Source organism: Kitasatospora sp. NPDC034533, from assembly GCF_055575155.1.
Window position 1 is genome coordinate 1 of sequence record NZ_JBVITE010000016.1, and the last position, 56,879, is coordinate 56,879.

The 56,879-nt window shown below is 73.5% G+C and carries 48 protein-coding genes, 2 rRNA genes and 2 riboswitches (1 of these 52 running past the window's edge); of the genes, 30 read left to right on the forward strand and 20 right to left on the reverse strand.

Translation table 11 applies throughout. From position 1 onward, the window contains the following. The 13 genes from ACZ55U_RS14250 to ACZ55U_RS14310 form a co-directional block, all read left to right on the forward strand. Positions 1–93, forward strand: a 23S ribosomal RNA gene (locus ACZ55U_RS14250); the annotation flags it as partial. An 81-nt stretch (positions 94–174) separates the two neighbouring features. Continuing rightward, positions 175–291 (forward strand): 5S ribosomal RNA (gene rrf, locus ACZ55U_RS14255). Positions 292–386: 95 nt separating this feature from the next. Next, positions 387–1,007 (forward strand): CDP-alcohol phosphatidyltransferase family protein, encoded by a 621-nt coding sequence (locus tag ACZ55U_RS14260; RefSeq protein WP_465526022.1) that lies wholly within the window; start codon positions 387–389, stop codon positions 1,005–1,007. 124 nt (positions 1,008–1,131) lie between these two features. After that, the gene (locus ACZ55U_RS14265; protein WP_465526024.1) at positions 1,132–3,627 is read left to right on the forward strand and encodes a sugar phosphate nucleotidyltransferase; all 2,496 of its coding nucleotides are present in this window, start codon (positions 1,132–1,134) and stop codon (positions 3,625–3,627) included. 195 nt (positions 3,628–3,822) lie between these two features. After that, positions 3,823–4,926 (forward strand): DUF881 domain-containing protein, encoded by a 1,104-nt coding sequence (locus ACZ55U_RS14270; protein ID WP_465526026.1) that lies wholly within the window; start codon positions 3,823–3,825, stop codon positions 4,924–4,926. Then, positions 4,923–5,255, forward strand: coding sequence for a small basic family protein (locus tag ACZ55U_RS14275; RefSeq protein WP_030062488.1), 333 nt, complete (start codon positions 4,923–4,925; stop codon positions 5,253–5,255). Before ACZ55U_RS14270 ends, ACZ55U_RS14275 begins: the two co-directional genes overlap by 4 nt. A gap of 241 nt (positions 5,256–5,496) precedes the next feature. After that, positions 5,497–6,435 carry a DUF881 domain-containing protein gene (locus ACZ55U_RS14280; RefSeq protein WP_465526028.1) on the forward strand — a complete coding sequence of 313 codons (939 nt, stop codon included), beginning with the start codon at positions 5,497–5,499 and terminating at the stop codon, positions 6,433–6,435. A 568-nt stretch (positions 6,436–7,003) separates the two neighbouring features. Then, positions 7,004–7,546 (forward strand): FHA domain-containing protein, encoded by a 543-nt coding sequence (locus tag ACZ55U_RS14285; protein WP_465526030.1) that lies wholly within the window; start codon positions 7,004–7,006, stop codon positions 7,544–7,546. A 179-nt stretch (positions 7,547–7,725) separates the two neighbouring features. Continuing rightward, complete coding sequence (gene ftsR, locus ACZ55U_RS14290) at positions 7,726–8,418, forward strand: transcriptional regulator FtsR (protein ID WP_465526258.1); 693 nt, start codon at positions 7,726–7,728, stop codon at positions 8,416–8,418. A gap of 97 nt (positions 8,419–8,515) precedes the next feature. After that, positions 8,516–8,992: a bifunctional nuclease family protein gene (locus ACZ55U_RS14295; RefSeq protein WP_030303568.1), complete on the forward strand. Its 477-nt coding sequence runs from the start codon at positions 8,516–8,518 to the stop codon at positions 8,990–8,992. A 248-nt stretch (positions 8,993–9,240) separates the two neighbouring features. Next, positions 9,241–9,885 carry a MerR family transcriptional regulator gene (locus ACZ55U_RS14300; RefSeq protein WP_465526032.1) on the forward strand — a complete coding sequence of 215 codons (645 nt, stop codon included), beginning with the start codon at positions 9,241–9,243 and terminating at the stop codon, positions 9,883–9,885. Between the two features lie 132 nt (positions 9,886–10,017). Then, positions 10,018–10,722: a SanA/YdcF family protein gene (locus ACZ55U_RS14305; protein WP_465526260.1), complete on the forward strand. Its 705-nt coding sequence runs from the start codon at positions 10,018–10,020 to the stop codon at positions 10,720–10,722. 72 nt (positions 10,723–10,794) lie between these two features. Beyond that, a complete protein-coding gene (locus ACZ55U_RS14310) occupies positions 10,795–12,216 on the forward strand; it encodes a DNA polymerase IV (protein WP_465526034.1) in 1,422 nt (473 codons plus the stop codon). Between the two features lie 143 nt (positions 12,217–12,359). On the opposite strand, the gene ACZ55U_RS14315 is transcribed toward ACZ55U_RS14310, so the two are convergent. Together ACZ55U_RS14315 and ACZ55U_RS14320 are read right to left on the reverse strand one after the other, a co-directional pair. Beyond that, positions 12,360–13,856 (reverse strand): MFS transporter, encoded by a 1,497-nt coding sequence (locus ACZ55U_RS14315; protein ID WP_465526036.1) that lies wholly within the window; start codon positions 13,854–13,856, stop codon positions 12,360–12,362. 180 nt (positions 13,857–14,036) lie between these two features. After that, on the reverse strand, positions 14,037–15,152 hold the full coding sequence (locus ACZ55U_RS14320) for a PRC and DUF2382 domain-containing protein (RefSeq protein ID WP_465526038.1): 1,116 nt from the start codon (positions 15,150–15,152) through the stop codon (positions 14,037–14,039). A 223-nt stretch (positions 15,153–15,375) separates the two neighbouring features. After that, positions 15,376–15,479, forward strand: a riboswitch (glycine riboswitch). A gap of 238 nt (positions 15,480–15,717) precedes the next feature. Between ACZ55U_RS14320 and gcvP the strand changes: the two genes are divergently transcribed. Then, positions 15,718–18,618, forward strand: a complete 2,901-nt coding sequence (gene gcvP, locus ACZ55U_RS14325; RefSeq protein ID WP_465526040.1) for an aminomethyl-transferring glycine dehydrogenase — start codon at positions 15,718–15,720, stop codon at positions 18,616–18,618. A 107-nt stretch (positions 18,619–18,725) separates the two neighbouring features. Here the strand turns inward: gcvP and ACZ55U_RS14330 are convergent, their stop codons facing one another. Further along, complete coding sequence (locus ACZ55U_RS14330) at positions 18,726–18,917, reverse strand: DUF5999 family protein (RefSeq protein ID WP_380699141.1); 192 nt, start codon at positions 18,915–18,917, stop codon at positions 18,726–18,728. 477 nt (positions 18,918–19,394) lie between these two features. Beyond that, on the reverse strand, positions 19,395–19,967 hold the full coding sequence (locus ACZ55U_RS14335) for a hypothetical protein (protein WP_465526042.1): 573 nt from the start codon (positions 19,965–19,967) through the stop codon (positions 19,395–19,397). A gap of 376 nt (positions 19,968–20,343) precedes the next feature. Between ACZ55U_RS14335 and ACZ55U_RS14340 the strand changes: the two genes are divergently transcribed. Together ACZ55U_RS14340 and ACZ55U_RS14345 are read left to right on the forward strand one after the other, a co-directional pair. Beyond that, on the forward strand, positions 20,344–21,849 hold the full coding sequence (locus tag ACZ55U_RS14340; protein WP_465526044.1) for a glutamate-cysteine ligase family protein: 1,506 nt from the start codon (positions 20,344–20,346) through the stop codon (positions 21,847–21,849). Positions 21,850–21,943: 94 nt separating this feature from the next. Further along, a complete protein-coding gene (locus tag ACZ55U_RS14345) occupies positions 21,944–22,732 on the forward strand; it encodes a CPBP family intramembrane glutamic endopeptidase (protein ID WP_465526046.1) in 789 nt (262 codons plus the stop codon). On the opposite strand, the gene ACZ55U_RS14350 is transcribed toward ACZ55U_RS14345, so the two are convergent. From ACZ55U_RS14350 to ACZ55U_RS14370, 5 genes are all read right to left on the reverse strand, one after another. Then, positions 22,710–23,252 (reverse strand): HAD domain-containing protein, encoded by a 543-nt coding sequence (locus ACZ55U_RS14350; RefSeq protein ID WP_465526048.1) that lies wholly within the window; start codon positions 23,250–23,252, stop codon positions 22,710–22,712. The genes ACZ55U_RS14345 and ACZ55U_RS14350 overlap by 23 nt on opposite strands. 207 nt (positions 23,253–23,459) lie before the next feature. After that, the gene (locus tag ACZ55U_RS14355; RefSeq protein WP_465526050.1) at positions 23,460–24,161 is read right to left on the reverse strand and encodes a dienelactone hydrolase family protein; all 702 of its coding nucleotides are present in this window, start codon (positions 24,159–24,161) and stop codon (positions 23,460–23,462) included. Between the two features lie 71 nt (positions 24,162–24,232). After that, positions 24,233–25,645 carry a sugar porter family MFS transporter gene (locus tag ACZ55U_RS14360; protein WP_465526052.1) on the reverse strand — a complete coding sequence of 471 codons (1,413 nt, stop codon included), beginning with the start codon at positions 25,643–25,645 and terminating at the stop codon, positions 24,233–24,235. Between the two features lie 118 nt (positions 25,646–25,763). Further along, on the reverse strand, positions 25,764–26,528 hold the full coding sequence (locus ACZ55U_RS14365; protein WP_465526054.1) for an FMN-binding negative transcriptional regulator: 765 nt from the start codon (positions 26,526–26,528) through the stop codon (positions 25,764–25,766). 14 nt (positions 26,529–26,542) lie between these two features. Further along, entirely contained in the window at positions 26,543–27,214 is a 672-nt protein-coding gene (locus tag ACZ55U_RS14370; protein WP_465526056.1) for a pyridoxamine 5'-phosphate oxidase family protein, read from the reverse strand. Positions 27,215–27,248: 34 nt separating this feature from the next. Here ACZ55U_RS14370 and ACZ55U_RS14375 point away from each other — a divergent pair, with 34 nt between their 5' ends. Further along, a complete protein-coding gene (locus tag ACZ55U_RS14375; RefSeq protein ID WP_465526058.1) occupies positions 27,249–28,586 on the forward strand; it encodes an aminotransferase class I/II-fold pyridoxal phosphate-dependent enzyme in 1,338 nt (445 codons plus the stop codon). A gap of 84 nt (positions 28,587–28,670) precedes the next feature. Here ACZ55U_RS14375 and ACZ55U_RS14380 read toward each other — a convergent pair whose 3' ends face one another. Continuing rightward, positions 28,671–30,029: an NAD(P)/FAD-dependent oxidoreductase gene (locus ACZ55U_RS14380; protein ID WP_465526060.1), complete on the reverse strand. Its 1,359-nt coding sequence runs from the start codon at positions 30,027–30,029 to the stop codon at positions 28,671–28,673. A gap of 226 nt (positions 30,030–30,255) precedes the next feature. Here ACZ55U_RS14380 and ACZ55U_RS14385 point away from each other — a divergent pair, with 226 nt between their 5' ends. The 3 genes from ACZ55U_RS14385 (at position 30,256) to ACZ55U_RS14395 (ending at position 32,014) form a co-directional block, all read left to right on the forward strand. Further along, on the forward strand, positions 30,256–31,011 hold the full coding sequence (locus ACZ55U_RS14385; protein WP_465526062.1) for a HipA family kinase: 756 nt from the start codon (positions 30,256–30,258) through the stop codon (positions 31,009–31,011). Further along, positions 31,008–31,424: a DUF3037 domain-containing protein gene (locus tag ACZ55U_RS14390; RefSeq protein WP_465526064.1), complete on the forward strand. Its 417-nt coding sequence runs from the start codon at positions 31,008–31,010 to the stop codon at positions 31,422–31,424. Before ACZ55U_RS14385 ends, ACZ55U_RS14390 begins: the two co-directional genes overlap by 4 nt. Positions 31,425–31,558: 134 nt before the next feature. Then, a complete protein-coding gene (locus tag ACZ55U_RS14395; protein WP_465526066.1) occupies positions 31,559–32,014 on the forward strand; it encodes a MarR family winged helix-turn-helix transcriptional regulator in 456 nt (151 codons plus the stop codon). 34 nt (positions 32,015–32,048) lie between these two features. On the opposite strand, the gene ACZ55U_RS14400 is transcribed toward ACZ55U_RS14395, so the two are convergent. Continuing rightward, on the reverse strand, positions 32,049–34,172 hold the full coding sequence (locus ACZ55U_RS14400) for a HelD family protein (protein ID WP_465526068.1): 2,124 nt from the start codon (positions 34,170–34,172) through the stop codon (positions 32,049–32,051). A gap of 109 nt (positions 34,173–34,281) precedes the next feature. Here ACZ55U_RS14400 and purB point away from each other — a divergent pair, with 109 nt between their 5' ends. Continuing rightward, the gene (gene purB, locus ACZ55U_RS14405) at positions 34,282–35,721 is read left to right on the forward strand and encodes an adenylosuccinate lyase (RefSeq protein ID WP_465526070.1); all 1,440 of its coding nucleotides are present in this window, start codon (positions 34,282–34,284) and stop codon (positions 35,719–35,721) included. Positions 35,722–35,728: 7 nt separating this feature from the next. On the opposite strand, the gene ACZ55U_RS14410 is transcribed toward purB, so the two are convergent. Beyond that, positions 35,729–37,270, reverse strand: coding sequence for an MFS transporter (locus ACZ55U_RS14410; protein WP_465526072.1), 1,542 nt, complete (start codon positions 37,268–37,270; stop codon positions 35,729–35,731). 355 nt (positions 37,271–37,625) lie between these two features. Continuing rightward, a riboswitch (cyclic di-AMP (ydaO/yuaA leader) is annotated at positions 37,626–37,763 on the forward strand. Between the two features lie 2 nt (positions 37,764–37,765). Between ACZ55U_RS14410 and ACZ55U_RS14415 the strand changes: the two genes are divergently transcribed. Continuing rightward, on the forward strand, positions 37,766–38,752 hold the full coding sequence (locus tag ACZ55U_RS14415) for a M23 family metallopeptidase (RefSeq protein ID WP_465526074.1): 987 nt from the start codon (positions 37,766–37,768) through the stop codon (positions 38,750–38,752). A 378-nt stretch (positions 38,753–39,130) separates the two neighbouring features. Beyond that, positions 39,131–40,678, forward strand: coding sequence for an APC family permease (locus tag ACZ55U_RS14420; RefSeq protein WP_465526076.1), 1,548 nt, complete (start codon positions 39,131–39,133; stop codon positions 40,676–40,678). A gap of 19 nt (positions 40,679–40,697) precedes the next feature. Here ACZ55U_RS14420 and ACZ55U_RS14425 read toward each other — a convergent pair whose 3' ends face one another. The 4 genes from ACZ55U_RS14425 to ACZ55U_RS14440 all read right to left on the reverse strand — a co-directional run bounded on the left by ACZ55U_RS14425 (position 40,698) and on the right by ACZ55U_RS14440 (position 43,915). Further along, on the reverse strand, positions 40,698–41,417 hold the full coding sequence (locus ACZ55U_RS14425) for a DUF2470 domain-containing protein (RefSeq protein WP_465526078.1): 720 nt from the start codon (positions 41,415–41,417) through the stop codon (positions 40,698–40,700). A gap of 118 nt (positions 41,418–41,535) precedes the next feature. Then, positions 41,536–41,946 (reverse strand): RidA family protein, encoded by a 411-nt coding sequence (locus ACZ55U_RS14430; RefSeq protein WP_465526080.1) that lies wholly within the window; start codon positions 41,944–41,946, stop codon positions 41,536–41,538. Between the two features lie 28 nt (positions 41,947–41,974). Continuing rightward, positions 41,975–42,724: an IclR family transcriptional regulator gene (locus tag ACZ55U_RS14435; RefSeq protein ID WP_465526082.1), complete on the reverse strand. Its 750-nt coding sequence runs from the start codon at positions 42,722–42,724 to the stop codon at positions 41,975–41,977. 30 nt (positions 42,725–42,754) lie between these two features. Then, the gene (locus ACZ55U_RS14440) at positions 42,755–43,915 is read right to left on the reverse strand and encodes a sugar kinase (RefSeq protein ID WP_465526083.1); all 1,161 of its coding nucleotides are present in this window, start codon (positions 43,913–43,915) and stop codon (positions 42,755–42,757) included. A gap of 205 nt (positions 43,916–44,120) precedes the next feature. On the opposite strand from ACZ55U_RS14440, the gene ACZ55U_RS14445 reads away from it, so the two are divergent. From ACZ55U_RS14445 to ACZ55U_RS14465, 5 genes are all read left to right on the forward strand, one after another. Next, entirely contained in the window at positions 44,121–45,422 is a 1,302-nt protein-coding gene (locus ACZ55U_RS14445; RefSeq protein ID WP_465526084.1) for a type III PLP-dependent enzyme domain-containing protein, read from the forward strand. Next, the gene (locus ACZ55U_RS14450) at positions 45,422–47,059 is read left to right on the forward strand and encodes an N-acyl-D-amino-acid deacylase family protein (RefSeq protein WP_465526085.1); all 1,638 of its coding nucleotides are present in this window, start codon (positions 45,422–45,424) and stop codon (positions 47,057–47,059) included. The genes ACZ55U_RS14445 and ACZ55U_RS14450 overlap by 1 nt, the downstream gene beginning before the upstream one ends. Beyond that, positions 47,056–47,700 (forward strand): bifunctional 4-hydroxy-2-oxoglutarate aldolase/2-dehydro-3-deoxy-phosphogluconate aldolase, encoded by a 645-nt coding sequence (locus ACZ55U_RS14455; RefSeq protein ID WP_465526086.1) that lies wholly within the window; start codon positions 47,056–47,058, stop codon positions 47,698–47,700. The genes ACZ55U_RS14450 and ACZ55U_RS14455 overlap by 4 nt, the downstream gene beginning before the upstream one ends. A 204-nt stretch (positions 47,701–47,904) precedes the next feature. Then, the gene (locus ACZ55U_RS14460) at positions 47,905–49,530 is read left to right on the forward strand and encodes an alpha-amylase family glycosyl hydrolase (protein WP_465526088.1); all 1,626 of its coding nucleotides are present in this window, start codon (positions 47,905–47,907) and stop codon (positions 49,528–49,530) included. Positions 49,531–49,691: 161 nt separating this feature from the next. Further along, positions 49,692–50,744, forward strand: a complete 1,053-nt coding sequence (locus ACZ55U_RS14465) for an ABC-2 transporter permease (RefSeq protein WP_465526090.1) — start codon at positions 49,692–49,694, stop codon at positions 50,742–50,744. 104 nt (positions 50,745–50,848) lie between these two features. On the opposite strand, the gene ACZ55U_RS14470 is transcribed toward ACZ55U_RS14465, so the two are convergent. The 3 genes from ACZ55U_RS14470 to ACZ55U_RS14480 are packed head-to-tail and all read right to left on the reverse strand — an operon-like array spanning position 50,849 to position 54,806. After that, entirely contained in the window at positions 50,849–52,039 is a 1,191-nt protein-coding gene (locus tag ACZ55U_RS14470) for an acyl-CoA dehydrogenase family protein (RefSeq protein WP_465526091.1), read from the reverse strand. After that, a complete protein-coding gene (locus tag ACZ55U_RS14475) occupies positions 52,036–53,313 on the reverse strand; it encodes a CaiB/BaiF CoA transferase family protein (protein WP_465526093.1) in 1,278 nt (425 codons plus the stop codon). Before ACZ55U_RS14475 ends, ACZ55U_RS14470 begins: the two co-directional genes overlap by 4 nt. Then, on the reverse strand, positions 53,310–54,806 hold the full coding sequence (locus tag ACZ55U_RS14480; RefSeq protein WP_465526095.1) for an APC family permease: 1,497 nt from the start codon (positions 54,804–54,806) through the stop codon (positions 53,310–53,312). The genes ACZ55U_RS14475 and ACZ55U_RS14480 overlap by 4 nt, the downstream gene beginning before the upstream one ends. A 186-nt stretch (positions 54,807–54,992) precedes the next feature. On the opposite strand from ACZ55U_RS14480, the gene ACZ55U_RS14485 reads away from it, so the two are divergent. After that, positions 54,993–55,745, forward strand: a complete 753-nt coding sequence (locus ACZ55U_RS14485) for a FadR/GntR family transcriptional regulator (RefSeq protein ID WP_465526097.1) — start codon at positions 54,993–54,995, stop codon at positions 55,743–55,745. 156 nt (positions 55,746–55,901) lie between these two features. After that, positions 55,902–56,654, forward strand: coding sequence for a cache domain-containing protein (locus tag ACZ55U_RS14490; protein WP_465526099.1), 753 nt, complete (start codon positions 55,902–55,904; stop codon positions 56,652–56,654). Positions 56,655–56,706: 52 nt separating this feature from the next. Here ACZ55U_RS14490 and ACZ55U_RS14495 read toward each other — a convergent pair whose 3' ends face one another. Further along, positions 56,707–56,879, reverse strand: partial view of a (2Fe-2S)-binding protein gene (locus tag ACZ55U_RS14495; protein ID WP_465526101.1) — the 3' portion only. It continues 571 nt past the right edge of the window; only the last 173 of its 744 coding nucleotides appear in the window; its start codon lies off the right edge, out of view — the gene reads right to left on this strand; it ends in the stop codon at positions 56,707–56,709.

A 56,879-nucleotide genomic window follows, 5' to 3' on the forward strand; every position in this document is an offset into this window, starting at 1 on the left:
GGCTCCCAGTAGACGACTGGGTTGATAGGCCGGATATGGAAGCCCTGTGAGGGGTGGAGTTGACCGGTACTAATAGGCCGAGGGCTTGTCCTCAGTTGCTCGCGTCCACTGTGTTGTTCTGAAACAACGACCCGCCCCGTCAGTTGGGGTGTGTGGTGCACAGTTTCATAGTGTTTCGGTGGTCATAGCGTGAGGGAAACGCCCGGTTACATTCCGAACCCGGAAGCTAAGCCTTTCAGCGCCGATGGTACTGCAGGGGGGACCCTGTGGGAGAGTAGGACGCCGCCGAACAATTCTTCGAGAAGCCCCCGCCGGGGAACCGGTCGGGGGCTTCTCTGTTGTAGGGTCAATGTGCATTGTCGTCACACGGGACAGGAGGCCCCCGAGTGGAGGTCCAGGAGACGCGGGTCCAGACGGATCGCGTCCTCACCATCCCCAACATGCTGAGCATGGGCCGGCTGGTCGGTGTTCCGATCTTCCTCTGGCTCATTCTCTGGCCGGAGTTCGGCGGCCCGAAGAACGACGTCTGGGCGCTGTTGATCCTGGCACTGAGCGGGGTCAGCGATTACCTGGACGGAAAGCTCGCCCGGAAGTGGGGGCAGATCAGCCGGGTGGGGCAGTTGCTCGACCCGCTGGCGGACCGGCTCTATGTGCTTTCCACGCTGGTCGGATTGACCTGGCGTGAGATTCTGCCGTGGTGGCTCACCGCGATCCTGTTGGCCCGTGAGGCGTTCATCGCCACGCTGCTGCCGATTCTGAACCGGCACGGTTACGGCCCGCTCCAGACGAGTTTCCTGGGGAAGGCCGCGACCTTCAATCTGATGTACGCGTTTCCGCTCCTGCTGCTCGGCAGTGTCGACAGCTGGATCGCCCGGCCGGCCGAAGTGGTGAGCTGGGCGTTCATCTGGTGGGGGACCACGCTGTACTGGTGGGCCGCGATTCTCTACGCGGTTCAGGCGAGGCAGATCATCCGGGGGACCACCGCCGGCTCGGCGTCCACAGTCTGAGACGTGATCTGAGAGAAGCCCCACGCCCCATCGGTGCGTCGGACGATCCTTTCCGGGTAGAGATCCCTCTGGAACGCTTTGATGGACCTGCTGGTCCACCACCGCGAAGGAGGACGCACCCGTAATGAAAGCCGTTGTAATGGCAGGGGGCGAGGGCACTCGACTCCGCCCGATGACCTCCAGCATGCCGAAGCCGCTGCTTCCGGTCGCCAATAGGCCGATCATGGAGCACGTGCTTCGGCTGCTGAAGCGGCACGGCCTCTCCGACACCGTCGTCACCGTTCAGTTCTTGGCGTCACTGGTCAAGAACTATTTCGGTGACGGCGAAGAGCTGGGCATGCATCTGACCTATGCCCACGAGGAGACGCCACTGGGCACTGCGGGGAGTGTCAAGAACGCAGAGGACGCGCTCAAGGACGATTCCTTTCTGGTGATCTCCGGTGATGCGCTGACCGACTTCAACCTCTCGGAATTGATCGACTTTCACCGCAGCAAGAACGCTCTGGTCACCGTCTGTCTCACGAGGGTGCCGAATCCCCTGGAGTTCGGCATCACGATCACGGACGACGAGGGGAGGGTGGAGCGCTTCCTGGAGAAGCCGACCTGGGGGCAGGTCTTCTCCGACACTGTGAACACCGGTATCTACGTGATGGAACCCGAAGTCTTCGACTACGTCGCGGCAGGTGAGTCCGTCGACTGGTCGAGCGACGTCTTCCCCCAGCTCTTGAAGGAGGGCAAGCGGGTCTACGGCTACGTCGCCGAGGGCTACTGGGAGGACGTGGGCACCCACGAGAGCTACGGCAAGGCCCAGGCGGACGTCCTGGAGGGCAAGGTCGACGTCGAGCTCGACGGGTTCGAGATCTCCCCGGGCGTCTGGGTGGCCGAGGGCGCCGAGGTGGATCCGGAGGCCGTGCTCCGCGGGCCGCTGTACATCGGGGACTACGCCAAGGTCGAGGCCGGCGTGGAGATCCGCGAGCACACCGTGCTGGGCAGCAACGTGGTGGTCAAACGCGGCGCGTTCCTGCACAAGGCCGTGGTGCACGACAACGTGTACGTCGGGCCGCAGAGCAATCTGCGGGGCTGCGTGGTCGGCAAGAACACCGACGTGATGCGGGCCGCGCGGGTCGAGGACGGCGCGGTGATCGGGGACGAGTGCCTGGTCGGCGAGGAGTCGATCATCGGGGCGAACGTCCGCGTCTACCCGTTCAAGACCATCGAGGCCGGCGCCGTCGTCAACACCTCCGTGATCTGGGAGTCGCGCGGCCAGGAGCACCTGTTCGGGGCCCGTGGCGTGTCGGGCGTCCTGAACGTCGAGATCACCCCGGAGCTGGCCGTGCGGCTGGCGGGGGCGTACGCGACGACGCTGAAGAAGGGCGCGACCGTCACCATTGCGCGTGACCACTCGCGTGGTGCGCGTGCGCTCAAACGGGCGATGATTTCGGCGCTCCAGACGTCCGCGATCGACGTCCGCGACCTTGAGAACGTGCCCATGCCGGTGGCGCGGCAGCACACGGCCCGGGGGAGTGCGGGCGGGATCTTCCTGCGGACCACCCCGGGGGTGCCGGACTCACTGGACATCCTCTTCTTCGACGAGCGCGGGGCGGACCTCTCGCAGGCCGGCCAGCGCAAGCTGGACCGCGTCTACGCGCGCCAGGAGTTCCGGCGGGCCTTCCCGGGCGAGATCGGCGACCTGACCTTCCCCTCCAGCGTCTTCGACTCCTACGCGGGCAACCTGCTGCGGACGGTGGACACCACCGGGGTCCGAGAGGCCGGGCTGAAGGTGGTCGTGGACACCGCGCACGGCAGCGCGGGCCTCGTTCTGCCGAGCATCCTCGGCCGGCTGGGGGTGGAGGCGCTCACCGTCTCCACCGGGCTGGACGAGGCGCGGCCGACCGAGGACGCGGAGGAGCGCCGCGCCGGCCTGGCCAGGCTCGGCGAGCTGGTGGCCTCCTCCCGGGCCGCCTTCGGCGTGCGGTTCGACCCGGTGGGCGAACGCGTCGCCTTCGTGGACGAGCTGGGCCGGGTGATCGACGACGACCGGGCGCTGCTGGTGCTGCTGGACCTGGTCGCGGCCGAGCGGCGCAGCGGGCAGGTGGCGCTGCCGGTGACCACGACCCGGATCGCCGAGCAGGTCGCCGCGTACCACGGCACCCAGGTCATCTGGACCACGACCACGCCGGACGACCTCGCGAAGGCGGCCTCCGCCGAGGGCACGGTGTTCGGCGGGGACGGACGCGGTGGCTTCGTGGTGCCCGAGTTCAGCGGCGTGTTGGACGGTGCCGCGGCCTTCGTCCGACTGGTCGGCCTGGTGGCGCGGACGCAGCTCACGCTGAGCCAGATCGACGCCCGGATCCCGCAGGCGCACATCCGGCGCCGGGACATCGCGACACCGTGGGCGGCCAAGGGCATGGTCATGCGCTCGGTGGTGGAGGCGGCCGGCAGCCGTCGGCTGGACACCACCGACGGCGTCCGGGTGGTGGAGGCGGACGGGCGGTGGACGCTGGTGCTGCCGGACCCGGCCGAGGCCGTCACCCACCTGTGGGCCGAGGGCCCCGACGACGAGGCCACCGAGGCGCTGCTCGACGAGTGGGCGGCCGTGGTCGACGGCGCGGGGCGGTGACGACCGGGACATGAGCGGGGTCCGGGCCTGATCCCGGAACGACCTCGAACCGCGGGGCGTGCGGAGTGATCCGCGCGCCCCACTGTCCGTTTTCGCATCATTCGGAATGATCCGCCACTTCCGTCATGTGTGCAGCGTGTGTGCAGCTCAGGGGCCGTGCACGGGCCTCTCCGAGGCCATGGGACGATGGTCTCCATGCCAGCGACGCCGACGCCGAGTGCCCCGAACGGACGGTACAACCGTCCGGACGCCTCGATGTCCCTGCTGACCAACGTGATGGACCACGGCCTGGACGAGGGCTACGCACAGGCCGCCGCCGCACGCGGTGGCGCCCGCGACAGCCGGATGCCCGGCACGCTGCCCGGACTGCTCACCCTGGGCGCCGGGCTGGCCCTGGTGGGCGCGGTGGTGACGGTGGGCGCCGTGAACGCCCACAAGGCCGAGCCGACGCTGGCCAAGGAGCGGGACGCGCTGATCCACCGGATCAACGACAGCAACACCGCGGCCGACCAGTTGCAGAAGCAGGTGCAGGACCTGCGGCTCAAGGTCGACAGCACGCAGCAGCAGGCGCTCGCGTCGGGGGACGGCGATCCCGGTGGGTTGACCGGGGCCGTGGGCCTGGGCGAGGTGACCGGGCCGGGCGTGAAGCTGGTCCTGGAGGACGCGGCGGGCACGGGCCGAGGCGGCAACGTCGACCCGCGGGCCGGGCAGGGCTTCTCCAACAGCGGCCGGCTGCGGGACCGCGACCTGCAACTCGTGGTGAACGGCCTCTGGGGCTCCGGAGCCGAGGCGATCGCGATCAACGGGCAGCGGCTGACCGCGCTGTCCGCGATCCGGGCCGCGGGCGAAGCGGTGCTGGTGGACAACCGGCCGCTGGTGCCGCCGTACAACATCCAGGCGATCGGGGACGGCGCCAAGCTCCTCAGCGCCTTCGAGAAGGACATGGCCGGGCAGTACCTGCGGCTGCTACAGGAGCAGTACGGCATCAAGTCGACGCTCTCCGTGCAGAAGGGCCTGACGCTGCCGGCGGCGGTGGGGATGACGCTGCGGACCGCGCAGCCGGTGGCGCCCGAGCCCGCGCCCACGGCGACCGCTCCGGCTGCGGGCGACACGCCGTCGGCCGGAGCCGCGGCCCCGGAGAGCCCGGGCGCGTCCGTCTCACCGCCGGCCCCGCCTGCGGCCTCCGTGCCGGGGTCGCCGGGCTCGCCGGCCGCGACCGGAGGCAGTCCGAGCGCCAAGCGGCATCCGTCGACCGGAGCCGCCAAGACCACGACAGCGACAGGAGCAGCCAGACCGTGATTGCCGTACTGGGTCTTGTGATCGGGGTGGTCGTCGGCCTCTTCGTCCAACCCGAGGTGCCGGACGCCGTGGTGCCCTACCTGCCGATCGCGGTGGTGGCGGCGCTGGACGCCGTGTTCGGCGGCGTCCGGGCGATGCTCGACGGGATCTTCAACGACAAGGTGTTCATCGTTTCGTTCCTGTCCAACGTGGTGGTCGCGGCGCTGATCGTCTTCCTCGGTGACCAGCTGGGCGTCGGCTCGCAGCTGTCCACCGGTGTGGTCGTCGTCCTCGGCATCCGCATCTTCTCCAACGCGGCTGCGATCCGGCGCCATGTCTTCCGTGCCTGAGCCGGGCCGCGAGGCGGCGGAGGAGAAGCCGGAGCCCGTGGTGCCCGCCGAGCGGGCCGCCGGGAAGCCGGACGGGAAGGCTGTCGGGAAGGACGTCGGCAGGGCCGTCGAGAGGGCCGCTGAGGCGTCCGAGCCGGAGACGGCCGAGGGATCCGGGGCGAACGGGCCGGACGGGGCCGCCGGGGCCGCCGGGGCGTCGGAGGGGAACTCTGACGCTAAGGCTGAGGCTGAGGCCGGTCCGGTGTCCGAGCCGACGCTCCGGCTCACGAAGGTGGTCCCACCGGAGCCCGAGGGCTCGTCGGAGCCCGAACCCGGGCCCGAACCCGGGCCCGAGCCCGCGTCCGAGGCGAAGCCCGAGCCCGGAACCGAGGCCGCCGAGCCCGCACCCGAGCCGGAAGCCGAGCCCGGGCCCGCCGTCGCGGAGGCCGCCGAGCAGCCGACGGCCCCGGACCGGAACGCGGGCCGGCGGCGCCTGAAGGCGGCGCTCTGGCCGCCGCGGCTGTCGCGCGGGCAGCTGGTGGTGGCGCTGCTGCTGTTCTCGCTCGGCCTGGCGCTCGCGATCCAGGTGCGGTCGACCAACGACCACCACAGCCAGCTGCGCGGGGCCCGCCAGGAGGACCTGGTGCGCATCCTCGACGAACTGGACAGCCGTCAGCAGCGTCTCCAGCAGGAGAAGGCGGAGCTGGAAGGCTCCCTGGCGAAGTTGGAGAACAGCTCCAACCAGGCCAAGGAGGCCCAGGAGCAGACCAGGAAGAAGATGACGGAACTCGGCGTGCTCGCGGGTACCGTCAAAGCCACTGGTCCGGGCATCGTACTCACGGTCGATGATCCCCAAGGGCAGGTGAAGGCGGATATGCTGCTGGACACCCTGCAAGAACTTCGAGCGGCGGGGGCGGAGGCGATTCAGATCAACGATGTGCGCGTGGTGGTCAACACCTACTTCACCGACCTGTCGGGCGGCGGGGTGCAGATCGACGGGAAGAAGGTCTCGCAGCCCTATCGGTTCACCGTCGTCGGAAACCCGCAGGACCTGACACCCGCGCTGAACATCCCGGGAGGTGTCGTCCGCACCCTGGAGAACAACCAGGCACGGGCGACCATCGCCCAGCAGCAGAAGGTGGTCGTCGACGCCCTCGTGGACCCGAAGTCGCCGCAGTACGCCAAGCCGGCTTCGAAGTGACGGGGCACCCGACGAACGGCCCGTCAAGGGCGGGCGGCACCCGCTGCGGGGCGCCGCCGTCACGTGGGCGAGACTGGTTCGCACCGGTACGCTCCGGAGCAACAACCGCAGCACCAGCCGTCGGAGCACCGCTCCGGCGGGCCCGAGCCGCAGCATCCGGGCTCGCAGCATGTCCGAGGTTCTCACCCTGCCCCGCGGGCGGGTCTGTCACACGCAAGGGGATTCGCCCGTGAGTTTCTTCTCGAAGTTGTTCGGTCGCAACAAGGGCCGCAACTCGGCCGCCGTCGAGGCGCCCACCGCACGTCACCGCCGGCCCGAGGACGAGCCGGCCGTCCCCGGCATGCGCCCCGCCCCCGAGGGCGGGCCGTACGGGGGGCAGCAGCTGTACCGGGACGGCGCCGCCGCCCAGTACGCGGGGAATCCGGCGGGCTACGGCGCGTCGGTTGACCCTTCCGGCGAGCCGCGCATAGGTTTCCCGTCAGCACCCTCAACCTCTGGTGGAGGGTTTGCCCCGGATCCGTACGCCGGGCACAACCCGTCGGGTGTGCCGCGCCAGGAGGCTGTGAACATGGCTGGCCCCACTCCGTGTCCCAGGTGCGCCAACCCGAACCCGGCCTCGGCCCGGTTCTGCTCCAACTGCGGGACGGCGCTGCGCGGCGGTCCGCTCCCGGAGGGGGCGGCGGAGACCACGTCGACCATCTCCATCTCCGGCCTGGAGTCGTACGACCCGACCGCCACGACCGGCACCGGTGCCACGCCGGCCCTGTCGGCCGAGGTGCTGTCGGCGATCGACGCGCTGCCGCCGGGCGCGGCCCTGCTGATCGTCCAGCGCGGTCCGAACTCGGGCAGCCGCTTCCTGCTGGACTCGGACGTCACCACGGCGGGACGTCACCCGCAGGGTGACATCTTCCTGGACGACGTCACCGTCTCGCGCCGCCACGTGGAGTTCCGCCGCACCCCGGCCGGCTTCAGCGTCGCGGACGTGGGCAGCCTCAACGGCACCTACGTGAACCGGGAACGGATCGACGAGGTGGCGCTGAACAACGGCGACGAGGTGCAGATCGGGAAGTACCGGCTGGTGTTCTTCGCCGGCCACCACCGGGGGTACTGAAAACGACGCAGGCAGGAGCCCGAGTGAATACGAACCCCCCTTCCTCTTCTCTCGGGGCGACCACTCCGACCCCGTCCGGTCCGCAGGCGGACCGCGGCGGGCGCGGGGTGGTCGCGGGCCCGCGGCAGCCGGCCCGGACGGAGCGATCCGCCGGGCGCCGGCGCGGCGGTGACGAACTGCTGAGCATCGGCGCGGTGCTGGCCTTCCTGCGCGACGACTTCCCCGAGGTCACCATCTCCAAGATCCGCTTCCTGGAGGCGGAAGGACTGGTCGAGCCGCAGCGCACGCCCTCGGGGTACCGCAAGTTCAGCCCGGCCGACGTCGAGCGGCTGGCCTACGTCCTGCGCATGCAGCGGGACCACTACCTTCCGCTGCGGGTGATCCGGGAGCACCTGGACGCCATCGAGCGCGGTGAGAACCCGCCCGCGCTTCCCTCCGCCGACACCCGTCCCGGGCCGCTGGAGGAGGCGGACCGGGAGCTGGTGGCCGCCGGCGAGGCGCAGTCCGGGGTGCGGCTGGGGCGGGCCGAGCTGCTGGCGGCGGCGGAAGCGGGGGAGTCGGAGCTGGCCGAGTGGGAGTCCTACGGGCTGGTCGTGCCGGGCCCGGACGGCGGCTACGACGGCGAGGCGCTCCAGGTGGCCCGGCTGGTCGCGGAGCTCGGCCGGTACGGGCTCGAACCCCGGCACCTGCGGGCCATGAAGGCGGCGGCGGACCGCGAGATCGCGCTGGTGGAGCAGGTGGTGGCGCCGCTGCGCAGGCACCGCAACCCGCAGACCCGGGCGCACGCGGAGGCCACCGCGCGGGAACTCGCGACGCTGTCGGTGCGGCTGCACGCGGCGATGGTCCAGGCCGGTCTGCGAACCCGCGGGTAGCGGCCGCGGCGTCCGTCGGGCGACGGGTGCACCGCGCTGACCAGCGGCGTCGGCTCTGCGCTTTCATATCCGGGAGCGGAGCCATAGGGTTGCGTGTGTGAATGAGCTCGACGTCGTGGGTGTCCGAGTGGAGATGCCTTCCAACCAGCCGATCGTGCTGCTGCGGGAGGTCGGGGGAGATCGCTACCTGCCGATCTGGATCGGCCCCGGCGAGGCGACCGCGATCGCCTTCGCCCAGCAGGGCATGACTCCGGTGCGCCCGCTGACGCACGACCTCTTCAAGGACGTCCTGGAGGCGCTCGGCCAGCAGCTCACCGAGGTCCGGATCACCGACCTGCGGGAGGGCGTGTTCTACGCCGAGCTGGTGTTCGCCGGCGGGGTCGAGGTGAGCGCCCGGCCGTCCGACGCCATAGCGCTGGCGCTGCGCACCGGCACGCCGATCTACGGGAGCGAGGAGGTGCTCGCGGAGGCGGGCATCGCGATCCCGGACGAGCAGGAGGACGAGGTCGAGAAGTTCCGGGAGTTCCTCGACCAGGTCTCGCCCGAGGACTTCGGCGGCAGCGGCCCGCAGTAGCCCGGATCCGGGCCCTCCGCCCGCGGCGGGGGTCGGCCGTTCGGCCTTTTGGCCCGCCGTTTTGCCAAAAAACGCCCGCTTACCCACACTGGGGGCACGAAAAACCACTCTCCTGAGTGATGTGGTTTGTCTGACCCGGCGTGGCGATCGTTGACGGGTCATAGGGGACTGCCTACCGTCAGGAGTGGCTGTCCGGGTGGCCGATGCCCGCAGTCGGGTTGCCCGCAGCACAAGGGACGGAGGCAGGCATGAGCAGCACCGGCGATGACGCGGCGGTGGGGGGCCGGTGCGCCGTACACATGCCGCGCACCGCTCGCACCGTCACCGACCTGCCCCGGGTGGGCAGGTTCCCGGCCGTGCAACCGGGCCAGCCGGCCATCGAGCGGCTGGCCCCGACGTCCGACCTGCTCGGCTTCCGAGGCCCGACGGCCTGCGCGGCGGCCGGCATCACGTACCGCCAGCTGGACTACTGGGCCCGGACCGGACTGCTGGAGCCCAGCGTCCGTACGGCGTACCCGTCGACCAGCCAGCGGCTCTACAGCTTCCGGGACATCCTGCTGCTGAAGATCGTGAAGCGGTTGCTCGACGCGGGCGTCTCGTTGCAGAACATCCGGGTGGCGGTCGCCCACCTCCAGGCCGCCGACCAGGCCGACCTGGCCGGGATGACGCTGATGTGCGACGGCGCGACGGTGTACGAGTGCACCACGCCGCAGCAGGTGGTGGACCTGCTGAAGGGCGGTCAGGGAGTCTTCGGCATCGCGGTGGGAGCCGTCTGGCGCGAGCTGGAGCTGACCCTGGGGCGGCTGCACGCCGAGCGCACCGACACCGGTGAGACCCTGGTCGGGCACGACCCGGGCGACGAGCTGGCGCAGCGGCGCAACCGGGCGGTCTGAGCAGTCGTTCGACGAGGCCGCGGACCCGAGCGGGGAACCGTTCGGGGCCGCGGCCTCGTCGTGTTGCCTGGTTGACGCGACCGAGCCCGGTCGGGTGCGAGCGAGGGAGGGCACGTGGGGGTGGGCACCGGGATGGCGGGGCTGCTGAGGCGCCGGGCCGGGCTGCTGGCAGCGCGGCTGCGGCGGCGGCCGACCCAGCGCAGGGTGTTCCAGGCCGGTACGGTGCTCTGCTCGCTGGCCCTGGCGCCGAGCGCCTGGGTGTGGCTCTCGGCGGGGGACCGGGTGGGCACGGTGGAGAGCGCCCCCGCCGCGCCCGTCGCGGTGGTCTTCGGCGCCGGGCTGGACCAGGGCAGGCCCTCGCCGTACCTGGAGCACCGGCTGGACGCCGCGGTGGACCTGTACCGGCGGGGGAAGGCGCGGGCGATCCTGGTGACCGGGGACAACGGGCGGGTCGGGTACGACGAGCCCGACGCGATGTACACCTACCTGACCGAGCACGGGGTGCCCGCGGACCGGGTGGTCCGGGACTACGCCGGCTTCGACACCTGGGACTCCTGCACCCGGGCGCGCCGGATCTTCGGGGTGGACCACGCGGTGCTGGTGAGCCAGGACTTCCACGTCCGGCGGGCGCTGGCGCTGTGCGAGGCGGCGGGCATCCGCTCGTACGCCGTCGGGGTGCCCGAGCCGCACGACGTGACCTGGCTCTACGGCGGGCTGCGGGAGGTCGCCGGGGCGGGCAAGGCGGCGGTCAACGCCTGGCTGCGGCCGGACCCGCTGTTCCTCGGGCCCGAGGAGGACGGCATCCCGAAGGCGCTCGCCCGGGCCGCGGACGAGTAGCCGCCCGGACGGGCCGCGGGGCCTGCGGCCGGGTTCGCACGCACTGTCGGACCCGTACGCGATGATCGGCGGGTGCGTTCTCTGCCGAGCATCATCCACCTCGACATGGACGCCTTCTTCGCGGCGGTGGAGCAGGCGGCCAAGCCGAGCCTGCGCGGCAAGCCGGTGGTGGTCGGGGGGCTCGGCGGGCGGGGGGTGGTCTCCACGGCCTCGTACGAGGCGCGGAGGTTCGGGGTGCACTCGGCGATGCCGATGGCGCAGGCGCGCAGGCTCTGCCCCAACGCCGCCTTCCTGGCGGGGCGGTTCGAGGCCTACCGGCAGAACAGCGAGATCGTGATGGGGCTGCTGCGGCAGCTCTCCCCGCTGGTGCAGCCGCTCAGCCTGGACGAGGCCTTCGTGGACCTGGAGGCAGGCCCCTACGGCCCCGCCCTGCTGGAGGCGGACCACGAGACCGGCGAGCGGCTGGTGCTGGCGCTGGCGGAGGACCTGCGGGCGGACATCGAGCGGCTGACCGGGCTGACCGGCTCGGTGGGGGCGGCCGGGTCCAAGCTGATGGCCAAGATCGCCTCGGAGCAGGCCAAGCCGAACGGGCTGGTCATGATCGAGCCCGGGCAGGAGCGGGCGGTGCTCGGCCCGATGCCGGTGCGGGCGCTGCCCGGGATCGGGCCGGCCACCGAGCAGGTGCTGCGCCGGGCCGGGCTGAACACGGTGGCCGACCTCGCGGAGGCGGGGGAGGCGGAGCTGGTGCAGCTGGTCGGGAGGGCGCACGGCACCGGGATCTTCCAGATGTCCATAGGTCTGGACGAGCGGCCGGTGGTCGCCGACCAGGACGCCAAGTCGGTGTCGGTGGAGGACACCTACGAGGTGGACCTGGCCGACCGCGACCGGGTGCTGCGCGAGGTGGAGGCGCTGGCCGCCCGGTGCGTACGGCGGTTGCGGGCGGCCGGGCGCTCGGGGCGGACGGTGGTGCTCAAGGTCCGGCGGTTCGACTTCTCGACGCTGACCCGCTCGGAGACGCTCGGCGGGCCCACCGACGACGAGGCGGTGATCACCGCGACCGCGCGCCGGCTGGCCGAACAGGTGGACATCACCGGCGGAGTCCGGCTGCTCGGTGTCGGCGTCGCCCAACTCGCCGACTACACCCAGGAGGACCTGTTCGCGCAGGCGCTGCGGGAGGAGGCCGCGGAGCACGCCGAGGTGGCGGCCGCGGCGGAGCGGGCCGAGGAGGAGCCGGAGGCCGTCGTGGTGCGGCGCTGGATGCCCGGCCAGGACGTCCGGCACGCCGAGTTCGGTCCGGGCTGGGTGCAGGGCAGCGGCGTCGGGAGGGTCACCGTGCGGTTCGAGACGCCGTGGAGCGAGCCGGGGCGGGTGCGGACCTTCGCGGTGGACGATCCGGCGCTCGAAGCGTCCCGGCCGCTGCCGCTGCGCCGGGGCGAGGACGAGGACGAGGTCGAGCGGGAGGTCGGGGACGACGGGGCGGACCGGGGGGACTGAGGCACGAAAACGGCCCCACCCGGTGGGGGAGTTACCGGGTGGGGCCGATCACCGTGCCGGCTCCGCACGTTCGTGATGCCCTCGCGACGTACGGAGGCCGGGTGCCCCGCGCCCTGTCCCTGAGCGCGGGGCCGGACGCCTCGTCAGGCGTCGGTCTTGACCAGCTCGGGGCTGGAGTCCTGCTGGGCCGAGCCGCGGGCGACGGTCGCGGTGGCGGCCGACGTGCCGCCGCGGATCAGGAACGGGACGACGCCGGCGACGACGCAGACGACGGCCGCGGTCCAGAACGCGTGCTCGTAGGCGTCCAGGGTGGGCAGGGAGAGCGGGATCTGCGGCGGCAGCTTCAGGGTGTCGCCGGTCAGGATGGCGGCCATGACGGCGGTGCCGATCGCGCCGCCGACCGTGCGCAGCACGGAGTTCATGCCGTTGGCGATGCCGCTCTGCTCGACCGGGACGGCGCCGTTGATGTAGGCGGGCATGGCGGCGAAGGCCAGGCCGACGCCGAGACCGAAGATCGCCGACGCGGTGTAGATGTCGGCCTCGTGGCCGTGGCGCACGGCCAGGTAGGCCATCGCGACGGCACCGAGGACGCCGCCGAGGACCAGCGGCAGGCGCGGGCCGCGACGGGCGATCAGCAGGGCGCCGACCGGGGCGGCGACCATCGAGCCGATCGCGGACGGCAGCAGCATGATGCCGGCGTGCAGCACGGTGGCGGTGAAGCCGTAGTGGGCCAGCTTCTCCGGGGTCTGGGCGAAGTTGCTGATGACCATGAAGGAGCCGTACATGCCGAAGCCGATCAGCAGGCCGGCCGCGTTGGTGAAGGCGACGGCCGGGCGGGCCATCATCTTCATGTCCACCAGCGGGTGGGCGACCTTGGTCTCGATGATCCCCCAGAGCAGGGCGACCACGGCGGCGACGGCGAACAGGCCGAGGGTCTTGTTGGAGGCCCAGCCCCAGTGGTTGCCCTGGCTGACCGCGACCAGCAGGGCGGAGAGCCAGCCGGCCAGGGTGAGGGCGCCCAGCGGGTCGGCGCCGCCCTCCTTGTCGGTGACCGGGTCGGTCGGGACCCGGAAGGCGACCAGGGCGACCGCGACCAGGCCGCAGACCAGGCCCATCCAGAAGATCGACTTGTAGCTCCAGTGCTCCAGCAGCAGGCCGGTGGCGACCAGGCCGAGGCCGGAGCCGACGCCCATCGAGGCGCTGATGGCGGCGACGCCGCCGGTCACCTTCTGCTTGGGCAGCTCGTCGCGGACGATGCTGATCGCCAGCGGCAGGACGCCACCGCCGGCGCCCTGGAGGACGCGGGCGACGACCAGCCAGGTGAACGAGTGGGTGCTGACCGCCAGCGCCGAACCGGCGACCAGGCCGGCCAGCGAGATCAGCAGCATCGGCTTGCGGCCCCGGAGGTCGCCGAAGCGGCCCAGGAGGGGAGTCAGCACGGCTGCGGAGAGCAGGTTGGCGGTCATCAGCCAGGTGATGCTGGAGGCGGAGACGTCCAGTTCCTTGGCCAGCGAAGGCAGGATCGGGACGACCGCGGTCTGCACCACGCTGAACGACAGCATCGCCAGGATGAGGGCCGGCAGGACCCGGGCGCTGCTCTGCTTCTCGGCCGCGGTGGTGGGCTGTGGTGCCTCACTCACGGTTGCTTCCTCCCGTACATAGTGAATGAACTGAAGTAACTTTGCCGAGGATAGTTAAGAGTGTCAAATATCGAGTGGTTAAGCCTTGGTAAAGACGAAGGGTCGGGTACGCGACAAGGTGGCCGGAGCGCGCCGAGGGCCCCGGACGGGTGTCCGGGGCCCTCGGATCGGAGGCCGGTGTCAGGCGAGTGGGCGCAGGGCGGCGGGGCGAGCAGTGTCGGGGGCGGAGGAGGCCGGGGCGGTGGTGTCATGGACCTCGACGCGCTCGCGACGCAGTTCGTCCCGGACCACCTCCTCGGTGGTGTAGCGCTCGACGACGAGGCGGACCCGTTCGACGGGCGCGAGGTACTTGCGGATCACCGGGCGCTCCTCGCGGAGGGTGACCTCCTCGACGGCCTCGGCGACCTCCTTGTCGGTGAGGGCGGCGCGCTCGGCCTCGCTGACCGGCATCCGCTCGACCCGGACGCGCTCGTGGACCACCGGGACGCGGCGCTCGACCTGTTCGGTCGTCACGTACCTGCGCAGCTTCGCGGTGCCGATGGTGTGCCACTCGGTGGTGATGTCCATCCGCTCCTCCCGGCAGGTGATCTCGACCGGGCTGCTGGTGGGGGCGGACGGGGTGGCCGGGCGTGGCGCGGCCGCGGCCGCGGCGGGTTCGGGCGCCGGGGCGGGCTGCGACGGGTGCTTCGGCTCCGCCGCGGGGGCGGGTGCCGCAGGGGCGGCGGTGGGTGCGGGGGCGGCGAGGGAGCGGGGGTCGGCCCCCGGGGCGGTCCTGTCGGCGTCGGCGGCGGCCGGGGCGGCCGGGGCGGCGGGCGCGACGGGGGGCCGGGCCGGGGCGGGCTCGGCGGTGCGCTCGGGGTGGTGGAAGGTGAGCGACTTGGCGGGGGCCGCCGCGGTCGGCGAGGCGGCGGCCGCGGTGGTGCCGAAGTCGAGGTCGGGCTGCTCGGCGCGGCTCCGGTCCTCGTCGTGCGGGTGGCCGTCCACCGGGGTGTCGAGCCCGTAGTAGCGGTAGAGCTGGAGCTCCTGGGCGGGGGACAGGTGCTGGCCGACGCCGAAGTCCGGCGACTCCTTGACCAGTGACTTGTCGTAGGGCACCCGGAGCTCGTCGCCGGCGAACTCGCTCGTGGTCAGCGGGACGAAGGCGTCCCGGCCGAAGATGCCCGTCCGGACCGCGGCCCACTCGGGCCGGCCGGTGGCGTCGTCCAGGTAGACCTCGTCGACCGTGCCGATCTTGTCTCCGTTGCGGTCGACGGCCCTGTGGCCGATGAGGTCCCGGGGGTCGATGTCGGTCTGCACTCGTTCCTCCAGTGCGCTGGGCTGCGTAACTCCCGCAGGAAGGCGGCCGGAGCACCCGTTCCGTCCGCCACTTCACACCAAAAGCCATGAAGCGGACGAACGCGACCGGGGTGCGCCGGACGGGCTGCGCACTGGCCCGTCCGAGGGAACGCGCGTAGACCCCGAGTGACCTGACGCACCGGTGATCGGAGGGCCTCCCGCTGGTAACCTGGGCGGCGACCGCCGAGCCCGCTCGGGAGAGTCCCCGGCAGTGAAAACCGCTGGTCGGGGCGCCGAAGGAGCAACTCCTCCCCGGAATCTCTCAGGCATCCGTACCGTGCGGGCTAGGTCACTCTGGAAAGCAGGGCAGGAGCGCCGGCGCGGGAGCCGACGACCACCACCCTCACCGACGGTGCAAGCCGACGGAGCGCCACAGCGCGACGTGCGGGCGAAGCTCTCAGGTCCCGATGACAGAGGGGGAGGCCTTTCGGGTCCGTACGCCCAGGCCGGTCCGCTGTCCGCAGCGGCGTTGGCCGGCCCGGCGTGCGTACCCCCGCCGGTCCGTGACCAGGAGGCCTCGACCACCATGAACGCCCAGCCGAACGCGGGACGCCCCACCGGCGCCTCGACCCTCACCGAGCTTGAGCTGGCCAGCCCCTTCGAGAACCGCCACATCGGCCCCGACGCGGCCGCGCAGGAGAAGATGCTGGCGTCCGTGGGCTACGGCTCGCTGGACGAACTCGCCGCCGCCGCGGTGCCCGAGGCGATCCGCTCCATCACCGCCCTGGACCTTCCCGGAGGCCGGACCGAGGCCCAGGTCCTCGCCGAACTGCGCGAGCTGGCCGGCCGCAACCAGGTGCTCCAGCCGATGATCGGCCTGGGCTACTACGGCACCTTCACCCCGCCGGTGATCCTGCGCAACGTCATGGAGAACCCGGCCTGGTACACCGCCTACACGCCGTACCAGCCGGAGATCTCGCAGGGCCGTCTGGAGGCGCTGCTCAACTTCCAGACCCTGGTCTCCGACCTGACCGGCCTGCCGACCTCCGGCTCGTCGCTGCTGGACGAGGGCACCGCCGCCGCCGAGGCGATGGCCCTGGCCCGGCGCGTCACCAAGGTCAAGGGCGGAGTGTTCCTGGTCGACGCCGAGACCCTGCCGCAGACCATCGCGGTGATCAACACCCGTGCCGTGCCGACCGGCGTCGAGGTCGTCGTCGCCGACCTGTCCGAGGGCATCCCGGCCGAGATCGCCGAGCGCGGCGTCTTCGGCGTGCTGCTCCAGTACCCGGGCGCCACCGGCGTGGTCCGCGACCTCGCCCCGGTGATCGAGCAGGCGCACGGTCTGGGCGCGATCGTCGCCGTCGCCGCCGACCTGCTCGCGCTGACCCTGCTCAAGTCCCCCGGCTCGCTGGGCGCCGACATCGCCTGCGGCACCTCGCAGCGCTTCGGCGTGCCGATGGGCTTCGGCGGCCCGCACGCCGGCTACCTGTCGGTGCGCGCCGAGTACGCCCGCTCGCTGCCCGGCCGCCTGGTCGGCGTCTCCGTCGACGCCGACGGCAACCGCGCCTACCGCCTGGCGCTCCAGACCCGCGAGCAGCACATCCGCCGCGAGAAGGCGACCAGCAACATCTGCACCGCCCAGGTGCTGCTCGCCGTGATGGCCTCGATGTACGCCGTCTACCACGGCCCGGACGGCCTGGCCGACATCGCCCGCCGCACCCACCGCTACGCCGCCGCCCTCGCCGAGGGCCTGCGCGCCGGCGGCGTCGAGCTGCTGCACGGCGAGTTCTTCGACACCGTCACCGCCGTCGTCCCGGGCCGCGCCGCCGAGATCGCCGCCGCCGCCCGCGCCAACGGCATCAACGTGTACCAGGATGGCGAGGACCGGATCTCGGTCTCCACCGACGAGACCACCACCCGCGAGCACCTGGCCGGCGTCTGGGCCGCGTTCGGGGTCGAGGGCGTGGAGATCGCCGAGAGCGCCGAGGCGCTGCCCGCCGCGCTGCTGCGCCAGGACGAGTACCTGACCCACCCGGTGTTCCACAGCCACCGCTCGGAGACCGCCATGCTGCGCTACCTGCGCCGCCTGTCGGACCGGGACTACGCGCTGGACCGCGGCATGATCCCGCTGGGCTCCTGCACCATGAAGCTCAACGCGACCACCGAGATGGAGGCGGTGACCTGGCCGGAGTTCGGCCAGCTGCACCCCTTCGCACCGATCGACCAGGCCGAGGGCTTCCTGACCCTGATCCGCCAGCTGGAGCGCCAGCTGGTCGAGGTGACCGGCTACGACGCCGTGTCGATCCAGCCGAACGCGGGCTCCCAGGGCGAGCTGGCCGGTCTGCTGGCCGTGCGCGCCTACCACCACGACAACGGCGACACCCAGCGCGACGTCTGCCTGATCCCCTCCTCGGCGCACGGCACCAACGCGGCCTCCGCGGTGATGGCCGGCATGCGCGTGGTCGTGGTGAAGACCCTGGTCGACGGCGACGTCGACGTCGAGGACCTGAAGGCCAAGATCGAGCAGCACCGCGACAACCTCGCCGTGCTGATGGTCACCTACCCGTCGACCCACGGCGTGTACGAGACCCAGATCACCGACATCTGCGCCCTGGTGCACGAGGCCGGCGGCCAGGTGTACGTGGACGGCGCCAACCTGAACGCGCTGGTCGGCCTCGCCAAGCCGGGCAAGTTCGGCGCGGACGTCTCGCACCTGAACCTGCACAAGACCTTCTGCATCCCGCACGGCGGCGGCGGCCCGGGCGTCGGCCCGGTCGCGGTGCGCGCCCACCTGGCGCCGCACCTGCCGAACCACCCGCTCCAGCCGGAGGCCGGCCCGGCCACCGGCGTCGGCCCGATCTCGGCCGCGCCGTGGGGTTCCGCGGCCATCCTGCCGATCTCCTGGGCGTACGTGCGGCTGATGGGCGGCGAGGGCCTCAAGCACGCCACCCAGGTCGCGGTGCTGAACGCCAACTACATCGCCAAGCGCCTGGCCCCGCACTTCCCGGTGCTCTACACCGGTCCGGGCGGGCTGGTCGCGCACGAGTGCATCATCGACCTGCGCCCGCTGACCAAGGAGACGGGCGTGACGGTGGACGACATCGCCAAGCGCCTGATCGACTACGGCTTCCACGCGCCGACGATGTCCTTCCCGGTGGCCGGCACGCTGATGATCGAGCCGACCGAGTCCGAGGACCTGCACGAGATCGACCGCTTCTGCGACGCGATGATCACCATCCGCGGTGAGATCGACAAGGTCGGCTCGGGCGAGTGGGCGGCCGACGACAACCCGCTGCGCAACGCCCCGCACACCGCCGCCACGCTGGCCGGCGACTGGGCGCACGGCTACTCGCGGCAGGAGGCGGTCTTCCCGGCGGGCGTGAACCCGGCGGACAAGTACTGGCCGCCGGTGAGCCGGATCGACGGGGCGTACGGCGACCGCAACCTGGTCTGCTCGTGCCCGCCGCTGGACGAGTACGGCGTCTGACCGGTCGAGCGGGAAAGGGGCAGGGCCCCGGCGGAGCTTCCGCCGGGGCCCTGCCCCTCGTGCTGTCGAGTCGGCGGCTGCCCCCGCCGTACGGCCTGACCGGGTGGTCAGGCCGCGTGGGCGACGGGGCGGCGCGGGGCGATGACCCGGCCGTCGGGCAGCAGTTCTCCGGTGTCCTCGAACATGACCACGCCGTTGCAGAGCAGGCTCCAACCCTGCTCCGGGTGGCGGGCCACCGAGGCGGCCGCCTCGCGGTCCTCGGACTCGGCCGACGGGCACTCAGGACGGTGCTGGCACATACGCGTACCCTCGCTTCGCTCTGCGATCCTCCCCGTGGGGCGGGCGCCGGAGGTCGTGCCGTCCGGAGCCGCCGCGGCGGTCGGATCCTGTCCGCGCGTCGACCAGGTGTGGACCGACGCTCAAGTGGGTAGGACAGGTGGTCCTTCCACGCTGGTTCCCAGTGTCGGCATCCGCGGACCCGCGCGCAGGGATTTCGTGACATGCGCCACAACTCCCGGTCAGAGATCACCCGTTCAGGTGGGGCCGACGGGAAAAGGCGCACCGGTGGGCCAGGCAGGGCATGGCCCGTTGGGGCCATGGCGGATGGCCCGGCCGGACGAGGCGTGCCGGGCGGGTGTTTCCGGGCGGGGCCTTCGGGGGCCGGTGTGTCCGGGTGGGGCCTTCGGGCGGGCGCGAGGCGGAGCGCGAGGGCGGGCGTGCGGGCACGGCTGTGGGCCGCCGGGCGGGTGGGCCCGGCGGCCCGGGGTGCCGATGGGTCAGGAGGAGCCGAGCAGCAGCGGCCTGGCGAGCGGCGCGCGGGTGAGCAGTGGCAGCAGTTCGGAGGCCGGCCGGGCGCGGTGCGCGGTGACGCCGAGCGGGGCCGGGGCCAGTGGGATCAGCAGGTCGGCGGCCGTCCCGGGGTCGGGGTCGTGCAGCCACAGCGCCGTGGCGTACTGACCCGGGAAGGTCAGCAGCCGGGGCTGCCGGGGGGGCCGGGAGCCCTGGGCGAGCTGCCAGGCCTCGCGCAGCGCCCTGACCGTCGAATCGAGGTAGGGCCCGGCGGTGAAGTGGGAGAAGGTGTGGCCCTCGGCGCTCTGCACCACCTCGGCGGCGGCGGCGACCTCGGTGCCGTCCTTGATCAGGAAGCGCCAGCCGGTGCGGCGGGCGGCCGGGAGCCCCGGGCGCGGGCCGTTCAGGACGTACACCGCGAGCGGGTGGGCGGGGAGCAGGGGGCCGTTCGGATGGCGGAGCGCCGCGGCGGCGGGCTGGCGCAGCGCGGTCGGGGAGTCGAGCGCGCCCAGGACCGCGCGCAGGGCGCTCGGCGGGGGCTGGGGGGTTTGCAGAGTCATGGCGGGATCCGCCTCTCCAAGCGAGATCGGCGTGCGAGTGCGGCATACCGGCGTGGCGCGGCGACGCGTCGACGGTGACGGGGCCTGCCGTGTCCGGTTGTGCAGGATCGCGGTGCCGGCGCGGTCGCCGCCGTCGATGAGACTTCGGGGCAATGGCTGACCGGCCGGGCGCTGTGCAATTCGAACAGGTGCGCAGGGTGACCTGTTTATCACGGGCTGTGGTGCCGGGCAAGTCTACAGTTCGTCTGATATTCCGTCAGTTGCCTTGCAATGCAAGCCAGTACACGCGTTCGGGTATCGATCTTCGAGGTGGGCATATTGGTTGCACGGTCGGTCGACCGGGGTGCTCGACGGGGTGGCTCTTGAGGAGGGGACCGTGGGCGAGAAGGTCGTGGCGACTCGGGCGGAACTGGCGGACCGGCAGCTGTACCGGCGCAAGCTCCAGGCGTGCCTCGAAACGCTGGGACGGATGATCCGGGAGGACCGGTTCGACCGGCCGCGGGCGGTGATGGGCCTGGAGATCGAGCTCAACCTGGCCGACGAGCAGGGACTGCCGGCCATGACCAACGCGCAGGTGCTGAGCGAGATCGGCTCCAGCGACTTCCAGACCGAGCTCGGCAGGTTCAACATCGAGGTCAACATCACTCCGCACCGGCTCTGCGGGCACGTTTTCGAGGAACTGCGCGAGGAGATCGACACCGGGCTGCGCTACGCCGACCGGCGGGCGGCCGAGGCGGGCAGCCGGATCGTCATGGTGGGCATCCTGCCGACGCTGGAGCACGCCCACACCGGACTGGACGCGATGAGCCACAACCAGCGGTACAGCCTGCTCAGCGAGCAGATCCTGGCCGCCCGCGGGGAGGAGATCGCGCTGGACATCGAGGGGGTCGAGCACCTCCAGCTGGAGTCGATCACCATGGTGGCCGAGGCCGCCGCCACCTCGCTCCAACTGCACCTCCAGGTGACCCCGGAGCGGTTCTCCTCGGTGTGGAACGCGGCCCAGGCGATCTGCGGGCCGCAGCTGGCGCTCGGCGCCAACTCGCCGTTCCTGTTCGGGCGGGAGCTGTGGCGGGAGACCCGACCGGTGCTCTTCCAGCAGGCCTGCGACACCCGTTCGGCGGAGCTCAAGGCGCAGGGCGTGCGCCCGATCACCTGGTTCGGCGAGCGCTGGGTGGAATCGGCCTACGACCTGTTCGAGGAGAACCTGCGGTACTTCCCCGCGCTGCTGCCGATCTGCGACGACGAGGACCCGCTGAAGGTGCTGGCCTCCGGCGGCGCGCCCAAGCTCGCCGAGATGCGGCTGCACAACGGCACCATCTACCGCTGGAACCGGCCGGTGTACGACGTCGCCGGCGGGGTGGCGCACCTGAGGGTGGAGAACCGGGCGCTGCCGGCCGGGCCGACGGTGGCCGACACCCTGGCCAACGCCGCGTTCTACTACGGGCTGGTGCGGGCGCTCGCCGAGCAGCCCCGGCCGATCTGGACCCGGCTGCCGTTCGAACGGGCGGACGAGAACTTCCGCCAGGGCGCCCGGTACGGCATCGACGCGGTGTTCCAGTGGCCGCGCCCCGGACGGGCCGGGCGCGGCGGCGGATTGCAGACGGTGTCCGCCGTCGACCTGGTGCTGAACGAACTGCTGCCCCTGGCCCACCAAGGGCTGGACGAGTGGGGCGTGGAGCCCGCCGACCGGGACCGCTACCTGGGCATCATCGAGCAGCGCTGCCTGCGCCGCACCAACGGCGCGTCCTGGCAGGCCGCGACCTTCCACCGGCTGTGCGAGCAGTACGGGATGGACCGGCCGACCGCGCTCGCCGCGATGACCAGGCGCTACGCCGAACACATGCGCGGCGGCGAGCCGGTGCACACCTGGCCGGTGGGCTGAGCCCTCCCCACGGGGCCGTCCGGCGGCTGTGTCAGGATGATCGCTCCGGCGGTCGGCCGACGGCCGGAGCGACCGCCCGTCCGCTGGAGCCCCCGTGACGACCGTCCCGACCGCGCCGGAGACCGCGAAGCCCACCCGCCGGCTGTTCGGCGTGGAGTTGCTGATCGTCCTCGGGCTCTCCCTCGGGGCCAGTGGGATCAGTGCGCTGATCAGCTTCACCGGCTCGCTCACCGAACCGCTCAAGCTCGGCCAGCAGGTCGCCACGCTGAACGGTTCGCGGGCGCCCGGGCGGCCCTGGCTGGACCTGGTGTGGCAGCTCTACTACATCGGACGCGGGCTGATGCCGGTGGTGCTGGTCGGCTACCTGCTGGTGCGCGAGGGCGTCGCGCTGCGGGTGCTGGGCTTCGACCTCGGGCAGAAGCTGCGCGACCTCGGCCGGGGCGCCGGCGTCGCCGCCGCGATCGGCGGATCGGGCTTGGCGCTCTACCTGGCCTCGCAGGCGGCCGGGTACAACCTGACGGTGGCGCCGTCCGGGCTGCCGGACGTGTGGTGGCGGGTGCCGGTGCTGGTGCTGTCGGCCTGGCAGAACGCCGTCCTGGAGGAGGTCGTCGTCCTCGGCTACCTGCTGCGCCGGGTGGGGCAGCTGGGGTGGTCCTGGCCGGCCGCGGTGGCGGCGAGTTCGGTGCTGCGCGGCTCGTACCACCTGTACCAGGGGGTCGGCGGGCTGATCGGCAACATGGTGATGGGCGTGGTGTTCTGCCTGCTCTACCGGCGCTGGGGGCGGGTGATGCCGCTGGTGGCGGCGCACGCGCTGATCGACACGGTGGCCTTCGTCGGGTACGCGCTGCTGGCCGGACACGTCAGCTGGCTGCCGACCCCCTGATCGACGGCGCCGCGAGCGACCGCGCCCGGACGCGCGGCGGGCGGGCGAGTAGCCGGTCGACGTGCCGGCGCTCCAGGCCCCGGCCGGGGTCGACGGGCAGCAGCACGCGGTCCCGGCGCCAGCGGGAGCGGCGGACCAGCCGGGGCGGGATGACGTCGTCCACCCAGGCGAACGGCCGGCCGGCGGCGTAACGCAGCAGCGGGGCCCACTTGGCGGCGGAGAGCAGCTCCATCAGCGGGACCCGGGGGTCGCCGGGCTGCGGGACGTAGCCGGTGAAGGTGACCAACGGGAGCGGGTCGAGGCCGATCGCCGGGGCGACGTGGGTGTTGGCGTGCCCCTCCCAGGTGGTCGCCCACACCAGGTCGTACGTTCCGGCGAGCTCGCGCAGCCAGGCACCGTGCCGGGTGGAGAGCAGCACGGTGTGGCCGAGCAGGGCGTGGGCGTCGAATCCGGCGTCCGGATCCGGGCAGAGCGGATTCAGGACGCCGTCGACGTCCAGGAACAGCAGTGGCTTCGGCACCGGTGGCCCCCCGGGACAGTGGTGTTTCCCCACTTCTCGGACGTCCCTCCGGCCCCTCCGGTTGCGCCCCTCGGATGGGGGCACGTGGGGGCGCACGGAGCGCGCGGGCGGCGGGTGCGGGCTCGGGGGCGGGCAACGGTGCGCCGGTCGCGCTTCCGCGGCCCGGCCGGTGGACCCGAGGGGCCGCCGGGGCCCCGGATGGCAGGATCAGCCGAGGTGGCCCCGGAGGAACGTGAGGGTGCGGCGCCAGGCGATCCGGGCCTGGAGCGGGTCGTAGGTGCCGATCAGGTTCTCGTCGTTCATGAAGGCGTGGCCGGCCGGGTAGAAGTGGATCTCCGGACGGACGTCGGTGGCCTCGCCGATCCGGATCGCCGCCTCGTCCACGGTGGCCATCGGGATCGAGCCGTCCAGCTCGCCGAAGTGGCCGAGGACGTGGGCGGTCAGGCCCCGGTAGTCGAAGTCCGGGTCGGGCGGCAGGCCGTAGAACGGGACCACGGCGGCCACCTTGTCGCCGGCCCGGGTGGCCAGCAGCAGGGCGAAGCCGCCGCCCATGCAGAAGCCGACCACGCCGACCGCGTCGCCGACCACGCCGTTCAGCGCGAGCAGGTGGTCGACGGCCCCGGCGAGGTCCGCCACCGCCCGCTCGACCGGGAGCTCGCGTCTGAGCCGGGCCGCCTCGGCGCCGTCATGGGTGGTGGCGCCGCCGAACAGGTCGGGCGCGAGGACGGTGAACCCCTCCGCGGCGAAGCGGTCGGCCATGGCGGCGATGTGCGAGGTGAGCCCCCACCACTCCTGCACCACCACCAGGCCCGGCCCGACGCCCTGCGGCGGGCGGGCCAGGTAGCCGTGCGCGGTGCGGCCGTTGCTCGGGAAGGTGACGTTCTGCCGGGAGCCGCCCTGGTCAGGCATGGCTTCCTCTCGGTGGGTCGGGCCGCGCGGGGTGGGCCGGGTGCGGCGGGGGGTCGGCGGGGCGGGCCGGGTCAGCCCATCTCCTCCAGGGCGCGGCCCTTGGTCTCCTTGATGCAGAAGGCCACGAACGGGATGGAGAGCAGCGCGAAGGCCGCGTAGATGACGTACGTCGCGGAGAGGTTCCAGTCGGCGAGGTCCGGGAAGCTGACGGTGATCGCCCAGTTGGCGATCCACTGCGCCGAGGCGGCGACGGACAGGGCCAGCGCGCGGATCCGGTTGGGGAACATCTCGCCGAGCAGGACCCAGACCACCACGCCCCAGGAGAAGGCGAAGCAGAGCACGAAGACGTGTGCGGCGACCAGCGCGACGGTGGCGTGGGTGTTGTCCAGGGTCGCGGTGTCGCCGGTGCCGTGCCGGTAGGAGAACGCCCAGGCGGCGGTGGCGAGCGCGGCGGCCATGCCGATCGAGCCGGCCAGGGCGAGCGGTTTGCGGCCGATCCGGTCCACCAGGGCCATCGCGATCACGGTGCCGATCACGTTGATGATCGAGGTGGAGAGGCTGATCAGCAGTGAGTCGGACTCGTTGATGCCGACCGACTGCCAGAGGAAGGACGAGTAGTAGAAGATCACGTTGATGCCGACGAACTGCTGGAACACCGAGGCGCCGATGCCGATCCAGACGATCGGCAGCAGGCCGAAGCGGCCGCCCAGCAGGTCCTTGAGCCGGGGCTTGCGCGTGGACTCCAGCACCGCGCGGATCTCGGCCACCCGGGCGTCCAGGTCCACGCCCTCGCCCTCGACCTCCAGCAGCACGTTGCGGGCCTGCGCCTCGCGGTGGTCGGCGATCAGGTAGCGCGGCGACTCCGGGATGGCGAGCGCCATCCCCCCGTAGACCAGGGCCGGGATGGCCTCGACGCCGAGCATCCACTGCCAGGCCTGGACGCCGCCGAGGTGGTTGGTGGACTCCCCGCCGGCGGCCTGGTTGAGGGCGTAGTTGGCGAGCTGGGAGACGGTGATGCCGAGCACGATCGCCATCTGCTGGAAGGAGGCGAGCCGGCCGCGGTAGGCGGTCGGGGCGACCTCGGCGATGTAGGTGGGCGCGATCACCGAGGCGATGCCGATCGCGATGCCCCCGACCACGCGCCAGACGGCCAGGGTCTCGATGTTCGGCGGGAACATCGAGCCGATGCCGCTGGCCGCGAAGAGGACGGCGGCCAGCAGCATCGTGCGCACCCGGCCCAGGTGGTCGGCGAGCCGCCCGGCGATCACCGCGCCCACCGCCGAGCCGAGCAGCGCGATGGCCACCACGAAGGCGGTGGTGCCGTGGCCGACGGCGAAGTGCTTCTGGATGCCTGTGACGGCGCCGTTGATCACCGCGCTGTCGTAGCCGAACAGGAAGCCGCCCATGGCGGCGGCCGCCGAGATGAACACCACGTGACCGAGGTGGGCCTCGCCGGCCGCCCGTTGGCTGTGGACTGAGGACACGCGCGCTCCCGGGGGGTGGACGGGCCCGCTCTGACGCCGAGTGGGCAGGGCTCGTCTCACATTCGATCAGCGCCGCGCCCGGCCTGCGCGGGTTGGCGGCCGACCGGGTGATCCCGGGTCAGCCGGCGGCGCGCGGTCGGTCGGCGCGCGGGGCGGCGGTGCGCGGGAGGTCGGTGCGGGGGCCGGAGGGGGTCGTGCCGGCGGCCTCCGCCCCGGGGACGCCCGCCCCGGTGTCGGCCGCCCCGGCGGTGCGTCGCCCGTGCCGGCGGAGCAGCTGGGTCCGGGCGGCGGCGTACTGGTCGCGTCCCCGCCCCCGGCCCCCGGCGCGCTCGGCGAGGCGGTCGGCGATCGCGTACTGGGCCTCGGCGGGCTTCTTGTCGTCGTACTTGAACTTGGCCCGTACCTCGTTCACGGTCAGCCGCAGCCCGCGCAGCCCCGGCAGCTGCCGGGCCAGCCCCTCCTCGCCGGGCACCACCCGGACCTCCGGCGTCTCGGGCTGGAAGTGCGCCAGTTGGCGGTTGAGGATCTCCGCCTTGCCGGCCGCGGACTCCACCACCTCGGCGGTGCAGTGGAAGTGGACCGAGGCGTAGTAGCTGGTCGGCGTGCCCGGTGCGCCCCGCCAGTGGCCCGGGGCGAAGGCGTAGCCGTCGGTGACCGCGAGGGTGACGTGGGGATCGGCCCGGACAGCGGCCAGCAGCGGGTTGGGCGCGGCCAGGTGGAGCAGGACCTCACCGCGCTCGGCGTCCAGCAGGAAGTGCGTCGGGACGAGTACCGGCCCTTCGCCGGGGGCGCCGTTGGCGGCGAGCAGGCCGAAGTCGCGGCCCTCGGCCAGCCAGGCGCGCCACTCCCGCTCGTCGCCGCGGTCCCAGGATCTGATCAGCATCGGCGCGCCTCCCGTCAGCGGGGGTAGCCGCGCAGGTGCGCGGGGAGCGGGACGGTGGTGCCGGGGTGGGGCTCGGGGGTGCCGTGCACGGTGGTGACCGGGATCAGGCCGGACCAGTGCGGCAGGTCGGCGTCCTCCGGATCGTCGTCGGCGCTGTCGTCACGGGTCTTGGCCGAGACCTCGTCCAGCTCCAGCCGCAGGACGGCGGTGGCGGCGAGCTCCTTGGCGTTGGCCGGGCGGACCTCGGCGGAGCGGCCCGGCACCGCGTGGTCGACCAGGGCGGCGAGCGCGACGTCCAGCTCCTCGGGGTCGGTGACCTGGTGCGCGGTGCCGTGGGCGACCACCGAGCGGAAGTTCACCGAGTGGTTGAAGGCGGACTTGGTCAGCACCAGCGCGTCGACCTGGGTGACGGTGACGCAGACCGGCATGCCCTGCTCGCCGGAGGCGTTGCGCAGCGGCCTGCTGCCGGTGGAGCCGTGGATGTAGAGCCGGCTGCCGACCCGGGCGAAGATCGTCGGCAGGACCACCGGGGCGCCGTCGACGACGAAGCCGAGGTGGCAGATGTAGGCGCTGTCGAGGATGGCGTGGATCGCCTCCTGCTCCCAGGTGGCCCGGTCCCGGTAGCGCGTGGGGGTGCTCCTGGGGGTGCGGGAGTAGCTGGGCGAGCCTTCCGGGGTCGCTGACATGACATCCTCTATGTACTAGTGCATAATTTGCTTTGTGCTAGGAGACTATCCGCTGAAAGGGCGACGCGCCAGCGAGATCGCGGCCCACATCGAACAGGGCGTGAGCAGCGGAAAGCTCGCCCCCGGAACGACGCTCCCCCCGCTGCGCGACCTCGCCGTCGAGCTGGGCGTCAACCCCAACACCGTCGCCGCAGCCTACCGGCTGCTGCGCGACCGCGGCGTGATCGAGACGGCCGGCCGCAAGGGCAGCCGCATCCTCCCCAGGCCCGCGCTCACCCCGCGCGACGAGATCCGCATCCCCGTCCCGCCGCACGCCCGGGACCTGTCCACCGGCAACCCCGACCCGGTCCTGCTGCCCGACCTCGCCCGGGCCCTCGCCGTCGCCGCCGAGGCCGCGCGCACCGACCCGGTGCTCTACGGGCACGCGGCCGTCGACCCCCGGCTGCGCGCGCTCGCCCGCGCCTCCTTCGAGGCCGACGGCCTACCCGGTGGCCCGGTCGTGGTCGCCTCCGGCTCGCTGGACACCATCGAGCGGATCCTCGGCGCCCGGCTGCGCCCCGGCGACGCGGTGGCCGTCGAGGACCCGGGCTGGGGCAGCCTGTTCGACCTGCTGCCCGCGCTGGGGCTGAAGCCCGTTCCCGTCCGGCTGGACGACGAGGGCCCGCTGCCCGCCTCGCTGGACGCGGCGCTCGCCGGGGGCGTACGGGCAGTGGTGGTCACCAGCCGGGCGCAGAACCCCACCGGGGCGGCGCTCACCGCTCGCCGGGCCGAGGCGCTGCGGGCCGTACTGGCCGGACACCCCGGGGTGCTGCTGATCGAGGACGACCACGGGCACGGCATGGTCGACCAGCCGTACCACCCGCTGGTCGGCGCGAGCACCCGGCACTGGGCGGTGGTGCGCTCGGCGGCCAAGACGTACGGGCCGGACCTGCGGATCTCGGTGGCGGTCGGTGACGAGGAGACGATCGGACGGGTGGCCGGGCGGCTGCGGCTGGGCGCCGGCTGGGTCAGCCACCTGTTGCAGCGCGCCCTCGCGGAGCTGTGGAGCGCCGACGCCGCGCCGGTCGACCGGGTGGCCGCCGTGTACCGGGCCCGGCGGGACGCGCTGCTGGGCGAGCTGGCGGCGCGGGGGATCGAGGCGCACGGGGAGAGCGGGCTGAACGTCTGGGTGCCGGTGCCCGACGAGACCGCGGTGCTGGCGGCGCTGGTGCAGCGCGGCTGGGTCGCCGCGCCCGGCGCTCGCTACCGCATCCAGTCGCCCCCGGGGATGCGGTTCACGACGGCGGGGCTGGAGCCGGACCGGGCGCGGGAGCTGGCGGAGGACCTGGCGGCGGTGCTGGGGACGGGCGCGGGCGGGTCCCGGCTGGTGTGAGTCCTCGGGCGAGCCGGTTCGCGGGCGCGGTCGCGGAGGCGCCCCCGCGGTGCCGGTCGCGGAGGCGCCGAGGCGTGCGGTCGGTCAGCCCTTGGCGAGCAGTGACTGGGCGTGGGCGCGGACCTGATCCTTCGTCAGATAGGCGTCGGTGTACTCGAAGTCGCGCAGCCGGGCGGGCTGGCGGGCGAGGAAGCCGGTGCGGACGAAGTCGTCGCCGGCCGTCGCGTTGAGCATCCAGTTGGCGCCCACCCGGAGCTTGGCCACGTTGGTGCGCATCGCCATCAGGTGGTAGCCGCGCGCCACCAGCTGGGCGGGCACCCCGCGCAGCTCCACGCCCAGCGGCTTGGAGACCGCGTCCTTGCCGCCGAGGTCGACCACCAGGCCCAAGTCCTTGTGGTAGTACGGCTCCAGCGGCTGGTGGCGGAGCGAGGCGATCACGTTGTTGGCGACCGCGCGGCCCTGGCGGGCGGAGTGCTGGGCGGTCGGCGGGCAGACCGCGCCGTCGCCCTTGGCGAGGTCGGGGACGGCGGCGGCGTCACCGAGCGCGAACACGTCCTCGAACTGGGGCACCCGCATCTCCGCCGTCACGGCGAGCCGGCCGCGGACCGTCTCGGCGTCCAGGGTGCCGATCAGCGGGCTCGCGGCCACCCCCGCGGTCCAGATCAGGGTGCGGCAGGGGAGCACCCGGCCGTCGGTGAACTTGACCGTCTCGGCGCCGACTTCGGCCACCGAGACGCCCAGCGAGACCTCGATGCCGCGCTCGCGCAGCACCTCCAGGGCGGCCTCGCCGAGCGGGTCGCCGAGCTCCGGCATCAGCTTCGGGGCGATGTCGATCAGGTGCCACTTGATCTGCCGGGCGTCCAGGCGCGGGTAGCGGCGGGTGGCGGCGGTGGTGAGGCGCTGGAGGCAGGCGGCCGTCTCGGTGCCCGCGTAGCCGCCGCCGACCACCACGAACTGGAGCCGGGACTCGCGCTCCTTCTGGTCCAGGGTGGCGGAGGCGAGGTCGAGTTGGGCGATCACGTGGTCGCGGACGTAGGCCGCCTCGGCGAGCGTCTTCATGCCGCGGGCGTAGTCGGTGAGGCCTGGGATGTCGAAGGTGCGGGTGACACTGCCGGGGGCGAGCACCAGGTAGTCGTACTTCTGCGCGACCACCTCGTCGGTGATCTTGCGGATGACGCACACCTTGGAGGCCGGGTCCACCCCGATCGCGCCGCCGGGGACGATGTGGGTGCGGCGCAGCGAGCGGCGCAGCGAGACGGCCACGGACTGCGGGGTGAGGACGCCGGCGGCGACGTGGGGCAGGAGGGGGAGGTAGAGCTGGTAGCTGAACGGCGTGACCAGCGAGATCTCGGCCTCCGACGGTGACAGCTTGTGTTCGAGACGGCGGGCGCACTCCAGGCCGGCGAAGCCACCGCCCACGATCAGGATCCGAGGTCGTTCCATCGCTCATCCCTTTGCCGTGAAGGTCCCCACTACTGTCCGCCACACTCGCACGGAGCAGCGGGGGCTGCCACCGGGGAGGGGCGGATGAGGGAGGTGGTGCGGGAGGGGCGGTGGTGGGGTGTGGGGTGGGTGTGGTGGATGAGGCGACGGGGTTTTGGTGGGGCAGGATGCGGGCGGCGGGGAGGAAGGGAGAGGCGGAGCCCGGGACACGGATAAGCTGTCGGCCGTGCTACCCGAGGTGACGGCGATCCGGTACGTGACGCCACTGCGAGAAGGCGGCTCGATGCCGGGCCTGGTCGAGGCCGATGACCGGCGGCTGTACGCGCTGAAATGGGTCGGCGCGGCGCAGGGCCGCAAGGCGCTGGTCGCGGAGGTGCTGGCCGGGGAACTCGGTCGGCGGCTCGGGCTGCCGGTGCCGGAGCTGGTGACGATCGACCTGGACCCGGTCCTCGCGCGCAGCGAGCCGGACCACCAGATCCAGGACCAGATGCGGGCCAGCGGCGGGACCAACCTCGGGATGGCCTTCGTCAGCGGCGCGCTCAACTTCGACCCGCTCTGCTTCGAGGTGGACCCGGAGCTCGCCGGGCAGGTGCTCTGGTTCGACGCGCTGATCGGCAACGTCGACCGCTCCTGGCGCAACCCCAACCTGCTGGTGGCGACGGGTGGGCTGCGGCTGATCGACCACGGCGCGAGCCTGATCTTCCACCACAACTGGAAGGGCGCCGCCGGCTGGATCCGCCGCCCGTACGACGCCTCGGATCACGCGCTGCTGCGGGCCCGGCCGGACCTGGCGGCGGCCGACGAGGCGCTCGCGCCGCTCGCCGAGGCGGCGATCGAGGGCGCGGTGGCGCAGATCCCCGACGTCTGGCTGACGGACGAGTTCGGCTTCGACTCGCCCGACGAGGTGCGCGCCGCGTATCGCGTCCAGATGACCGAACGACTGGCCGGTCCGCGTGACTGGCTGCCGGAGGTGCCCGCATGACCGAGTCCTCGCCGTCCGCGCTGCCGGCCGTCGTCGAGCTGCACGACTACGAGTACGCCGTGATCCGCGCGGTGCCGAGGGTGGAGCGCGGCGAGTGCGTCAACGTCGGGGTGCTGCTGTACTGCCGGCAGAGCTCGCACCTGGCCGCCCGTACCCATCTTGACCAGGCCCGGCTGCTGGCGCTGGACCCGGTGGCGGACGTGCAGGGCGTGCGGCGGGCGCTGCACGGGATCGAGGCGGTCTGCCTGGGCGGCCCGCAGGCCGGTCCGGCGGCGGGGGACAGCCCGGGGCAGCGGTTCCGCTGGCTGACCGCGCCGCGCAGCGCGATCGTCCAGCCGGGGCCGGTGCACACCGGGCTGACCGCGGACCCGGACGCTGAGTTGCGGCGACTGTTCGATCAGCTCGTCCTCTAGGGTCTGTCTTCATCTCCCGGGCGAGGGGCGGACGACGGGGGTTCGTACGCGGGCCCTAGGATGCGAGGCGGCACACTGACGGTTGCCAGGGTCAAAGCTTGAGTTGGTGAAGCACCTGGCCGTACGCTGGCCCCATGGGTTCGACAGCGACGACGACCGTACCGACCAACGCCGAGTTGATGGAGGCGTTGGCCGCCGTCGGCGCCGCGTACTTCCACGACTTCGCGGCCGCCGCCGCCCGCCACGGGCTCTCCTCCTCGCAGGCCAAGGCGCTGGGCGCGGTGCAGGAGCCGGTGCCGATGCGGGCGCTGGCCGGGCGGCTGGGCTGCGACGCCTCGAACGTCACCGGGATCGTGGACCGGCTGGAGTCGCTGGGCCTGGCCAACCGGGAGGCGGCGGCCGGTGACCGCAGGGTGAAGATCGTGGTGGTCACGGCCGAGGGCCGGCAGATCCTCGACCGCATCCGCGGCGAGATGGCCCGGACCCACCAGGCCTTCGAGGCGATGACCGACGAGCAGCGGATCGCGCTGCACTCGATCTGCGCCCAGGTCCTGCCGGTGCTGACCGGCCGTACGGGCGGCGCGCAGTAGGAGCGCGCCGCCCGTACGGCCGGTGGCACCCCGGTCAGAGCAGCTCGGCGAGTTCCGGCGGCAGCGGCCGGTGGTGCAGCAGGGTGAGCGAGCGGGTGGCCCGGGTGAGCGCGACGTAACGGTCGCGCGGGCCGAGTTCGGCGGGCTCGACCACCACGACCGCGTCGAACTCCAGCCCCTTGGCGTCCGCCACGGTGAGCGCGCCCAGCTCCGCGGCCAGGGCGTCCGGCGCGATCACGCCCAGGGTGCCCGGGCCGCTGGGAAGCCGCGCCAGCGCGGTGGCGAAGTCCCCGTCCGGGACGGGGACCGCGTGCGGTCGCTCGGTGCCCGGGCGGATGGACTCGGGCGGCCGGTGGCCGGGCAGGGCGGTGCGCAGGACGGCGGTGGCGAGGGCCATGATCGGCTCGGGCGTGCGGTAGTTGACGGTCAACCGCTCCTCGCGCCAGCGGCCGGGCAGGTGCGGGTCGAGCATCTCGGCCCAGCTGCGGGCGCCGGCGGGTGATCCGGTCTGGGCGAGGTCGCCCACGATGGTGAGCGAGTTGGTCGGCACGCGCCGCAGGACGGCGCGCCAGGCCATCGCGGACAGTTCCTGGGCCTCGTCCACGACGACGTGGCCGTACGCCCAGGTGCGGTCGGCGGCGGCGCGTTCGGCGGTGGAGCGGTACGGGCCGTCGTCGCGGAAGCGCTCGGCCAGGGCGGCGGAGTCCAGCAACGGGTCGTCGGCCTGGCCGGTGATGGTCAACACGCCCTGCGCGTAGGCGAGTTCCTCCGGATCGCGGTCGGACGGGACGGACTCGCCCTCGGTGCCGAGGAGTTCGGCGGCCTCGTCGAGCAGCGGGACGTCCTCGACCGTCCACGGGGAGCCGGGCGGGCGGAGCAGGGCGGCGGCGTGCTCGGGGGCCGTGTCGGCGAGCAACTCGCGGTCGGTGAGCAGCCGTTCGACCAGCTGCGGGGGATCGAGCCGGGGCCAGAGCGGGTCGAGTGCGGCGCGGACGTCCGGCCGCTCCCACAGCTCGCGCGGGGCGTAGTGCGCCTCCTCGTCGTCGTACGGGCGGCCGAGGGCGAGCGCCTGGGCGATGGCGAGGGCGTCGAGCAGGGTGCCCAGGTAGTAGCTCCGGGCCCGGTTGTGCGGCAGCCGCAGGCCGCGGGCGGCGTCCCGGGCCTCGGCGCACGCGCGGGCGGAGAGCCGCAGTCCCTCGCCGAGGTCCAGGCCGTCGGCGGGGGCCGTCTGGTGGGCGGCCACGGCGCGGCGCAGCACCCCGGCCATCCAGGGGCCGCCCTTGGCGAAGGCGGTGCCGGGGGCGTCGCCGCGGGTGGCGGTGACACCCGGGACCAGTTCGCCGACGGTGCGCAGCACCACCTCGGTCTCGCCGAGGGCGGGCAGCACCTGGTCGATGTACCGCAGGAAGCCGGCGTTGGGGCCGATCACCAGCACGCCCCGGCGCTCCAGGGCGGCGCGGTGGGTGAACAGCAGGTAGGCGGCGCGGTGCAGGGCGGCCAGCGTCTTGCCGGTGCCGGGCCCGCCCTGGACGACCAGGGCGCCGCGCAGTGGGGAGCGGATCACCCGGTCCTGTTCGGCCTGGATGGTGGCGACGGCGGTGGTCATCCGGCCGGTGCGCTCGCGGTCGAGGGCGGCGAACAGTGCGGCCTCGCCGACCAGTCCGCGCCGGCCGGGCTCGTCCAGCCCGGCGAGGTCGAGCGCCTCGTCGTCCAGGCCGGTGAGGGTGCGGCCCCGGGTATGCAGGTGGCGGCGGCGCACCACCGGGCCGGGGTGGGCGGGGGTGGAGGTGTAGAAGGGGCGGGCGGCCGGTGCGCGCCAGTCGAGCAGCAGCGGCTCGTACGCCTCGTCGGTCAGGCCGGTGCGGCCGATGTAGTGGACGGTGCCGTCGCGCTCGTCGAGCCGGCCGAAGCACAGGCCGCGTTCGACCGCGTCCAGTCGGGCGGCGTGGCGGGCGGCCTCGCGGGCGCGGACCTCGCGTTCCAGCCGGGCCTGGTGGGTGCCACCGGGGGCGGCTGTGTCATGGGCGCCGTCGGCGGTGCGGCGGGCCCGTTCGCGTACGGTGTCCAGCCGGGCGTAGAGGCGGTCGAGGTGGGCCTGCTCGGTGCGCAGGGCCTCGGCGAGGGGGGAGTCCGACGGGGCCGCTGGAGGTTCGCTCATGGATGTGGTATCCTTGCGGTGAGGAGGCTGCGAGGCGTCGTCTGAATGGCGCCCAATCCACCCAGCCTACCCCATCCGCCGACGTCCGGCGTGACCTCGGCTGTTACCCTTGCGAAGCGTGAGCGCGAAGCCCCAGATCCCCAATGTCCTGGCCTCCCGGTACGCCTCGGCGACCCTGGCCCAGCTGTGGTCCCCCGAGCACAAGGTGGTCCTCGAGCGCCACCTGTGGCTCGCCGTCCTGAAGGCTCAGCAGGACCTCGGCATCGAGGTGCCGGCCAACGCCGTCGCCGACTACGAGCGGGTGATCGACCAGGTCGACCTCGGCTCGATCGCCGCCCGTGAGCGGATCACCCGCCACGACGTGAAGGCCCGGATCGAGGAGTTCAGCGACCTCGCCGGCCACGAGCAGATCCACAAGGGCATGACCTCCCGGGATCTGACCGAGAACGTCGAGCAGCTGCAGATCCGCCAGTCCCTGGAGCACGTCCGGGACCGCACGGTGGCGGTGCTGGTGCGCCTGGCCAGGCTCGCCGCCCAGCACTCCGAGCTGGTCATGGCCGGCCGCTCGCACAACGTGGCCGCGCAGGCCACCACCCTGGGCAAGCGGTTCGCGTCGATCGCGGACGAGCTGCTGGTCGCCTTCCGCCGCCTGGAGGAGCTGATCGCCCGCTACCCGCTGCGCGGGATCAAGGGCCCGGTCGGCACCGCCCAGGACATGCTGGACCTGCTCGGTGGCGACACCGGGAAGCTGGCCGAGCTGGAGCGCCGGGTCGCCGCGCACCTCGGCTTCGACAACGTGCTGACCAGCGTCGGCCAGGTCTACCCGCGCTCGCTGGACTTCGAGGTGCTCACCGCCCTCGTCCAGCTGGCCGCCGCGCCGTCCAGCCTGGCCAAGACCATCCGCCTGATGGCCGGCCACGAGCTGGTCACGGAGGGCTTCAAGGAGGGCCAGGTCGGCTCCTCCGCGATGCCGCACAAGATGAACACCCGCTCCTGCGAGCGCGTCAACGGCCTGGCCGTCATCCTGCGCGGCTACGCCTCGATGACCGGCGAGCTGGCCGGCGATCAGTGGAACGAGGGCGACGTCTCCTGCTCGGTGGTGCGCCGGGTCGCGCTGCCGGACGCCTTCTTCGCCTTCGACGGCCTGCTGGAGACCTTCCTGACCGTCCTCGACGAGTTCGGCGCCTTCCCCGCCGTGATCGAGGCCGAGCTGGACCGCTACCTGCCGTTCCTCGCCACCACCAAGGTGCTGATGGGCGCGGTGCGCGCGGGGGTCGGCCGGGAGACCGGGCACGAGGTCATCAAGGAGCACGCCGTCGCCTCCGCGCTGGCGATGCGCGCGGGCGCCCGCGAGAACGAACTGCTGGACCGCCTGGCCGCCGACGAGCGGATCCCGCTGGACCGGGCCGCGCTGGACGCGCTGCTGGCCGACAAGCTGTCCTTCACCGGTGCGGCCGGCGCCCAGGTCGCCGAGGTGGTCCGCCAGGTGGAGGCCGTCGCGGACGCCTACCCGGAGGCCGCCAAGTACGCGCCCGCCGACATCCTCTGACGTAGCGTCAGTTCTCGGCCGAGGGCCCCGCTGCCGGACCGGTGGCGGGGCCCTCGCGCGTCACGGGGACGTGACCCGGATCGAGCGGCGGTGCGGTCGGGCCGCACGGCCAGTCGCAGTTCGGCTCGGCCACCGGCTGCGCCTCGGGCGCGAGCACATTGCCCCGTACGGTCACGAGGGCGATCAGGGCGCCGCCGACCAGCAGGCCCGCGCAGATCAGCATCGCGGTGTGGAAGGCCGCGTCGACCGCGGAGGGCACCCGGTAGGCGTCGCCGCTCAGCCCGGCCAGCGCCGGCAGGGCGGCCACCGCGAGCAGTCCGGCCGCGCGGGCGGCGGCGTTGTTGACCCCGCTGGCGATGCCCGCGTGCCGCACCTCGACGGCGGCCAGCACCGTCGCCGTCAGCGGTGCGACCAGCAGCGTCATCCCGCAGCCCATCACCGCGACGGCGGGCAGTACGTCCGCCCAGTAGGAGGAGTCCGGGCCGGTGCGCAGCATCAGCAGCACCCCGGCGGCGCACAGCAGGGGGCCGGCGGTCAGCGGGATGCGCGGGCCGATCCGCTTGCCGAGGCGCCCGGCGCGCGCCGAGAGCGCCAGCATCAGCACGGTGATCGGCACCAGTGCGAAGCCCGAGACCAGCGGCGAGAACCCGGACACGATCTGGAGCTGCACCACCAGGAGGAAGAAGACGCCGCTGAACGCCGCGTACACGCACAGGGTGACCAGGTTCACCGCGGTGAACAGCCGGGAGGAGAACAGGCCGAGCGGCAGCATCGGTTCGGGTGCCCGGCGTTCGACCGCGACGAAGGCGGCGCCGAGCAGCAGCCCGAGCACCCCGCTGACCCAGACCGCGGGGGACAGGCCCTCGCCGGCCGCGGTCAGCGCGTAGGTGATGGCGCCGAGGGCGAGGGCGGCGAGCAGGGCGCCGAGCACGTCGAAACGGCCGGAGGCGCTCTCGTCCCGGCTCTCCGGCACCGATCGGGTGGTCACCGTGATCACGGCGGCGGCCAGCGGCAGGTTCAGCAGGAAGATCCAGCGCCAGCCGGGGCCGTCCACCAGCCAGCCGCCGAGGAAGGGGCCGACCGCGGCCGACACCCCGCCGAGGCCGGACCAGAGGCCGACCGCCGCCGAACGGTCGTCAGGGTGGAAGACGGCCTGGAGCATGGCGAGCGAGCCGGGGGTGAGCAGCGCCCCGCCGACGCCCTGGACGGCGCGGGCGGCGATCAGCACCTGGATGTTCGGCGCGGCGGCGCAGGCCGCGGACGCCACGGCGAACCAGACCACGCCGACCAGGAAGACCTTGCGCCGCCCGTAGCGGTCGCCGAGCGCCCCGCCGAGCAGGATCAGGCCCGCCAGGGTGAGCAGGTAGGCGTTCAGCGTCCACTGGAGGGACGCCAGGGTGGCGCCGAGGTCGGCGCCGATCCGGGGCAGCGCGACGTTCACCACGGTGCCGTCGAGCATCGCCATGCTGGAGCCGAGCACCGTCGCCAGTAGTACCCAGCGACCCTGCGCGGTGCCCAGGCGCAGGGTGCCGGCCTCGGAGGTGGCCACGGGCGAATCCTGCGTTGCCCGGGGCGTACGTGACAAGGGTCACCGGCGGGTGTGTCGGCCGGGCGCGGAGGGTGAGCGGGCGGCTGCGCGGCGTCCCCGATCTCGGCACAGGGTCGTGGATCAGTGGCGCGGGGTGAATGGATTGTGTACGTATCGTGCGTCGGGGCCTGCGGAGGGTCACCGGGTGCGGGGGAGTCGTTGCCGTTTCAAGAGATCGACATTGCTTCACCCGAACGGATGAGTTTTAGTTCAGCGACCGCCCGGCCAGTCCGGACGGATCCACCGGGTGGAACGCCGAGTCCTGCCGCTGCCCGGTGGTTCGAAACGAACTCTGTACGGCAGGAGCGGGGGACCCACAGGTAAGTCGCCGGACCGGAGTTCGCGCCTCAGGGCGCGGGCGTCCAGGACCGGCTAGGGGTGAAGCCGCGCATGCGGCCGGGCAACTCCAGCCCGAACCCGACAGCTCACCTCGCAGGCGTCGGAGAGGAATCTTCCATGCCTGCACAGGCTCGTCGTATCGCCCTGCCCCGCGCCGCCCGCATCGGCATCGCCACCGCCGTCACCGGCGTGTCGTTCGCCCTCCCGCTGGTGACCGCGATCAGCGCCGAGGCCCACTCCGCCCCGGCCGCCCCGGCCGCCTCCGCTTCCGTTGCCGCCGGCCAGTCCGCGCGGTCCGCCGCTCCGGCCGCGCAGGAGAGCTACCGCGTCGTCAGCGGCGACACCCTGTCCAAGATCGCCGACGTCAAGAACGTCGAGGGCGGCTGGCACGCGCTGTACGAGCGGAACCGCTCGGTCGTCGGCGCCGACCCGAACCTGATCTTCCCGGGCCAGCAGCTCGCGCTGCCGGGCCACGCCGCCGCGCCGTCCGCCGACGCCGCCCCGGCGAAGCCGGCCGCTCCGGCCAAGCCCGCCAAGCCGGCCAAGCCCGCCGCTGCGGCGACCCAGGCCGCCGAGCCGCAGGCCCAGGTCCAGGTGCGGACCGAGGCCGCCAAGCCGGCCGAGCAGCTCCAGACCCAGCTCCAGGTCGCCACCCCGACCCAGGTCGTGACCGCCACTCCGGTCGCCGCCGCCACCTCCGGCTTCGTCGCCCCGCTGGCCAACCCGAAGCTCGGCACCGCCTACGGCGTGGCCGGCTCGATGTGGGCCTCCGGTCACCACACCGGCCAGGACTTCGTCGCCTCCACCGGCACCCCGCTGCGCGCGGTCGCCAACGGTGTCGTGGTCAAGGCCGGCAACGGCGGCGCCTACGGCAACGAGGTCGAGATCAAGCTCGCCGACGGCCACTACGCCGAGTACGCCCACCTCTCCTCGATCGGCGTGAAGATCGGCCAGTCCGTCAAGGCCGGCCAGCAGATCGGCCTCTCCGGCGCCACCGGCAACGTGACCGGCCCGCACCTGCACTTCGAGATCCGCAACGGCTCGGAGTACGGCTCGGACATCAACCCGGTCGCCTACCTGCGCGCGCACGGCGTCGCGCTCTGAGCCCGAGCGCTCTGAGTCCGAGGGATCTGACCTCTGACGGGCTCTGACCCGCGGGGTCTCGGGAACCGCCGCCGCTGCGGGGCGAATCGGTCCTCCGGGATGGTCATGTCGGGTGACCGCTCGACCGGGTGACCGCCGCACGGCGGACATGGGCGCGGGACACGCCCAGGCCGGCCCGGCCACACGGGGAACTTCCTCGTGCGGCCGGGCCGGCCACTGTCGTTCCCGCCCCCGTTCGAATCGTCGAACGGGACGTCAACTCCGCTGCCGCGAACGGTGATCACGGACGCCCTGGGCGTGCTCGGCGCGCGATGCTGTCGGTCGGTCAGCGCCCGGCCGGTCCGGCGGACGGGCGGGTCCGGGAGGCGAGGAGGCCGGATGGCGGTCCGCAACGGGGGCGCGGTGGGGGAGACGGTCGGGCGGAGGCGCGCGAGCGACGGGGTCGACCGGCTGAAGGCGGACTCGGTCGGCCTGGTCGGGGTGGTGTTCATGGCGCTCGCCACCGCCGCCCCGATCACCGCGATGACCGGCAACCTGCCGATCATCGTCGGCCAGGGCAACGGCGGCGGGGCGCCCGCCGCGTACGTGGTGGCGACCGTCGCGCTGACGGTGTTCTCGATCGGGTACGTGGCGATGGCCCGGCACATCACCGCGGCCGGTGCCTTCTACGGGTACGTCTCGCACGGGCTGGGGCGCGTGGTCGGGATGGCCTCGGGGCTGCTCGCGGTGCTCGCGTACGTCGTCACCGAGGCCTCGGCGATCGGCTTCTTCGCGTACTCGCTGCGCGGGCTGGTCCGTTCGCAGCTGGGGGTGGACCTCGGCTGGGGCTGGTACGCGCTGGGCGGCGTGGCGGTGATCGGGGTGATGGCCTGGTTCGACCTGCACCTGACGGCCCGGGTGCTCGGCGTCGCGCTGGTGCTGGAGGTCGGAGTGCTGGGCGCGGTCTCGCTGGCGGTGCTGGGCACCGGCGGGGGCCCGGACGGGCTCGTGCCCGAGACCCTGAACCCGCTGAACGCGCTGAAGGGTGCCGGGAGTTCGGGCGCGGAGGCGGCCGGGCTCGGGCTGTTCTTCGCGTTCTGGTCCTGGGTGGGCTTCGAGTCGACCGCGATGTACGGCGAGGAGTCCCGCGACCCGAAGCGGGTGGTGCCCCGGGCGACGCTGATCTCGGTGGTCGGGGTCGGGCTGTTCTACGTCTTCGTGTCATGGATGATCGTGTCCGGCAACGGGGTCGACCACGCGATCGCGGTGGCGAGCGGGGCAGTGCCGGGCAAGGAGGGCAACAGCCTGTTCTTCGATCCGCTGCGGGCCCACCTGGGGGCCTGGGCGGTGAAGGTCTTCCAATGGCTGGTCGTCAGCGGCTCGTTCGCCTGCGCGATGGCCTTCCACCAGTGCGCGGCCCGGTACCTGTACGCGATCGGGCGCGAGGGGCTGCTGCACCCGGCGCTCGGCCGCACCCACCCGCGCCACGGCTCGCCGTACGTCGCCTCGGTGGCGCAGTCGCTGACGGCGGCGGGGCTGGTGGCGGCGTTCCTGGCGGCCGGGATGGACCCGTACGCGCACCTGTACACGCTGCTGGCGCTGCTCGGGACGATGGCGATCCTGGTGGTGCAGACGCTCTGCTCCTTCGCCGTGGTCGGGTACTTCCACGTGCGACGGCGGCACCCGGAGACCGCGCACTGGTTCCGGACGCTGGTCGCGCCGCTGGTGGGCGGGGTGGCGATGGCCGGGGTGGTGGTGCTGCTGGTGCTCGACAAGGAGGCGGCGGCCGGGGCGGCGGCGCACACGCTGCTGTTCCGGGTGACCCCCTACCTGGTGATCGGGGTGTTCGCGGGCGGGGTGGCACTGGCGCTCGCGGTGCGCCGGTGGCGGCCGGAGCTGTACGCGCGGATGGGGCGGGTGGTGCTGGAGGACACGGTCGAGCGGTGACGGGGCGGCGGGCCCGGTCTCAGTGGCGGTGGACCGGCAGGCCGCGCTGGGCGGCGGTCAGCAGCTCGTGCATCCGGTGGCCGAAGTCCTCGGTGTCCCGGGCCGGTTCGGGAAAGGCCAGGCGGACGTCGCGGTGGCCGTGCGGGTGGTCCAGACGCAGCACCAGGCCGTAGCGGTCCAGGGCGAGCGGGCGGACGGCCGGGTCGTGGGTGAGCACGGCCGGGTCGAGCAGCCGGGTGAGGAGGTCGAGCGCGTCGGCGTGGTCGTCGGCGAAGTGGGTGAGCATCGCGGCCTCGTGCCGGGCCAGTGGGTCGGGGCCGGCGCCGGCGAGGTCGGCGGCGGTGACCGCCCGGGTGCCGTACGGGGTGGCGAGGACGGCGTGGGCGACGTCCACCCGCAGGTGCGCGCTGAGGCCGTCGTCGGCGAGGTGGGCGAGGTGGAGCCGGCCGGCCAGGGTGAGGCGGGCGCGGACCCGGTCGCGCACGGCGACGGGGGAGACGTCGGTGACGTCCACGACGACGGCGAGGCCGTCGTCGGCGCCGGCGGCGGCCGTGGTGAGCGGGTCGTCCAGGGCGCAGCGCAGCCGCAGCCGGGAGCCGTGCACGGAGACCGGGGTGTCCAGGTGGTGGTGCTCGCCCAGGGCGCGGACGCTGAGTGAGGAGGTCGTGCGGAGCAGGCTGTGGATCCGTTCGGCGGTGGTGGGCTCGGGGACCTCGGTGTCGCCGGTGGGCAGGCTCATGGGGCGGACCTCCAGTTAGTTAGGTGAGCCTAACCTAATATCCCCGGGTGGATGGGGCAAGCAGGCGGAAGGGCCCGGACGCGCGGGTGGCGTCCGGGCCCTTCGGGGTGCCGGTGCGTCAGCCGATCACGGCCTGGGCGTCGATCTCGACCAGCATCGGCTCCTGCGGCAGCTCGACGAAGACGGTGGTGCGGCACGGCTTCACGCCGCCGGGCTTGATGTTCTCGTCGATGAACTCGGCGTAGACCTCGTTCATCAGCGGGAAGTCGGCGCGCTTGGTGAGGTAGACGCGGAACATCACCACGTCCTCGATGGTGGCGCCGCCGGCCTCGACGATGGCCTTGACGTTCTCCAGGGTGCGGCGGGTCTGCGCCTTCACGTCGCCGTGGTGCAGGTACTCGCCGGTGGCCGGGTCCTGCGGGCCCTGGCCGGAGACCTGGAGGATCGGGCCCTTGCGGACGCCCTGGGAGAACATCCAGGCCGGGGCGGGGGCGCCGTCGGTGCGGATCTCGGTCTTGGTGGAGGACATGGGTTCCTTACTCTTTCCTGATGGTCCGTCAGTTGCGTTCGGGCCGACCGCAGTCGGCCGAGACGGCGCGGGTGGTGGCGAGCAGCTGCGGGAGCAGGTCCAGCACCTGCTCGTACGGCAGGACGACGTCCGGGACGGAGATGGAGGCGGCGGCGACCACCCGGCCGCTGGCGTCGCGGATCGGTGCGGCCACGCAGTTGATGAAGGCCTCGTGCTCGGCGTGGTCCTGCGCCCAGCCCTGGGCGGCGACCTTCTCCAGCTCGGCGAGCAGCGCCTCGGGGCCCGTCAGGGTCCGCTCGGTGTGCCGGACGAAGTCGATCCCGGCCACCACCCGGCGCCGCTCGGGCAGCGGGAGGTCGGCCAGCAGCACCTTGGAGACGGCCGCGCTGTGCAGGGCGGCGCGCAGGCCGATCCGCGAGTACATCCTGACCGGGTGGCGGGAGTCGAACTTGTCGATGTAGACCACCTCACCGCCCTCGTACGCGGCCAGGTGCACGGTCTGGCCGGTGGCGGCGTTCAGCTCGGCCAGGTGCGGGGCGGCGATCCGGCGCACGCCGCGCTGCTCCAGGGCCAGGCCGGAGAGGGCGAAGAGGCCGGCCCCCAGGTGGTAGCGGTAGGTCGCGTCCCGGTAGACGAACCGTTCCTCCTCCAGGCTCTGGAGCAGCCGCAGCACGGTCGTCTTGTGGACGCCGAGCACCTCGGCGAGCTGGTCGAGGGAGCGCTCGCCGTCGCCGAGTTCGGCGAGGATGCGCAGGGCGCGGGTGACGGTCTGACTCATCGTGCTCCGCTTCGAGGGTGGGGTTCCTGCTCATTGTGCCCGGGACCGGTCGGCGGACGGCGCCCGGTCGGCCGGGCGGACCGGATCGGCGGAGGGGGCGGGCGCGGCGGCGCGGCGGGCGGCGGCGGTGTCCAGGGCGGGGCCGGTGATGCCCTCGGCGGTGACCCGGGTGGCGGCCCACTGCCCCGGGGAGGCGTCGAGCAGCGCGGCCACCACGGCGGCGTCCGGCAGCTCGGCCTGGTCGCCGTGGGCGGTCAGCGCGCAGGCGGCGCTGAGGTGGCCGAGGCGCAGTCGGCGTCGCTGGTCCAGGCCGCGGACGGTGCCGGCCAGGTAGCCGGCCGCGAAGGCGTCGCCGGCGCCGGTGGCCTCGACCACCTCGACCGCCAGGGCCGGCTCGGTGACCGCCGTGCCGTCCCGCTCCAGGGCGGTCACCTGTCGGGCGGCGTCCTTGACCACGACGGTCGCCGGGGAGGGGAAGCGGCGGCGCAGGGCGGCCGGATCGCCGGTGCCGAAGGCGGCCTCGGCCTCGTCGGAGCCGAGCAGCAGGAGGTCCGCGGCGTCCAGCAGCGGCGGCAGCACGGCCGGGTCGCGGTCGCGCCAGAGCGAGGGGCGCCAGTTGAGGTCGAAGCTGACCGTCCGGTCCGGGCGGCGGTCGGCGAGCAGGGCGCGCAGCAGGGCCAGGCAGTCGTCGGAGAGCGCGGCGGTGATGCCGGACAGGTGCAGCAGCCGGGCGCCGGCCAGCAGGGCGCCGGCGGCCGGGTCGGTGAGCAGTTCGGGGGAGAGCGCCGCGGCCGCCGAGCCGCGCCGGTGGTAGTGCAGCCGGCTGCGGCCGGGGCCGAGGTCGTGGCGGTGGCCGGTGGTGCCGCCGACCTCCTTGAGGTAGAGGCCGGTCGGGCGGTGCGGGTCGACCGCGACCCCCGAGACGTCCACCCCCCGGGCGGCGACCTCGGCGAGCAGCCGGCGGCCGAAGCCGTCGTCGCCGACCCGGCTGATCCAGGCGCTCGGCACCCCGAGCGCGGCCAGGGCGCCGGCCACGTTGGACTCGGCGCCGCCGACGGACAGCCGGAAGCTGCCCACCGACTCCAGCGGGCCCGGACGGTCCGGCAGCAGGACGGCCATGGACTCGCCCACGCACACGGCCGTCGGGGGAGGACCGGGGCGGGTCGGGCCCTGGGTGTCCTGTCGCGGCATGTGCGGGGCTCCTCGTCTGCGGCCGTTCCGTCGAGAGCGGGCCCACCGGGTCGACTCCGCCGCACGTGAGCGCCGCACGGGAGCCGACCCCGTCGACCGGGAGTCAGGTCCGTTGACCGTGATCCGGCGCCGATGCTAGAACCGTGCTGCCAGCATGTGCAACCCTCGTTGCGCATGTTGCAACCTGTGCGGATGGAGGAACACGGTGGAGCAGACCTTCGCAAGCGGTGCGAACGGGCCGGGCATCGCCCGCGGCGCGGTGGCGGCCCTGGCCGACGAACCGCTCGACTGGCGGTTCAAAGCCGCCCCACCCGCCTCCTGGGGCCGCACCACCCGGGAGTGGCTCGCCACCGGCCCCACCCTCTCCTCGCTCGGCACCCCGCTGCTCACCCTCGACGGCGCCGCCCTCGACCACAACGTCCGCACCATGGCCGACTGGTGTGCCGAGGCGGGCGTCGCGCTCGCCCCGCACGGCAAGACCACCATGGCGCCCGCCCTCTGGCAGGCCCAACTCGACGCCGGCAGCCACGGCATCACCCTCGCCAACCTGCCCCAGGTGCGGATCGCCCGGGCCTTCGGAGTGCAGCGCGTCCTGCTCGCCAACACCCTGCTCGACCCGGCCGGACTGGCCTGGCTGGCCGACGAACTCGCCGCCGACCCGGGCTTCGCCTTCCTCTCCTGGGTCGACTCCGTCGAGAGCGTGCCGCTGATGGACGAGGCGCTGCGCGCCGCCGACGCCGAGCGCCCGGTCGAGGTGATGGTCGAACTCGGCGGGCCCGGCGGGCGGACCGGCGCCCGCGGCGTGGACAGCGCCGTCGAGGTCGCCGCCGCGGTGCTGCGCACCCCCACCCTGCGCCTGGCGGGCGTCGGTGGCTACGAGGGCGCGCTCGCCCACGACGCCTCGGCCGAGGGGCTGGCCGCCGTCCGCGGCTACCTGCGGCAGCTCGGTGAACTGCACGGCCGGCTCGCGAGCGCCTACCCGGACGGCGCCCGGCCGGTGGTCTCGGCCGGCGGCAGCGCCTACTTCGACCTGGTGGTCGAGGAGTTGGCGGACCTGCCGGAGGCGTTCGTGGTGCTGCGCTCCGGGGCCTACATCGCCCATGACGACGGCTTCTACCGGGGCATCTCGCCGCTCTCCCGGGGCGGCGGCGAGGCGTCGTTCCGCGGCGCGCTGCACGGCTGGGCCCGGGTGGTCTCCCGGCCCGAGCCGCAACTCGCGCTGCTCGACGCCGGCAAGCGCGACCTGCCCTTCGACGAGGGCCTGCCGGAGCCGCAAAGAGTGCGCGGCGGCGCGGAGTTGACCGGGACGGCGGCCCGGATCACCGCGCTCAACGACCAGCACGCCTTCCTGCGCGACGCGGGCGACCTCGCGCCGATCGGCGCGGTGCTGAGGCTGGGCGTCTCGCACCCCTGCACGGCCTTCGACAAGTGGACGGCGATCCCGGTGCTGGACCGCGCGGACGCGGCGGAACCGAAGGTCACCGGCCTGGTCAGGACGTTCTTCTGATGTCCGGCGAGAGAGCGGCCACCGAGGGCGGACCGGGCGTGACGGTCTTCCGGGGCGCGACCGTCGTCGACGGCACCGGCGCGCAGCGCTACCGGGCGGACGTCCGGATCGCCGACGGCCTGATCACCGGGATCGGCCACGGCCTGGCCGCGCCCGAGGTGGTGGACGCCGACGGACTGGTGCTGGCCCCCGGCTTCATCGACATGCACGCCCACTCCGACCTCGCCCTGCTGCGCGAACCCGAGCACCCGGCCAAGGTCACCCAGGGCGTCACCTGCGAGGTCCTCGGCCAGGACGGCCTGTCCTACGCCCCGGTCGACGGCGTCACCCTGCCCGCGCTGCGCCGCCAACTCGCGGGCTGGAACGGCGATCCGGACGGCTTCGACTGGGACTGGCGGGACGTCGCCGGCTACCTGGACCGGATCGACCGCACCGGCGTCGCCGTCAACGCCTGCTACCTCGTGCCGCACGGCACGCTGCGGATGCTCGCCATGGGCTGGGCCAACCGGCCGCCCACCCCGGCCGAACTCGACCGGATGCGGCAGGTGCTGGCGAAGAGCCTGCTGGACGGCGCGGTCGGCATGTCCAGCGGCCTCAGCTACACCCCCGGGATGTACGCGGACACCGCCGAACTGGTCGAGCTGTGCACCGTCGTCGCGGCCTACGGCGGCTTCCACGCCCCCCACCAACGCTCGTACGGGGCAGGAGCGTTGGAGGGCTACGCGGAGATGCTGGAGATCGCCCGGCGCAGCGGCTGCGCCCTGCACCTGACCCACGCCACGATGAACTTCGGGGTCAACCGGGGCCGGGCCGGCGAGCTGCTGGAGCTGCTCGACGAGGCGCTGGCCGACGGCGTCGACCTCACCCTCGACAGCTACCCCTACCTGCCCGGCTCCACCACCCTGGCCGCCCTGCTGCCCAGTTGGGCCACCGAGGGCGGCCCGGCCGCGACGCTCACCCGGCTCGCCGACCCGGCGCAGTGCGCCAGGATCCGCTACGAGGTGGAGGAGAAGGGCAGCGACGGCTGCCACGGGGTGGTCACCGACTGGACGACGATCCAGATCTCCGGCGTCCGCTCGGACTCGCTCGCCGGCGCGGTCGGCCGGACCGTCGCCGAGATCGCGGGCGAGGAGGGGCGGACCGGCACCGAGGTCTTCCTGGACCTGCTGCGCCGCGACGAACTGGGCACCACGATCCTCCAGCACGTCGGGCACGAGGAGAACGTCCGGGCGATCATGCGCCACGAGGCGCACACCGTCGGCAGCGACGGGCTGCTCGTCGGCGCCCGGCCGCACCCCCGGGCCTGGGGCACCTTCCCGCGCTACCTCGGCCACTACAGCCGGGAGTTGGGCGTGCTGACGCTGGAGGAGGCGATCGCCCGGATGACCGGGCGCCCCGCCGCCCGGCTGGGGCTGCACCGGCGCGGCCGGATCGCCCCCGGCCACCACGCCGACCTGGTGCTCCTCGACCCCGACACGGTCCGGGACACCGCCACCTTCGAGGACCCCCGGCAACCCGCCGAGGGCATCGAGTACGTGTACGTCAACGGCACCGCCGTCGTCCGGCAGGGTCGTACCACCGGCGCCCGCCCCGGGCGCGCCCTGCGCCGCACCGACCGAGGAACCCTGGCCCTATGACCGAGCTCTTGGCCCCGACCGATCTCCCGCTGCTGCGCGACGACCCGGTGATCGCGGTGGTCCGCGCACCCCGGATACCCGACGCCGCCGCGCTCTGCGCCGCACTCGCCGAGGGCGGCATCAACCTGACCGAATTCACCTACACCACACCGGATGTGACGGATCATCTGCTCCGGGCATCCAAGGCCGGCTGGCGGGTCGGCGTGGGGACGGTGCTGACCGCCGAGCACGCCCGGCGCGGGGTCGAGGCCGGGGCGTCGTTCCTGGTCACCCCCGGCTGCCGCCCGGAGGTCGCCGAAGCGGCGGCCGCCGCCGGGGTGCCGGTGGTGCTCGGGGCGCTCACCCCGACCGAGGTCGCGTACGCGGTGGACCTCGGTGCCGCCGCCGTCAAGATCTTCCCGGCCCGGGCGTTCGGCCCCGGCTACTTCAAGGACCTGCGCGGCCCGTACCCGGACGTCCCGCTGGTGGCCTCCGGCGGGGTGAACGCGGGCAACGCCGCCGAGTTCCTGGCGCACGGTGCGCTCGCCGTCTGCGCGGGGACGGACGTGGTGCCGCCGGACGCGGTCGCGGCGGGGGACTGGGCGGAGATCACCCGGCGGGCCCGGGCGTTCACGGCGGCCTGCGCGGGCAAGGGCTCGTAGCGGCGGTCCCGGCGGTCCCGGCGGTCCCGGCGGCCCCGGCGGCCCCGGCGGCTCCGGCGGCGCGGCCGGGGCGAGGCGGGCTGTCGGGCCGGCCGGGATTGGACGAGAATCGGGGGCACCCCGGCTCGGCCCCGGCCGAGCCCGCACCGGCTCAGCTCCCGCCCGGCCAGCCCCGGGCCCCGGATCCGGCAGGAGGAACCGCCCATGACCTCGACCCGCCCCGGCCCCGACTGGCTCGCCGACGCCGTGCTGTACCAGATCTACCCGCAGTCCTTCGCCGACTCCGACGGCGACGGCATCGGGGACTTCGCCGGCATCGCCGAACACCTGGACCACCTCGCCTGGCTCGGGGTCGACACCGTCTGGCTCAACCCCTGCTTCACCTCGCCGTTCCGCGACGCCGGGTACGACGTCTCCGACTACCTCACCCCCGCCCCGCGCTACGGCACCGCCGAGGACCTGGCGGCCCTGGTGGAGGCGGCCCGGAGCAAGGGCATCCGGGTCCTGCTGGACCTGGTCGCCGGGCACACCTCCGACCGCCACCCCTGGTTCCTGGCCTCCGCCGAGGACCCGTCCGACCACCGGTACATCTGGTCCGACCGCCCGGTGGACGGCTTCGTGGCCTCGCCCGGCAGCCGCCCCGGCTGGTACCGGCCGAACTTCTTCGACTGTCAGCCGGCCCTCAACTTCGGCTACGCGCAGAACAGTCCGGCGGAGCCCTGGCGGCAGGCGGTGGACGCGGACGGGCCGCGCGCCAACCGGGCGGCGCTGCGCGGGATCATGGCGCACTGGCTCGGCCTCGGCATCTCCGGCTTCCGGGTGGACATGGCGTACTCGCTGGTCAAGGACGACCCGGGCAAGGTGGAGACCGCCAAGCTCTGGACCGAAGTGCGCGACTGGCTGGACCGCACCCACCCCGAGGCCGCCCTGCTCGCCGAGTGGGGCGACCCGGCCACCGCCGTCGCGGCCGGGTTCCACGCCGACTTCTTCCTGCACTTCGGCGGCGCGGACCACGGCCTGCCGCTGCGCTCCCTGTGGAACAACAACGGCGGGACGGTCGAGGAGTTCTGGCGCCAGGAGGCCTGCTACTTCGAGGCCGAGGGCCGGGGCACCCCGCAGCCCTTCCTGAACGCCTGGCGCTCCGCCGCGGTGCTCACCGAGGGCAGCGGGCAGATCGTGCTGCCCACCGCCAACCACGACTTCTCGCGGCTGGCCACCGGTCCGCGCACCGCCGGGCAACTCGCCCCGGCCTTCGCCTTCCTGTTCACCTGGCCGACCCTCCCGGCGGTCTACTACGGCGACGAGATCGGCATGCGCTACCTGCCGGGCCTGCCCGACACCGAGGGCAGCGTGCTCGGTCCGACGTTCAACCGGGCCGGCTCGCGCACCCCGATGCAGTGGACGCCCGGCCCCACCGCCGGCTTCTCCAGCGCGCCGCCCGAGCGGCTGTACCTGCCGGTCGACCCGGACCCGCACCGCCCGGACGTGCTCTCCCAGCGCGCCGACCCGACCTCGCTGCTGCACACCGTCCGGCGGCTGATCGCGCTGCGCCGGGCGCACCCGGGGCTGGGCTCGGCCGGCGGGGTGGAGGTCCTGCACGCCGGGTACCCGCTGGTGTACACCCGCGCCGGGCGGTACCTGGTGGCGGTCAATCCGCGCCGGGAGCCGGCCTCCGTCCGGCTGCCGGGCCTGCCGGGCCCGTCCGGCCTGCCGGGGGAGGGCGCCGGGAAGCCGGCGGGCTTCCGGCCGCTGGAGGTGCAGGGCGTGCGGGTCGCGGACGGGGAACTGCGGGCGGACGGGTTCTCCTACGGGGTTTTCGAGCGCCGCTGAGCGCGGGCGGGGAAGCCGGGCCGAGGCCGGCCCGGCTTCCGATCGATGTCGGATGGTTGTAAGCTACATCGATAGATCGTTGCATTTGCCATCTGTATTGGTTGCATTTGCCACCTTCTCGCGCGAATCGAGAGACCCCACCGGAGGACGGTACGAACCCCATGAGCACACCCCGGAACCCCGCCGCAGCGCCCACCCTGGGGCACTCGCTCAAGCACCTGGCCATCCACCTGCTCACTCCGCTGCTGATGTGCCTGGGCATGGCGCTCGCCTACCAGGGCGCCTTCCACCAGCCGGAGCCGCACCACCTCAGGGTGGCCGTGGTCGGCACCACGCCGCAGGCCCAGGGCCTGGCGCACGCGATCCAGGGCAAGGCCGGGGACGCGCTGGACGTCCGCACCGTGGACGACCGGGCCGCCGCCGAGCAGCAACTACGGGACCGGAGCCTGGTGGGCGCCTTCGTCCCGGACGCCAGGAGCCCCGAGCTGATCGTCGCCAAGGGGAACTCGGACACCTCGGTGGTTGCCGCCACGGCGGTGTTCACCAACGTCACCGACCAGCAGGGCGTGCCGCTGCACGTCACCGACCTGACCACCCCCACCGAGGGCGACCCGACCGGTCAGGGCCTGTTCTTCCTGCTGGTGGCGCTGAGCATCGGCTCGTACGCGAGCGTCGCGGTGATCGGCGCGGCCGGCGCGGCGCTGAGCGTCCCCGTCCGGGCGCTGGTCGGGGTGGCGGTCTCGCTGGTGGTCAGCGTGATCGGGATCGTCACCGCCGGGCCGGTCTTCCACGTGGTCGACCACCAGTACGCGGCGATCTGGGCGCTCGGCTGGCTCTACTCCGCGGGCATCGTGCTGATCGGCACCGGCCTGCACAGCTTCCTGAAGAAGTGGACCACGCTGGCGCTGATGGTGCTGTTCGTGATGCTGAACTTCACCTCCTCCGGCGGCATCTACCAGCCGGAGCTGCAGAACGGCTTCTTCGGCGCCCTGCACGGCTTCTGGACCGGCGCCGGCTACCTGGAGGGCGCGCGCAGCATCCTCTACTTCGACGGCGGCGCGGGCCTCGGCGGGCACCTGGCGACCCTGCTGGTCTGGCTGCTGCTCGGCGGGGCGGCCCTGGTGGCCGCGGCGCTGTACGAGGGCCGCGGGCGCCGTCCGGTGGAGACGCCGCAGGAGGCCGAGGAGGAGATGGAGGAGGCGGTCGCGGTCTGACCACCCCCTCGGAGAAGCTCCACCCGGGCCACGGGCATCGGTACCGGATGGGGATCGGCGGCCCGCGTCCGGCTCTGGACAAGCCGGACGCGGGCCTCAGCCACTCACCGGTAGGCGGCCTGCCCGGTCAGCGCCTGGCCGACCACCAGCGTGTGGATCTCGCTGGTGCCCTCGTACGTCAGCACCGACTCCAGGTTGTTGGCGTGCCGGATCGGCGAGTACTCCAGCGAGATGCCGTTGGCCCCGAGGACCGTCCGGCACTCGCGGGCGATCGCCAGCGCCTCGCGCACGTTGTTGAGCTTGCCGACGCTGACCTGCTCCGCCCGCAGCCGCCCGCCGTCCTTGAGCCGGCCGAGGTGGACGGCCAGCAGCGCGGAGTTGCCGAGCGCCAGCGCCATGTCGGCGAACTTGCGCTGGGTCAGCTGGAATCCGCTGATCGGCCGGTCGAACTGGACCCGCGAGTCCGCGTACCGCAGCGCCGCCTGGAGCGAGTCCCGGGCGGCGCCGACCGCGCCGAACAGGATGCCGAACCGTGCCTCGTTCAGGCAGGACAGCGGGCCGCGCAGCCCCTTCGCCTCCGGCAGCCGCGCCTCGGCGGGCAGCCGGACGCCCTCCAGGTGCAGCTCGGAGGTGACCGAGGCGCGCAGCGACAGCTTCTGCTTGATGTCGCGGGTGGTGAAGCCGGGCGTGCCGCGCGGGACCAGGAAGCCGCGCACGCCGTCCTCGGTGTTCGCCCAGACGGTGGCGACGTCCGCGATGCCGCCGTTGGTGATCCACGTCTTGGTGCCGTCGAGGATCCAGTCCGAGCCGTCGCGCACCGCGCGGGTGCGCATCCCGGCCGGGTTGCTGCCGAAGTCCGGCTCGGTGAGCCCGAAGCAGCCGATCGCGGTGCCCGCGGCGAGCCTGGGCAGCCACTCCTGCTTCTGCTCCTCCGAGCCCCACCGGTGGATCGAGTACATCGAGAGCGAGCCCTGGACCGAGACGAAGCTGCGGAAGCCGGAGTCGGCGGCCTCCAGTTCGAGGCAGGCCAGGCCGTAGGAGACGGCGTTGGTGCCGGCGCAGCCGTAGCCCTCCAGGTGCATGCCGAGCAGGCCCAGGGCGCCGAGCTCGGGCGCGAGTTCGCGGGCGAAGTGGGCGTTGTCGAACCACTCCGGCAGGTGCGGGCGGACCCGGTCGGCGAGGAAGCGGGCGACGGTGGCCTGGATCTCGCGCTCCTCGTCGGTGAGCAGGGTGGCGAAGTCGATCAGGTCGAGCGGGTCGGACATGGCAGTGGTGGTGCGGTGGGCGGTGCTCATGGGCGGTCCTCGGGGTCCTTGTGGTGCGGGTGCTTGCCGTGCGGGCGGCCGTCGTACGGTTTCGCGTCGTGGACGGGCAGGCCGTGGACGGGCAGGTCGTGGGAGGGCAGGTCGTGGGAGGGCGGTTCGTACGGGGCGTCCAGCCAGACGGTGAGTTCGGCGGTGTGCTCGCCGAGCCCGGGCGGGGGCAGGTGGTAGCGGGGCGGGGTGCGGGAGAGGCCGATCGGGTTGGCGACCAGGTCCAGCGGGCGGCCGTCCGGGCCGGGCAGCGGGGCCCGGGGGTTCAGGCCGAGCGAGTCGGCGAGGGCGAAGGCCTCGGCCAGGTCGTTGACCGGACCGCAGGGCACGCCGAGCGGGGTGAGCACCGCGAACCACTCGGCGGCGGTGCGGCGTTCGAGCCGGGCGGTGAGTTCGCGGGCCAGCGCGTCCACGTGGGCGACCCGGTCGGAGTTGGTGGCGAAGCGAAGGTCGGCGGCCAGCTCGGGCGCGCCCACTCCCCGGCAGAGCGCGGCGAACTGCCGGTCGTTGCCGACCGCGAGGACCAGTGGACGGTCGGCCGCGGTGAACACCTCGTACGGCGCGATGGACGGGTGGCGGTTGCCGAGGATGCCCGGCACGGCGCCGGCCAGGGTGTAGCCGGCGGACTGGTTGACCAGGCCGGAGAGCAACGTGGAGAGCAGGTTCAGCTCCACCAGCTGGCCCCGGCCGGTGGTCTCGCGCTCGCGCAGCGCGGCCAGCACGCCGACCGCCGCGTGCAGCCCGGTCAGCACGTCCACCAGCGCGACGCCGGCCTTCACCGGCTCCCCGGGCGCCGGGCCGGTCACCGACATCAGACCGCCGACGGCCTGCACCAGCAGGTCGTAGCCGGGCAGTTCGGCGCCCCGGCCGGAGCCGAAGCCGGTGATCGAGCAGTAGACCAGCCGCGGGTTGAGGCCCTGGGCGCTCTCCGGGCCGAGCCCGTGGCGGGCCATCGTGCCGGGGCGGAAGTTCTCCACCAGCACGTCGGCCCGGCGGACGAGTTCGACGGCGCGGGCGTGGTCGGCCGGGTCGCGCAGGTCGAGGGTGAGGGAGCGCTTGTTGCGGTTGACGGAGAGGAAGTAGGTGGCCTCGCCCTGGGCGTGCGGCGGGCCCCAGGCACGGGTGTCGTCGCCGGTGCCGGGCTGCTCGACCTTGATCACGTCGGCGCCGAGGTCGGCCAGCAGCATGGTCAGGTAGGGCGCGGCGAGGACCCGGCCGAAGTCGGCGACCAGGACGCCGTCGAGGGGCAGGCTCATGCGTCCGCTCCCCGTCCGGTCGCGTCGCCGGAGGGTGCGTCGCCGCGCAGGTGCGGGCGGGCCAGCAGCAGGTAGAGGCCGCCGGCCGCGAACACGACCACCGCCGAGAGCAGCACCAGGTAGTTGTCGTACCAGGCGGCGTCCGGGGTGCGGCCCCAGCAGATGTTGACGATCGCGGCGACGCCGTAGACCAGCGCGCCCACGTTCACCGCCAGGCCCCAGCGGCCGAGCCGGAAGTCCCCGCTCGGGCGCCAGCCGCGCAGCCGGGCCCGCAGGGCGGCCAGCACCACCATCTGGAAGGCCAGGTAGATGCCGATGCTGGAGAAGGAGATGATCTTCGTGAGCGCCCCCTCGGAGAGCGCCGAGGCACCCACGATGATCACGCCGGGCAGCGCCGCGGCCAGCAGCAGCGCGTACGGCGGCACCCGCAGCCGGTCCGAGACGGTCGCCAGCACCCGGCTGCCGACGATCATCCGGTCCCGGGCGAAGGAGTACGCGAGCCGGCTGGCCGCGGCCTGGAGGCTCAGCACGCAGGAGAGGAAGGAGATCAGCACCACGCCGATCACCACCCGGGCGCCGGCCGCGCCGAACGCGTCGTGCAGCACCCTGGCCACCGGGTCCTTGTCGTCGCCGGAGACCACCGCGCCGATGTCCTGGATCGACATCACGAGGGCCAGGCTGACGCCGATCGCGGCCGCGCCGCCGACGTAGATGGTGCGCCGCATCGACTTGGGGATCTGTCGACCCGGATTGGGCACCTCCTCGGCGACGTCGCCGCAGGCCTCGAAGCCGAAGAACAGGAAGACCGCGATCAGCCCGGCGGCCAGGAAGGCATCGGCGTAGCTGCCGTCGCCGCCCGCGCCGAAGCGGTCGAAGACCACGCCGAGACCGTGGTAGCGGTGCGTCAGCAGCAGCCAGGCGCCGACCGCCAGGGCGCCGAGCAGTTCGGCGGCGAAGCCGAACACCGCCGCCGCCGACAGCACCCGGGTGCCGCCGAGGTTGATCACGGTGGCGAGGGCCAGCAGGCCGAGCGCGCACCAGACGGTGGTCGCGGTGCTCGGCTCGACGCCCAGCAGGACGGCCACGTACGGGCCGGCGCCGTAGGAGACCGCCGCGATGGTGGACATCAGGGCCAGCAGGTAGACCCAGCCGGTCAGCCAGCCCCAGGTGCGGCCCCAGAGCCGGCGCGCCCACGGGTAAACCCCGCCGGCCACCGGGAACTGGGCGACCACCTCGCTGAACACCAGGGCCACCAGCAGCTGGCCGAGGCCCGCGATCAGGAAGCTCCAGATCATCGGCGGCCCGGCGGTCTGGAGGGAGGTGGCGAAGAGGGTGTACACGCCGACGACGGGGGAGAGATAGGTGAATCCGAGCGAGAAGTTCGCCCACAGGCTCATGTCGCGCTTGAACTCGGAGGTGTAGCCGAGGGCGGCCAGCCGTTCGGCGTCCGGGTCGGGGGAGTGGAGGGTGGCACGTGCACTGGCATCGGTCATGACCAGCTCCTGGGAACGTGTCGTGATGCGTGGGGAGCACTACGGGGTTGACGCTCGGGCCGAGGTTGCGGGAAAACATACGAGATTGAGTTTCAAGCGGCAAGGGTGCGCGCTCGGCCGGAGGTACCCTGCCGGGAGGCATCCGGCCGGACGGGGATCCGGCGACTGCGATCGGAGAGGGGCGGCGTGACGACCATCGGCGGTGCGACCCCGCTGCTCAGCGCCGTGCTCGCACCGCTGACCGACCTCGGGCGCGCCGACGCGGTGGCCCGCCGGATCACCGAGGCGATCGCCCTCGGACTGGTCGCCGACGGGGACCAGCTGCCCAGCGAGAACGACCTCGCCGACCAGCTCGGCGTCGCCAACGGCACCGTCCGCGAGGCGCTCGCGCTGCTCCGCGAGGCCGGACTGATCGAGACCCGGCGCGGCCGCAACGGCGGCAGCTTCGTCCGCACCCCCGCCGAGGGCTCGGAACGCCTCCAGCTCGCCCGGCTCGGCGACCTCGCCACCGTGGACCTGCGTGACCTCGGCGACGAGGAGCTGGCCGTCTCCGGCACCGCCGCCAGGCTGGCCGCCGAACGCGCCCCCGCCGACCTCGGACCCCGGCTCACCCGGCTGGTGCACGAGCTGCGCGACGCCACCGGGCCGGCCGAGCAGCGCCGCGCCGACGCCCGCTTCCACATCGAACTCGCCGTCGCCGCCCAGTCGGTGCGGCTCACCCAGCTCGCCGTCCGGCTCCAGGCCGAACTGGGCCCGCTGCTCTGGCTGCCCGCCCCGTACGGGCCGGACCAGGAGCGCTTCGCCGAGCAGCACCGGGAGATCCTGGTCGCGGTGCTGGCCGGTGACGCGGCGGGCGCCCGGGCCGCCGCCGAGGCGCACGCGGTGGCCTGTGTGCACCATCTGGTCCGGCGGCACCTGGAGTTGGCGGACGACGGCTGAGCCGGGGCCGTGCCGTCGTTCCCGGAACCCTCCCTCGCCGCCGGAGCCGTCATGACCAGCACGTCCAGCCTCACCCTGCCCGAAGCCGTCGAGCCCGTGGCTCTTGAGTCCGGAACTCCTGAGCCCGCGGTGCCTGAACCCGCAGCCCCTGGGCCGGTGGCTTCCGGGCCCGTGGCCCCCGGGGCCGATGCCGCCGATCCGGCCGCGGTCGAGCGGTGCGCCCGGCGGATCGCCGCCGTCGTCGACTCGGTGCTCGCCGAGCTGGACGGGCTGCGGGCGGCCGCCGCCGACTGCTGGGCCCGGGCGGCCGACGACGGGCGCCGACCCGCCGCCGGCGAACTCGCCGCGGTGCACGGGGCGGTGAGCGAGCTGCTCGCCCGGCCCGGCTCGTGCTGGTTCGGCTGCGGGGCGGTCGCGGCGCCGGGCGCGCTCGCCGACGCCGAGCTGCACGTGGAGTGGTGGTACCGCGGCGCGCGGGGGGCGGGGGAGCGGCGGCTGCGGCTCGCGCTCGACCCGGCGGACGCCGAGTTCTACGACTACCGGGCGCTGCCCTGGTTCGCCCGGCCCCGGGACGAGGGGCGGCCCGCGGTGGCCGGGCCGCAGGTGGACCTGCTCTGCGCCGACCGGTACGTGCTGTGCTGCGCCCGTCCGGTGGTCGTCCCGGGAGCGGGCTTCGTCGGGGTGGCGGCCGGGGACGTCCCGCTGGCCGCGCTGGAGCGGTTGCTGGTGCCGCCGCTGCGGGCGCTGCCCGGTGAGGCCGCGCTGCTCGACGGCGAGGGGCGGGTGCTCGCGGCGACCACCGCGGCCCTGCCGGTGGGTTCGCTGGCGCGCGGGCTGCTGGCGGACCCGGCGGTCGGGCGCGCCACGGTGCCGTCGGTGGCGGTGGACTGGACCGTGGCGCGCGGCTGAGAACGGCGACCGGAGGACGGGACGGGCGGTATGACCTTCATGTGTGAAGGTATTAATCGTTCCGCTTCCGGCGACCGGGCGGCTCGCTGAAGCAGCAGTCCCCGCAGAGCCCGGCGCCCGGCCCGGCGCGGTAGTAGAGGCAGCAGCTGTTGCGCCGGAACGCCGTGCCGCGCGGGCCGGTGCGCAGGGTGCCGGACCCGGACAGTGGCGGACGGTCCAGCAGCT

What these genes read in the sequence shown, in the direction of transcription:
- ACZ55U_RS14265 (WP_465526024.1), top strand. Translation starts at nt 1,132, where the DNA reads ATGAAAGCCGTTGTAATGGCAGGGGGCGAGGGCACTCGACTCCGCCCG.
- ACZ55U_RS14270 (WP_465526026.1), top strand. Translation starts at nt 3,823, where the DNA reads ATGCCAGCGACGCCGACGCCGAGTGCCCCGAACGGACGGTACAACCGT.
- ACZ55U_RS14285 (WP_465526030.1), top strand. Translation starts at nt 7,004, where the DNA reads ATGGCTGGCCCCACTCCGTGTCCCAGGTGCGCCAACCCGAACCCGGCC.
- ACZ55U_RS14300 (WP_465526032.1), top strand. Translation starts at nt 9,241, where the DNA reads ATGAGCAGCACCGGCGATGACGCGGCGGTGGGGGGCCGGTGCGCCGTA.
- ACZ55U_RS14305 (WP_465526260.1), top strand. Translation starts at nt 10,018, where the DNA reads ATGGCGGGGCTGCTGAGGCGCCGGGCCGGGCTGCTGGCAGCGCGGCTG.
- gcvP (WP_465526040.1), top strand. Translation starts at nt 15,718, where the DNA reads ATGAACGCCCAGCCGAACGCGGGACGCCCCACCGGCGCCTCGACCCTC.
- ACZ55U_RS14330 (WP_380699141.1), bottom strand. Translation starts at nt 18,917, where the DNA reads ATGTGCCAGCACCGTCCTGAGTGCCCGTCGGCCGAGTCCGAGGACCGC.
- ACZ55U_RS14335 (WP_465526042.1), bottom strand. Translation starts at nt 19,967, where the DNA reads ATGACTCTGCAAACCCCCCAGCCCCCGCCGAGCGCCCTGCGCGCGGTC.
- ACZ55U_RS14355 (WP_465526050.1), bottom strand. Translation starts at nt 24,161, where the DNA reads ATGCCTGACCAGGGCGGCTCCCGGCAGAACGTCACCTTCCCGAGCAAC.
- ACZ55U_RS14365 (WP_465526054.1), bottom strand. Translation starts at nt 26,528, where the DNA reads ATGCTGATCAGATCCTGGGACCGCGGCGACGAGCGGGAGTGGCGCGCC.
- ACZ55U_RS14370 (WP_465526056.1), bottom strand. Translation starts at nt 27,214, where the DNA reads ATGTCAGCGACCCCGGAAGGCTCGCCCAGCTACTCCCGCACCCCCAGG.
- ACZ55U_RS14380 (WP_465526060.1), bottom strand. Translation starts at nt 30,029, where the DNA reads ATGGAACGACCTCGGATCCTGATCGTGGGCGGTGGCTTCGCCGGCCTG.
- ACZ55U_RS14390 (WP_465526064.1), top strand. Translation starts at nt 31,008, where the DNA reads ATGACCGAGTCCTCGCCGTCCGCGCTGCCGGCCGTCGTCGAGCTGCAC.
- ACZ55U_RS14395 (WP_465526066.1), top strand. Translation starts at nt 31,559, where the DNA reads ATGGGTTCGACAGCGACGACGACCGTACCGACCAACGCCGAGTTGATG.
- ACZ55U_RS14400 (WP_465526068.1), bottom strand. Translation starts at nt 34,172, where the DNA reads ATGAGCGAACCTCCAGCGGCCCCGTCGGACTCCCCCCTCGCCGAGGCC.
- ACZ55U_RS14415 (WP_465526074.1), top strand. Translation starts at nt 37,766, where the DNA reads ATGCCTGCACAGGCTCGTCGTATCGCCCTGCCCCGCGCCGCCCGCATC.
- ACZ55U_RS14420 (WP_465526076.1), top strand. Translation starts at nt 39,131, where the DNA reads ATGGCGGTCCGCAACGGGGGCGCGGTGGGGGAGACGGTCGGGCGGAGG.
- ACZ55U_RS14425 (WP_465526078.1), bottom strand. Translation starts at nt 41,417, where the DNA reads ATGAGCCTGCCCACCGGCGACACCGAGGTCCCCGAGCCCACCACCGCC.
- ACZ55U_RS14430 (WP_465526080.1), bottom strand. Translation starts at nt 41,946, where the DNA reads ATGTCCTCCACCAAGACCGAGATCCGCACCGACGGCGCCCCCGCCCCG.
- ACZ55U_RS14435 (WP_465526082.1), bottom strand. Translation starts at nt 42,724, where the DNA reads ATGAGTCAGACCGTCACCCGCGCCCTGCGCATCCTCGCCGAACTCGGC.
- ACZ55U_RS14440 (WP_465526083.1), bottom strand. Translation starts at nt 43,915, where the DNA reads ATGCCGCGACAGGACACCCAGGGCCCGACCCGCCCCGGTCCTCCCCCG.
- ACZ55U_RS14450 (WP_465526085.1), top strand. Translation starts at nt 45,422, where the DNA reads ATGTCCGGCGAGAGAGCGGCCACCGAGGGCGGACCGGGCGTGACGGTC.
- ACZ55U_RS14455 (WP_465526086.1), top strand. Translation starts at nt 47,056, where the DNA reads ATGACCGAGCTCTTGGCCCCGACCGATCTCCCGCTGCTGCGCGACGAC.
- ACZ55U_RS14460 (WP_465526088.1), top strand. Translation starts at nt 47,905, where the DNA reads ATGACCTCGACCCGCCCCGGCCCCGACTGGCTCGCCGACGCCGTGCTG.
- ACZ55U_RS14465 (WP_465526090.1), top strand. Translation starts at nt 49,692, where the DNA reads ATGAGCACACCCCGGAACCCCGCCGCAGCGCCCACCCTGGGGCACTCG.
- ACZ55U_RS14470 (WP_465526091.1), bottom strand. Translation starts at nt 52,039, where the DNA reads ATGAGCACCGCCCACCGCACCACCACTGCCATGTCCGACCCGCTCGAC.
- ACZ55U_RS14475 (WP_465526093.1), bottom strand. Translation starts at nt 53,313, where the DNA reads ATGAGCCTGCCCCTCGACGGCGTCCTGGTCGCCGACTTCGGCCGGGTC.
- ACZ55U_RS14480 (WP_465526095.1), bottom strand. Translation starts at nt 54,806, where the DNA reads ATGACCGATGCCAGTGCACGTGCCACCCTCCACTCCCCCGACCCGGAC.